General features: G+C 70.1%; 49 protein-coding genes, 1 pseudogene and 1 riboswitch (1 of these 51 only partly in view). Of the genes and pseudogenes, 13 read left to right on the forward strand and 37 right to left on the reverse strand.

Annotated elements, in window-relative coordinates; all coding sequences use genetic code 11:
* The 5 genes from kdpA to OG972_RS11310 form a co-directional block, all read right to left on the reverse strand.
* Positions 1 to 629: the beginning of a potassium-transporting ATPase subunit KdpA gene (kdpA, locus tag OG972_RS11290; protein WP_266980652.1), read on the reverse strand. It extends 1,036 nt beyond the left edge of the window; 629 of the gene's 1,665 nt are visible here — the first part of the coding sequence; the start codon lies at positions 627 to 629; its stop codon lies off the left edge, out of view.
* 7 nt (positions 630 to 636) lie between these two features.
* Positions 637 to 726, reverse strand: coding sequence for a K(+)-transporting ATPase subunit F (gene kdpF / locus OG972_RS11295; protein ID WP_037701211.1), 90 nt, complete (start codon positions 724 to 726; stop codon positions 637 to 639).
* A 370-nt stretch (positions 727 to 1,096) separates the two neighbouring features.
* Positions 1,097 to 1,870, reverse strand: coding sequence for a DUF3710 domain-containing protein (locus tag OG972_RS11300; protein ID WP_266980654.1), 774 nt, complete (start codon positions 1,868 to 1,870; stop codon positions 1,097 to 1,099).
* Position 1,871: 1 nt separating this feature from the next.
* The gene (gene dut / locus OG972_RS11305) at positions 1,872 to 2,405 is read right to left on the reverse strand and encodes a dUTP diphosphatase (RefSeq protein WP_266980656.1); all 534 of its coding nucleotides are present in this window, start codon (positions 2,403 to 2,405) and stop codon (positions 1,872 to 1,874) included.
* Positions 2,405 to 2,989: a PaaI family thioesterase gene (locus tag OG972_RS11310; protein ID WP_266980658.1), complete on the reverse strand. Its 585-nt coding sequence runs from the start codon at positions 2,987 to 2,989 to the stop codon at positions 2,405 to 2,407. Before OG972_RS11310 ends, dut begins: the two co-directional genes overlap by 1 nt.
* 58 nt (positions 2,990 to 3,047) lie before the next feature.
* On the opposite strand from OG972_RS11310, the gene OG972_RS11315 reads away from it, so the two are divergent.
* Positions 3,048 to 3,506: a DUF3093 domain-containing protein gene (locus OG972_RS11315; protein ID WP_266980660.1), complete on the forward strand. Its 459-nt coding sequence runs from the start codon at positions 3,048 to 3,050 to the stop codon at positions 3,504 to 3,506.
* Between the two features lie 36 nt (positions 3,507 to 3,542).
* Here the strand turns inward: OG972_RS11315 and OG972_RS11320 are convergent, their stop codons facing one another.
* The 4 genes from OG972_RS11320 to OG972_RS11335 all read right to left on the reverse strand — a co-directional run bounded on the left by OG972_RS11320 (position 3,543) and on the right by OG972_RS11335 (position 7,131).
* A complete protein-coding gene (locus OG972_RS11320; protein ID WP_266980662.1) occupies positions 3,543 to 4,520 on the reverse strand; it encodes a hypothetical protein in 978 nt (325 codons plus the stop codon).
* A 12-nt stretch (positions 4,521 to 4,532) separates the two neighbouring features.
* Positions 4,533 to 4,829 carry a DUF4193 domain-containing protein gene (locus OG972_RS11325; RefSeq protein ID WP_003965732.1) on the reverse strand — a complete coding sequence of 99 codons (297 nt, stop codon included), beginning with the start codon at positions 4,827 to 4,829 and terminating at the stop codon, positions 4,533 to 4,535.
* A gap of 406 nt (positions 4,830 to 5,235) precedes the next feature.
* Positions 5,236 to 6,471 carry a HAMP domain-containing sensor histidine kinase gene (locus OG972_RS11330; RefSeq protein WP_266980664.1) on the reverse strand — a complete coding sequence of 412 codons (1,236 nt, stop codon included), beginning with the start codon at positions 6,469 to 6,471 and terminating at the stop codon, positions 5,236 to 5,238.
* Between the two features lie 6 nt (positions 6,472 to 6,477).
* Entirely contained in the window at positions 6,478 to 7,131 is a 654-nt protein-coding gene (locus OG972_RS11335) for a response regulator transcription factor (RefSeq protein ID WP_266980666.1), read from the reverse strand.
* 357 nt (positions 7,132 to 7,488) lie between these two features.
* Here OG972_RS11335 and OG972_RS11340 point away from each other — a divergent pair, with 357 nt between their 5' ends.
* Positions 7,489 to 7,662 (forward strand): hypothetical protein, encoded by a 174-nt coding sequence (locus tag OG972_RS11340; RefSeq protein ID WP_266980668.1) that lies wholly within the window; start codon positions 7,489 to 7,491, stop codon positions 7,660 to 7,662.
* Positions 7,663 to 7,764: 102 nt separating this feature from the next.
* On the opposite strand, the gene OG972_RS11345 is transcribed toward OG972_RS11340, so the two are convergent.
* Positions 7,765 to 8,601, reverse strand: coding sequence for an inositol monophosphatase family protein (locus OG972_RS11345; protein ID WP_266990416.1), 837 nt, complete (start codon positions 8,599 to 8,601; stop codon positions 7,765 to 7,767).
* A 24-nt stretch (positions 8,602 to 8,625) separates the two neighbouring features.
* Positions 8,626 to 9,753 (reverse strand): ferrochelatase, encoded by a 1,128-nt coding sequence (locus tag OG972_RS11350; protein WP_266980670.1) that lies wholly within the window; start codon positions 9,751 to 9,753, stop codon positions 8,626 to 8,628.
* 179 nt (positions 9,754 to 9,932) lie between these two features.
* On the opposite strand from OG972_RS11350, the gene OG972_RS11355 reads away from it, so the two are divergent.
* Both OG972_RS11355 and OG972_RS11360 read left to right on the forward strand, forming a co-directional pair.
* Positions 9,933 to 11,180: an MFS transporter gene (locus OG972_RS11355; protein WP_266980672.1), complete on the forward strand. Its 1,248-nt coding sequence runs from the start codon at positions 9,933 to 9,935 to the stop codon at positions 11,178 to 11,180.
* Entirely contained in the window at positions 11,137 to 12,459 is a 1,323-nt protein-coding gene (locus OG972_RS11360; RefSeq protein ID WP_266980674.1) for a D-arabinono-1,4-lactone oxidase, read from the forward strand. Before OG972_RS11355 ends, OG972_RS11360 begins: the two co-directional genes overlap by 44 nt.
* 16 nt (positions 12,460 to 12,475) lie before the next feature.
* Here OG972_RS11360 and OG972_RS11365 read toward each other — a convergent pair whose 3' ends face one another.
* Positions 12,476 to 13,588, reverse strand: coding sequence for a hypothetical protein (locus OG972_RS11365; protein ID WP_266980676.1), 1,113 nt, complete (start codon positions 13,586 to 13,588; stop codon positions 12,476 to 12,478).
* A gap of 495 nt (positions 13,589 to 14,083) precedes the next feature.
* Here OG972_RS11365 and sepH point away from each other — a divergent pair, with 495 nt between their 5' ends.
* Positions 14,084 to 15,139, forward strand: a complete 1,056-nt coding sequence (gene sepH, locus OG972_RS11370; protein WP_266980678.1) for a septation protein SepH — start codon at positions 14,084 to 14,086, stop codon at positions 15,137 to 15,139.
* Positions 15,140 to 15,239: 100 nt separating this feature from the next.
* Here the strand turns inward: sepH and OG972_RS11375 are convergent, their stop codons facing one another.
* On the reverse strand, positions 15,240 to 16,067 hold the full coding sequence (locus tag OG972_RS11375) for a sulfurtransferase (RefSeq protein ID WP_266980680.1): 828 nt from the start codon (positions 16,065 to 16,067) through the stop codon (positions 15,240 to 15,242).
* Between the two features lie 233 nt (positions 16,068 to 16,300).
* Between OG972_RS11375 and OG972_RS11380 the strand changes: the two genes are divergently transcribed.
* Positions 16,301 to 17,077, forward strand: coding sequence for a VOC family protein (locus OG972_RS11380; protein ID WP_266980682.1), 777 nt, complete (start codon positions 16,301 to 16,303; stop codon positions 17,075 to 17,077).
* 344 nt (positions 17,078 to 17,421) lie between these two features.
* Here the strand turns inward: OG972_RS11380 and OG972_RS11385 are convergent.
* The 5 genes and pseudogenes from OG972_RS11385 to OG972_RS11405 form a co-directional block, all read right to left on the reverse strand.
* A pseudogene (locus OG972_RS11385) lies at positions 17,422 to 17,546 on the reverse strand (Ku protein); the annotation flags it as partial.
* Between the two features lie 138 nt (positions 17,547 to 17,684).
* Positions 17,685 to 18,335: a thymidine kinase gene (locus OG972_RS11390; RefSeq protein ID WP_266980684.1), complete on the reverse strand. Its 651-nt coding sequence runs from the start codon at positions 18,333 to 18,335 to the stop codon at positions 17,685 to 17,687.
* A gap of 53 nt (positions 18,336 to 18,388) precedes the next feature.
* Positions 18,389 to 19,576, reverse strand: coding sequence for an alkaline phosphatase family protein (locus OG972_RS11395; protein WP_266980686.1), 1,188 nt, complete (start codon positions 19,574 to 19,576; stop codon positions 18,389 to 18,391).
* On the reverse strand, positions 19,576 to 20,172 hold the full coding sequence (locus OG972_RS11400; protein ID WP_266980688.1) for a DUF5998 family protein: 597 nt from the start codon (positions 20,170 to 20,172) through the stop codon (positions 19,576 to 19,578). The genes OG972_RS11395 and OG972_RS11400 overlap by 1 nt, the downstream gene beginning before the upstream one ends.
* Positions 20,173 to 20,245: 73 nt before the next feature.
* Positions 20,246 to 23,200, reverse strand: coding sequence for a GNAT family N-acetyltransferase (locus OG972_RS11405; protein WP_266980690.1), 2,955 nt, complete (start codon positions 23,198 to 23,200; stop codon positions 20,246 to 20,248).
* Positions 23,201 to 23,372: 172 nt separating this feature from the next.
* On the opposite strand from OG972_RS11405, the gene OG972_RS11410 reads away from it, so the two are divergent.
* Positions 23,373 to 23,654, forward strand: a complete 282-nt coding sequence (locus OG972_RS11410; protein ID WP_266980691.1) for an HPr family phosphocarrier protein — start codon at positions 23,373 to 23,375, stop codon at positions 23,652 to 23,654.
* 190 nt (positions 23,655 to 23,844) lie between these two features.
* On the opposite strand, the gene OG972_RS11415 is transcribed toward OG972_RS11410, so the two are convergent.
* From OG972_RS11415 to OG972_RS11430, 4 genes are all read right to left on the reverse strand, one after another.
* Entirely contained in the window at positions 23,845 to 24,564 is a 720-nt protein-coding gene (locus OG972_RS11415) for a GntR family transcriptional regulator (protein WP_266980692.1), read from the reverse strand.
* Positions 24,565 to 24,778: 214 nt separating this feature from the next.
* A complete protein-coding gene (locus OG972_RS11420) occupies positions 24,779 to 25,585 on the reverse strand; it encodes a M23 family metallopeptidase (RefSeq protein ID WP_266980693.1) in 807 nt (268 codons plus the stop codon).
* 12 nt (positions 25,586 to 25,597) lie between these two features.
* Positions 25,598 to 25,765, reverse strand: a riboswitch (cyclic di-AMP (ydaO/yuaA leader).
* 208 nt (positions 25,766 to 25,973) lie between these two features.
* Positions 25,974 to 27,356 carry a pitrilysin family protein gene (locus tag OG972_RS11425; protein ID WP_266990418.1) on the reverse strand — a complete coding sequence of 461 codons (1,383 nt, stop codon included), beginning with the start codon at positions 27,354 to 27,356 and terminating at the stop codon, positions 25,974 to 25,976.
* Positions 27,357 to 27,382: 26 nt separating this feature from the next.
* Positions 27,383 to 28,759, reverse strand: a complete 1,377-nt coding sequence (locus OG972_RS11430; RefSeq protein ID WP_266980695.1) for a pitrilysin family protein — start codon at positions 28,757 to 28,759, stop codon at positions 27,383 to 27,385.
* A 379-nt stretch (positions 28,760 to 29,138) separates the two neighbouring features.
* Here OG972_RS11430 and OG972_RS11435 point away from each other — a divergent pair, with 379 nt between their 5' ends.
* Entirely contained in the window at positions 29,139 to 31,589 is a 2,451-nt protein-coding gene (locus OG972_RS11435) for a DNA topoisomerase (ATP-hydrolyzing) subunit A (protein WP_266980697.1), read from the forward strand.
* 24 nt (positions 31,590 to 31,613) lie between these two features.
* Here the strand turns inward: OG972_RS11435 and OG972_RS11440 are convergent, their stop codons facing one another.
* Together OG972_RS11440 and OG972_RS11445 are read right to left on the reverse strand one after the other, a co-directional pair.
* Positions 31,614 to 32,717 carry a GTP-binding protein gene (locus OG972_RS11440; RefSeq protein ID WP_266980699.1) on the reverse strand — a complete coding sequence of 368 codons (1,104 nt, stop codon included), beginning with the start codon at positions 32,715 to 32,717 and terminating at the stop codon, positions 31,614 to 31,616.
* A 23-nt stretch (positions 32,718 to 32,740) separates the two neighbouring features.
* A complete protein-coding gene (locus OG972_RS11445) occupies positions 32,741 to 33,901 on the reverse strand; it encodes a citrate synthase/methylcitrate synthase (protein WP_266980701.1) in 1,161 nt (386 codons plus the stop codon).
* A gap of 112 nt (positions 33,902 to 34,013) precedes the next feature.
* Between OG972_RS11445 and OG972_RS11450 the strand changes: the two genes are divergently transcribed.
* Entirely contained in the window at positions 34,014 to 35,318 is a 1,305-nt protein-coding gene (locus OG972_RS11450) for a citrate synthase (protein WP_266980703.1), read from the forward strand.
* Between the two features lie 46 nt (positions 35,319 to 35,364).
* On the opposite strand, the gene OG972_RS11455 is transcribed toward OG972_RS11450, so the two are convergent.
* Positions 35,365 to 36,384, reverse strand: a complete 1,020-nt coding sequence (locus OG972_RS11455) for a LacI family DNA-binding transcriptional regulator (protein ID WP_266980705.1) — start codon at positions 36,382 to 36,384, stop codon at positions 35,365 to 35,367.
* Between the two features lie 96 nt (positions 36,385 to 36,480).
* Here OG972_RS11455 and OG972_RS11460 point away from each other — a divergent pair, with 96 nt between their 5' ends.
* Positions 36,481 to 38,151, forward strand: coding sequence for a sensor histidine kinase (locus OG972_RS11460; protein WP_266980707.1), 1,671 nt, complete (start codon positions 36,481 to 36,483; stop codon positions 38,149 to 38,151).
* The gene (locus OG972_RS11465; protein ID WP_266980709.1) at positions 38,148 to 38,825 is read left to right on the forward strand and encodes a response regulator; all 678 of its coding nucleotides are present in this window, start codon (positions 38,148 to 38,150) and stop codon (positions 38,823 to 38,825) included. Before OG972_RS11460 ends, OG972_RS11465 begins: the two co-directional genes overlap by 4 nt.
* A 96-nt stretch (positions 38,826 to 38,921) precedes the next feature.
* Here OG972_RS11465 and OG972_RS11470 read toward each other — a convergent pair whose 3' ends face one another.
* The 6 genes from OG972_RS11470 to OG972_RS11495 all read right to left on the reverse strand — a co-directional run bounded on the left by OG972_RS11470 (position 38,922) and on the right by OG972_RS11495 (position 45,694).
* Complete coding sequence (locus OG972_RS11470) at positions 38,922 to 40,514, reverse strand: cation acetate symporter (protein WP_266980711.1); 1,593 nt, start codon at positions 40,512 to 40,514, stop codon at positions 38,922 to 38,924.
* Positions 40,511 to 40,954 (reverse strand): DUF485 domain-containing protein, encoded by a 444-nt coding sequence (locus OG972_RS11475; protein WP_266980713.1) that lies wholly within the window; start codon positions 40,952 to 40,954, stop codon positions 40,511 to 40,513. Before OG972_RS11475 ends, OG972_RS11470 begins: the two co-directional genes overlap by 4 nt.
* Before the next feature lie 131 nt (positions 40,955 to 41,085).
* The gene (locus OG972_RS11480) at positions 41,086 to 41,766 is read right to left on the reverse strand and encodes a response regulator transcription factor (RefSeq protein ID WP_266980715.1); all 681 of its coding nucleotides are present in this window, start codon (positions 41,764 to 41,766) and stop codon (positions 41,086 to 41,088) included.
* Positions 41,763 to 42,926 carry a sensor histidine kinase gene (locus tag OG972_RS11485; protein WP_266980717.1) on the reverse strand — a complete coding sequence of 388 codons (1,164 nt, stop codon included), beginning with the start codon at positions 42,924 to 42,926 and terminating at the stop codon, positions 41,763 to 41,765. Before OG972_RS11485 ends, OG972_RS11480 begins: the two co-directional genes overlap by 4 nt.
* Positions 42,923 to 43,441 (reverse strand): DUF1453 domain-containing protein, encoded by a 519-nt coding sequence (locus tag OG972_RS11490; protein WP_266980719.1) that lies wholly within the window; start codon positions 43,439 to 43,441, stop codon positions 42,923 to 42,925. Before OG972_RS11490 ends, OG972_RS11485 begins: the two co-directional genes overlap by 4 nt.
* 132 nt (positions 43,442 to 43,573) lie before the next feature.
* Entirely contained in the window at positions 43,574 to 45,694 is a 2,121-nt protein-coding gene (locus tag OG972_RS11495) for a type IIA DNA topoisomerase subunit B (protein WP_266980721.1), read from the reverse strand.
* 443 nt (positions 45,695 to 46,137) lie between these two features.
* On the opposite strand from OG972_RS11495, the gene OG972_RS11500 reads away from it, so the two are divergent.
* Positions 46,138 to 46,371 (forward strand): hypothetical protein, encoded by a 234-nt coding sequence (locus OG972_RS11500; protein ID WP_037701300.1) that lies wholly within the window; start codon positions 46,138 to 46,140, stop codon positions 46,369 to 46,371.
* Between the two features lie 106 nt (positions 46,372 to 46,477).
* On the opposite strand, the gene OG972_RS11505 is transcribed toward OG972_RS11500, so the two are convergent.
* The 6 genes from OG972_RS11505 to OG972_RS11530 form a co-directional block, all read right to left on the reverse strand.
* Positions 46,478 to 47,308 (reverse strand): trypsin-like serine protease, encoded by an 831-nt coding sequence (locus OG972_RS11505; RefSeq protein ID WP_266980724.1) that lies wholly within the window; start codon positions 47,306 to 47,308, stop codon positions 46,478 to 46,480.
* 128 nt (positions 47,309 to 47,436) lie between these two features.
* Positions 47,437 to 48,987 (reverse strand): RNA polymerase sigma factor, encoded by a 1,551-nt coding sequence (locus OG972_RS11510; RefSeq protein ID WP_266980726.1) that lies wholly within the window; start codon positions 48,985 to 48,987, stop codon positions 47,437 to 47,439.
* 325 nt (positions 48,988 to 49,312) lie between these two features.
* Positions 49,313 to 50,200: a FadR/GntR family transcriptional regulator gene (locus OG972_RS11515; protein ID WP_266980728.1), complete on the reverse strand. Its 888-nt coding sequence runs from the start codon at positions 50,198 to 50,200 to the stop codon at positions 49,313 to 49,315.
* Positions 50,201 to 50,360: 160 nt separating this feature from the next.
* Positions 50,361 to 52,187, reverse strand: coding sequence for an ATP-binding cassette domain-containing protein (locus OG972_RS11520; protein ID WP_266980730.1), 1,827 nt, complete (start codon positions 52,185 to 52,187; stop codon positions 50,361 to 50,363).
* A gap of 112 nt (positions 52,188 to 52,299) precedes the next feature.
* Complete coding sequence (locus tag OG972_RS11525) at positions 52,300 to 53,064, reverse strand: NUDIX domain-containing protein (RefSeq protein WP_266980732.1); 765 nt, start codon at positions 53,062 to 53,064, stop codon at positions 52,300 to 52,302.
* A gap of 296 nt (positions 53,065 to 53,360) precedes the next feature.
* A complete protein-coding gene (locus OG972_RS11530) occupies positions 53,361 to 54,659 on the reverse strand; it encodes a DUF4192 domain-containing protein (RefSeq protein WP_266980734.1) in 1,299 nt (432 codons plus the stop codon).
* A gap of 110 nt (positions 54,660 to 54,769) precedes the next feature.
* Here OG972_RS11530 and OG972_RS11535 point away from each other — a divergent pair, with 110 nt between their 5' ends.
* Entirely contained in the window at positions 54,770 to 56,941 is a 2,172-nt protein-coding gene (locus OG972_RS11535) for a RecQ family ATP-dependent DNA helicase (protein WP_266980736.1), read from the forward strand.
* Positions 56,942 to 57,123: the final 182 nt, after the last annotated feature.

The raw sequence follows: 57,123 nt of genomic DNA on the forward strand, positions 1-57,123 counted from the left end.
GAGCCGCCCATGAACTGGCCGACCCCGTGGATGCCGGAGAAGTTCTGGATGGCCCCGCACGCCACGAGCACGAGCGCGGCGATCACGGCGATCGGCAGCAGGATCCGTATCGTGCCGCGCACCAGGTCGGACCAGAAGTTGCCGAGCTCACCGGTGCGGGAGCGGGCGAAGCCCCGTACGAGCGCCACCGCGACGGCGATGCCGACGGAGGCCGAGACGAAGTTCTGCACCGCGAGGCCGCCGGTCTGGACGACATGGCCCATGGCCTGCTCGCCGTAGTACGACTGCCAGTTGGTGTTCGCCACGAAGGAGGCCGCCGTGTTGAACGCCTGATCGGGGTCGATCGAGGAGAAGCCGAGCGAGCCGGGCAGGCTGCCCTGGAACCGCTGCAGCAGGTACAGGAAGAGGACGCTCACCGCGGAGAACGCGAGGACGCCGCGGAGATAGGCGGGCCAGCGCATCTCCGTGTCGGGGTTGGCGCCGATGGCCCTGTAAATCCACTTCTCGACCCGGAGGTGTTTCTTCGAGGAGTAGACGCCGGCCATGTAGTCGCCGAGCGGACGGTACGCCAGACCCAGCGCCACGACGAGCGCGAGCAGCTGGAGCACACCAGCGAGGACGGGGCTCATATCGGGCTCAGAACCTCTCCGGGTACAGAAGGGCGAGGACGAGATAGCCCAGCAGGGCGACGGCCACGATCAGACCGACGATGTTCTCGGCAGTCACAGCTTCGCCACCCCCTTGGCGACAAGAGCCACCAGCGCGAAGACCGCGATCGTGGTGACGACGAAGGCCAGATCGGCCACCGTGTGCTCCTAGATGAGGTTCGGATTCTCGGACCTCTTGAGCAAACCCCCGTCCGAAGCCCCCGTGGCCTGCGTTGATGGCTTCCTTACGGGGAAGGTCGCGCCCTTGACGGCGCTCATACGTGCCGCATACGCGCCCCATACACGCGCCGGTGAGCGTGCTCCGTCGCGCACTCCGTCGCGCGCTCCGCAGGCGCGCTCCTCGGGCATGCAAAAGCCGGTGGGCCGCACCTCCCTCGAAGGGAAGTACGGCCCACCGGCCGAAGCTGTCACGCGCCCCGGGGGGCGGTTCAGCGCACCTCGGTGATCTCGGGCCCGCGCTGGAGCTGGCCCATGCCACCGGAGAACTTCGAGCTCTCCTGGTCCTCCTGCTGCACGCCCTCGGGCACCATCTGTGCGTCGTTGGGGAGCTTGAGGACGATCGGGTCGCGCGGGGCCATCGGGCCCTCGCCACGGACGACCACAGTGTCCCGGAAGATCGTCTCCAGCAGCCCGGCGGCCTGCGGCTGCACGGCGCCCTGGCCGGAGATCACTCCGCGCAGGAACCAGCGCGGCCCGTCGACGCCGACGAAGCGCACCAGCTGGACGCCGTTCGTCCCGTCCGGAAGCTGTACGGGGACCTGTGCCCGCAGCTCCCAGCCCAGCGGGCCCTCGACCTCGTCGATGATCCCGCCCTGCTGGGTGATGCCGGCAGCGATCTCCTCGCGGACCTCGCCCCAGATGCCCTCTTTCTTGGGGGCGGCGAAGGCCTGCAGCTGGATCGCGCTGTCACGCAGCACGACGGTGGCGGCGACGATCGCGTCGCCGGCGACCTCGACGCGCAGCTCCATGCCGTCGACCCCGGGCACGAAGATGCCGCCCAGGTCGACCCGGCCCTCGCCGGGCTGGGAGACCTCGTCGATGTCCCACGGCCCGTCCGGCCGCGGCGCCGGCGGGAGGTTCACCCGGCCCGCTCCGCTCTCGGCGGCGTCGGTGTCGTCGAGCTCGTCGACGACCTGCTCGGCCTCGCGCGCTTCGTCCGCCACGTCCTCGGCGGAACCACTCTTCTTGCGACGTCCGAACACGTCACTGTCCTTCCCGGTCGGGTACGACCGAAGCGTAGCTGTTCCCGCCCTGGGTGATCCCGCCCCTGACGCCGTCAACATCACCCGTGGCATGCCCTCCGGTGGAACCGAAGCCGCCCTCGCCCCGCGCCGAGCCGGGCAGTTCCGACACCTCGTGGAAGCGCACCTTCTCAACCTGCTGGACGACCAGTTGGGCAATCCGGTCGAACCTCTCGAACCGCACGCTCTCGCGCGGGTCGAGATTGATGACGATGACCTTGATCTCTCCACGGTACCCGGCATCAACCGTCCCCGGGGCATTGACAAGGGCGACTCCGCAGCGGGCCGCGAGGCCGGACCGCGGATGCACGAACGCGGCGTACCCGTCGGGCAACGCGATCGACACGCCGGTGGGCAGCATCGCGCGCTCGCCGGGGGCGAGCTCGGCGGCCTCGGTGGTCACCAGATCGACCCCGGCGTCGCCCGGGTGCCCGTACGCCGGAATCGGCACCTCCGGATCGACCCGGCGAAGCAGTACGTCGACGGGACGGCGCATCAGGGGTTCACCTCGAAGGCACGGGCGCGCCTGACCTGGTCCGGGTCGGCCATTGCCGCCTGGATCTCGGCGGGGCGGCCGTTCTCGATGAAGTGGTCCACCTTGACCTCGATGAACAGGGCCTCCGCGCGGACCGCGACGGGCCCGTCCGGGCCGCCGATCCGGCCGGTCGCCCGGGAGAAGATCTTCCGGCCGTGCACGGCGGTGACCTCGGCGTCCAGGTGCAGCACGGTGTCGACCGGCACGGGCCGCACGAAGTCGGTCTCCAGCCGCCCGGTCACCGCGATCACCCGCAGCAGCCAGTTCAGCGAGCCCAGCGTCTCGTCCAGCGCCGTCGCCAGGACGCCGCCGTGCGCAAGGCCCGGGGCCCCCTGGTGGGCGGCCTTCACCGTGAACTCGGCGGTGACGCTGACACCCTCGCCGGCCCGCGCCTGAAGGTGCAGCCCGTGCGGCTGTCCTTCACCGCAGCCGAAACAGTGTGCGTAGTGCGCGCCGAGGAGCTCGCCGGGGGCCGGGGCGTCGGGATGCCGAACCGGTTTCACCGCGTCGGCCGGTGGCTGAAGAGCCGCAGATGTTCCACTCACAGGCGCAGACCTTACCCGCGCGGGCAGCCGCGGGTCGCGCCGTGCCAAGCTTGGGTTCATGCAGCCTTCCACCCCGCCTTTCGACGAACGCCTGACCGCACCCCGTTCATGGTGGTTCCTCGCCTTCCTGTTGGGGGTCGCCTGCGCCCTGATGCTGCTGCCGCTGGGCACCCTGCCGCTGCTGGCCGGCCTGATCGGCGGCACCGCGCTGGCCTCGCTCGCGGTCAGCTCGTACGGCTCCGCCCGGATCCGGGTGGTGGCGGGCGCCCTGGTCGCTGGTGACGCCCGGATCCCGGTGACGGCACTCGGCGAGGCGGAGGCGCTGGAGGGCGAGGAGGCGCGCGCGTGGCGCACGTACAAGGCGGACACCCGCGCCTTCATGCTGCAGCGCAGCTACATCCAGACGGCGGTGCGGGTGGAGGTCACGGACCCGGAGGACCCGACTCCGTACGTCTATCTGTCGACTCGCGAGCCGCAGGCCCTGGTGGCGGCACTCACGGCGGTGCGGGCCGCATAGCCGTTCCGCGCCTCTGCGGGGCCGCCAGGACAGCCGTCAGTCCTCGATCTCCTTCGGGAGGTCCTTGTGCAGCTTCCGCGGCCGCTCCAGAGGCGGCAGCTCCGGGAGCCGGTCCCAGGGGACCTGAGTCTTGCGCAGGTCCTTCCTGACCCGTTCGGCAAGCTTCTTCGTGTCGCGCCGGTTCATCATCGCGCCGACGGCGGCGCCGACCATGAACGGGATCAGGTTCGGCAGATTGCGCATCATCCGCTTCACGATCTGCTGGCGCAGCTCCCGCTTCATCCGGCCGCCGAGCGCCGTATCGATCGTCGTCGGATGGGTGACGTCGATGCCGCGCTCCTCCGTCCACGACGTGAGGTACGCGGTGGTGCGCTGGGTGAGGCCGCCCGGCGGGCGCAGGCCGTAGACCTCGTGCAGTTCGGCCACGAGCTTCATCTCGATCGCGGCCACGCCGGTGATCTCCGCGGCCAGCTCGGTGAACATGGCGGGCGGTACGGGCATCATGGCCGCCGCACCGATACCGGCGCCGACGGTGGCCGTGCCCTTGCACGCGCCTGCGACGAGCTTGTCGGCGAGTTCCTCGGGGCCGAGGCCCGGGAACTGCCTGCGCAGGGTGGCGAGGTCGCGTACAGGGACGCGGGGAGCGGCCTCGACGATCCGGTCGGCGATATGACCGATCGCTGTCCTGGCGCTCTCCCCGCCCTTGTGTACGCCCCGCTTGACTGATTGCAGACGGCCTGCCCCGGTCACGGGCTCCGTCCTGCCGGTCTGCTCGGCCCCATCGGCCGCACCGGCTGCTGATACTGCCCGTCCTGTCTCCGCAGCGATTGCGGCTTCCACTGCTTCGAGCGAGGCCGAACGGCCTCGCTCGTCGTCAGATACACCCGCGGAGGGTGGCAGGGCGGACCGCTCGGCAAAGGCTGCTACGCCTTCTGCCGGGCCTGTACCGCCCTGATTCGCCTCCGACGGTTTGCGTCGCAAGCGCCGCTTCCGGAACGGTGTGTCGCCTGCCACGTCCGACCGGACCTAGTCGCAGTCGCGGCAGATCGGCTGGCCGTTCTTCTCGCGGGCCAGCTGGCTGCGGTGGTGCACGAGGAAGCAGCTCATGCAGGTGAACTCGTCGGCCTGCTTGGGCAGGACCCTGACGGCGAGTTCCTCATTGGACAGGTCCGCTCCGGGGAGCTCCAGTCCTTCTGCCGCGTCGAACTCGTCGACGTCGACGGCGGACGCCGTCTTGTCGCTCCGACGGGCCTTGAGTTCCTCAAGGCTGTCCTGGTCGACGTCGTCATCGGTCTTGCGTGGGGTGTCGTAATCCGTTGCCATGTGTCGCTCTCCCCCTCTGGGTGTCTGCGGTGTCTCAGCGCACGTAACGCGTGAGAGGCCGGACTTGTGCCCGACCCGAGGCGGAGATTTTGCCTCACATCAAGGTCTGTTACTCAATCGACACCCGAGCGGACCTCTCCGGAGTGGTCGGCTTGGGTGGCGATGGGGACCGTACACGGTCCGAATGCCGCGCTTCACGGGCGCCACCCCGTGTACTTCCCGTGATATCACCCCCCGAAAACCCCGACTTTTGCCGGATTTTGGGTAGGAGGCCTGGTCACGGAGCGTGGAACGCCCGAAATTCGCTCCTGTGATCGATCACACACGGATCCTGCGGGCACGGGTCCCGAAAATTCCGCTCAAAGCGAACGAAGTAATCCCTGTGCGTGTCGCTCGACTCAGCCTCTCAGACCGGCAGGGTGACGCGCATCACGAGACCACCACCCTCACGGGGTTCCGCGATGATACGGCCGCCGTGAGCACGCGCCACGGACCGCGCGATCGACAGGCCGAGCCCGACCCCCTTGTCGCTGCCCGTTCGCTCCGTACGGAGCCGTCTGAAGGGCTCGAAGAGGTTGTCGATCTCGTACGCCGGCACCACGGGACCGGTGTTCGAGACCACCAGCAACGCCTGGCCGGGCTGCAGCTCGGTGGTGACCTCCACCCAGCCCTCCTCCCGGACGTTGTAGCGCACGGCGTTCTGTACGAGGTTCAGCGCGATCCGCTCCAGCAGGACACCGTTGCCCTGGACGACGGCGGGCACGATCTCCTCACGGATCTCCACGCCCTTCTGCTCGGCCTCTGCCCGGGTCTGGTCGAGCGCGCGCGTGGCGACCTCCGCGAGGTCGACCGGCTTGCGCTCGATGATCTGGTTGTCGCTGCGGGCGAGCAGCAGCAGCCCCTCGACGAGCTGCTCGCTGCGCTCGTTGGTCGCCAGCAGGGTCTTGCCGAGCTGCTGGAGCTCCGGCGGAGCCTCCGGGTCGGAGAGATGGACCTCCAGCAGCGTGCGGTTGATCGCGAGCGGGGTACGCAACTCGTGCGAGGCGTTCCCGACGAACCGCTGCTGCGCGGTGAAGGCCCGCTCCAGCCGGTCGAGCATGTCGTCGAAGGTGTCGGCGAGCTCCTTGAGCTCGTCGTCGGGACCGTCCAGCTCGATCCGCCGGGACAGGTCCGTCCCGGCCACCCGGCGGGCGGTGCGGGTGATGCGGCCCAGCGGCGAGAGCACCCGGCCCGCCATGGCATAGCCGAAGGCGAAGGCGATGACGCTCAGACCGACAAGGGCCAGCAGCGAACGGTTCAGGAGCGTGTCGAGCGCCTGCTGGCGCTGATGGTTGACACACGTGTTCATGGCCGCGTTGACGGCAGCCGGTGACGACCCCTCTCCCGAGAGGTTGCACAGATCGCTGGAGACCTGGCCGCTGACGACCTTGAACGGAAGCTCACTGCCCACGTGCAGGGCCTGTGCGGCCAGCATGTAGATGATCGAGAGCAGCAGGATGCCGGCGATCAGGAACATCCCGCCGTACAGAAGCGTGAGCCGTATCCGGATGGTCGGGCGCAGCCAGGGGTACGGGGGCTCCAGCTGTTTGGGGTCCCAAGTGGGTTTCGGGGGCGCTGTCGGGGGCGCCGGAACGGCGGACACCGGGCCTCAGATCCGATAACCGGAGCCGGGCACGGTGACGATGACCGGTGGCTCCCCGAGTTTGCGGCGCAGGGTCATGACCGTCACCCGGACCACATTGGTGAACGGGTCGGTGTTCTCGTCCCAGGCCTTCTCCAGCAGCTGCTCCGCCGAGACGACCGCGCCCTCGCTGCGCATCAGAACCTCCAGCACCGCGAACTCCTTCGGCGCGAGCTGGATCTCCTGCGCGTCGCGGAAGACCTCGCGGCGGTTGGGGTCCAGCTTGATGCCGGCGCGCTCCAGGACGGGCGGCAGCGCGACCGTCGTGCGGCGCCCCAGGGCCCGTACCCGCGCGGTCAGCTCGCTGAAGGCGAACGGCTTGGGCAGGTAGTCGTCGGCGCCGAGCTCCAGGCCCTCCACCCGGTCGCTGACGTCCCCGGAGGCGGTGAGCATGAGCACCCGGGTCGGCATGCCCAGCTCGACGATCCGGCGGCAGACGTCGTCGCCGTGCACCAGGGGGAGGTCCCGGTCCAGCACCACGACGTCGTAGTCGTTGACCTCGATGCGCTCCAGGGCCGCCGCACCGTCGTACACGACGTCGACCGCCATGGCCTCCCGGCGCAGTCCGGTGGCCACCGCATCGGCGAGCAGCTGCTCGTCCTCCACGACGAGTACACGCACGGCGCTTTCCTTCCTTAGAAACTTCAGAACGTCAGAATGAGCCCACGGACCGTGATCGGACCGGCTCAGAAGCACTGTCTGTGCGGCACCATCCTGCCCGCAACGCGTATAAACCGGCGGTAAGGCGGCGCGGTGCGACCTGCGGCTTCCGGGAATTCACCGGATTTCCGGGCCAGTTGAGGTTTCTCTGAGCCAGGGCCTGGGGAGGACGAATTCACACCCGCGATCACGCCATGCATGTGGCGCGCCACGGCCGCTCCGTCCCCGGAGAGTGCGTGATCACCCGCCCTACCGCCCCTGGCGGAGGGAAACCCGGGCACACCCCCGTGCCACCGACCCACGATGAGGGGGCGCACCATGGACGCTTTCACCGCAGGTCTGCTGCAGAGAATCAAGACCACCGAGTCCGACCTCACCAGGGCCCGCGAGACGGGCGACGACTTCCTCGCGGATGTCGAGCAGGGAGAGCTGGACGACCTGCACCGCCTCGCCGCCGAGCACGGTGTCGAAGTCGGCGTCACGGCCGTCTGAGCAGTCGGCAGAGGGCCCCCGGCGTCTCCATGACGCCGGGGGCCCTGTGCTGTCCGTGAACGCCCGCCACGGCGCACACCAGGCGGTTTGCGGGCGGGTGCGTCAGTCGTGCCAGGCGCCCAGGTCCTCCAGGAGGGCCTGCAGAGGCTCGAAGACACCCGGTGACGCGGCGACCGTCAGGTCGCCGTCGGCGGGCAGTCCGGGCCGCCCGCCGGTACGGGCGCCGGCCTCCCGGGCGATCAGGTCACCTGCGGCGAGGTCCCAGGGGTGGAGCCCGCGCTCGTAGTAGCCGTCCAGCCGGCCCGCGGCGACATCGCAGAGATCGACGGCGGCGGAGCCGCTGCGCCGGATGTCGCGGAGCTTCGGAATCAGCTGCTGGGCGACGTCCGCCTGGTGCGTACGGACGGCGGTGACGTAGTTGAAGCCGGTCGAGACCAGCGCCTGGTCGAGCGGCGGTGCGGGCCGGGTGCGCAGCGCGGCGCCGTCGCCGTACGCACCGCCCTTTGCGTACGCACCGCCGCCGAGGACCGCGTGGTACGTCTCACAGCGCATCGGGGCCTCCACCACCCCCACGACACGCTCGCCGTCCCGTTCCGCTGCGATGGAGACGGCCCAGGTCGGCAGCCCGTAGAGGTAGTTCACCGTGCCGTCGAGCGGATCGATGACCCAGCGGATGCCGCTGCTGCCCGCGGAGCTGGCACCCTCCTCGCCGAGGAAGCCGTCCTGGGGGCGGCGCTCGGCGAGGAAGCCGGTGATCAGCTTCTCGGCGGCGATGTCCATCTCGGTGACGACGTCGATGGGGCTGGACTTGGTCGCGGCCACCCCGAGATCGGCGGGGCGGCCGTCGCGGAGCAGCGCACCGGCGCGCCGGGCGGCCTCCAGGGCGAGGCCGAGCAGTTCGGACAGGACGGGGTCGGCGACAGAGGGCACGGGGGTCACAGGGGTCACAGAGGTACAACGCTCCTAGGCGTAGGGACTGTCGGCGCCCGCCACGGCGGGCTTGAGGGCACGGGCCGGGCAGCAGCCGACGGGGCAGAGATCGTGGCTCGGGCCGAGCGCCCCGAGCGCGCACCGCTCCACCGTGCGTCCCCGCTCGGTAGCGGCGCGCTCCAGGACCAGCTCGCGCACGGCCGCGGCGAACCGAGGATCCGCACCGACCGTCGCGGACCGCCGCACCGGCAGACCGAGCTCGGCGGCCTTCGCGGTGGCCTCGGTGTCGAGGTCGTACAGGACCTCCATGTGGTCCGAGACGAAGCCGATGGGGGCCATCACCACAGCGGGAACGGCCGCCCCGTGGAGCGCCTCCAGGTGGTCGCAGATGTCGGGCTCCAGCCAGGGGATGTGCGGGGCGCCGCTGCGCGACTGGTAGACGAGCTGCCAGGGATACGTGACGCCCGTCTCCTCGCGCACCGCGTCGACGATCATCCGGGCGACGTCGAGATGCTCGGCGACATAGGCGCCGCCGTCGCCGTGCGCCTCCTCGGGGCCGGAGGTGTCGGCGGCGGAGACGGGGATGGAGTGTGTGGTGAAGGCGAGGTGCGCCCCGACCCTGGCGCCTTCGGGAAGCTCGGCCAGGGACGCGAGGACGCCGTCCACCATGGGCCGGACGAAGCCCGGGTGGTTGAAGTAGTGCCGGAGCTTGTCCACGCGTGGCACCGGCAGCCCCTCGGCCTCGAGCACGGCCAGCGACTCGGCGAGATTCTCGCGGTACTGGCGGCAGCCGGAGTACGAGGCGTAGGCGCTGGTGGCGAGGACGGCGATGCGGCGGTGTCCGTCGGCAACCATCTCGCGCAGGGTGTCGGTGAGGTACGGCGCCCAGTTGCGGTTGCCCCAGTACACCGGCAGATCGAGTCCGTGGTCCGCGAAGTCCTTGCGCAGGGCGTCCAGCAGGGCCCTGTTCTGGGCGTTGATCGGGCTGACGCCGCCGAACAGGAAGTAGTGCTTCCCGACCTCCTTCAGTCGCTCCTCGGGGATGCCGCGGCCGCGGGTCACGTTCGCCAGGAACGGGACCACGTCGTCCGGGCCCTCGGGTCCACCGAAGGAGAGCAGCAACAGGGCGTCGTAGGGAGCGGGAGCGCGCAGATCGGACATGGGAACGATCCTGCCACCCGCCTGCGACAGCGCTCCAACCGACATCCACCGGCGTGCCCATGACCCGGCATCCGCCCCGGTGCCGGTCGTCGTGCGCCGCCCGTAAGCTGTGTCGGCCACCTTCACGCATGACACACATCCCTGACACCCCGTGCGACCTCGCTGTACCGGAGCCCTCCTTGCCCAGTCCCTACCGCGCGATCTTCACCGCCCCCGGCACCAAGGGGTTCTCGGCGGCCGGATTCCTCGGCCGGATGCCCCTGTCCATGATGGGCATCGGTGTGGTGACCATGGTGTCCCAGATCACCGGCCGTTACGGTCTCGCGGGCGCGCTCTCCGCGACGCTGGCGATGTCGGCGGCGGTGCTGGGACCGCAGGTCTCCCGGCTGGTCGACCGGCACGGGCAGCGCCGCATCCTGCGCCCCGTCACCCTCGTCGCGCTGGCGGCGGTGGCCGGGCTGCTGATCTGCGCGCAGCAGCGGCTGCCGGACTGGACGCTCTTCGTGTTCGCCGCCGGTGCCGGCTGCGTGCCCAGTGTGGGGTCGATGATCCGGGCCCGCTGGGCGGAGATCTACCGGGGCTCGCCGCAGCAGTTGCACACGGCGTACTCATGGGAGTCGATCGTCGACGAGGTGTGCTTCATCTTCGGGCCGATCATCTCGATCGGTCTGTCCACTGCCTGGTTCCCGGAGGCGGGTCCCCTGCTGGCCGCCGGGTTCCTGCTGGTCGGTGTCGTCTGGCTGACCGCCCAGCGCGCCACCGAGCCGGTCCCGCATCCGCGCGAGCAGCACACCGGCGGCTCGGCGCTGCGCTCCCCCGGTCTCCAGGTGCTCGTGGGCACCTTCGTGGCGACCGGCGCGATCTTCGGTGCGGTCGATGTGGTGACGGTGGCCTTCGCCGAGGACCAGGGGCACAAGGCCGCGGCGAGCCTGGTGCTGGCCGTGTACGCGCTGGGGTCCTGCCTCGCCGGAGCCGTCTTCGGACTGCTCCGTCCCAAGGGGAGGGCGTCCACCAGGTGGCTGATGGGGGTGTGCGCCATGGCCGTGAGTATGATCCCCCTCCAACTGGCCGGGAGCCTGCCGTTCCTGGCCGTGGCGCTCTTTGTCGCGGGCCTCGCCATCGCACCGACGATGGTCACCACCATGGCCCTCGTCGAGCAGCACGTACCGCGCACCAAGCTGACCGAGGGCATGACCTGGACCAGTACCGGGCTCGCGGTCGGCGTGGCGCTCGGCTCCTCGGCCGCCGGCTGGGTCGTCGACGCGTCCGGGGCGAAGGCGGGGTACGCGGTGCCCACCGTGGCGGGAGCGCTCGCGGCCGCGGTGGCGTTCCTGGGGTATCGCCGGCTTGCCAAGCCGGTTCCTACGGGAAGGCGCGGGGAAGATGAGCGACACCTACGCACGGACGACGACGAGCGCGTGGCGTAACTGGGCGGGAAATGTAACCGCGCGTCCGGCACGGGCCGTCTCCCCCGCCTCCGTGGACGAGCTCGCCGAGGCGCTGCGCCGGGCGTCCGAGGACGGCCTGAAGGTGAAGCCGGCCGGCACCGGCCACTCCTTCACCGCGACCGCCGCCACCGACGGCCTGTTGATCCGCCCCGATCTGCTCACCGGCATCCGCGAGATCGACCGCACGGCGATGACGGTGACCGTCGAGGCCGGCACCCCACTGAAGCGGCTCAACGTCGCGCTCGCCCGGGAGGGCCTGTCGCTCACCAACATGGGCGACATCATGGAGCAGACCGTCGCCGGGGCCACCTCGACCGGCACCCACGGCACCGGCCGCGACTCGGCATCCATATCCGCCCAGATCCGCGCCCTCGAACTGGTCACTGCGGACGGCACGGTGCTGACCTGCTCCGAGAAGGAGAACGCCGACATCTTCGCCGTCGCCCGGATCGGGCTCGGCGCACTCGGTGTCATCACGGCGATCACGTTCGCCGTGGAGCCGGTCTTCCTGCTGACGGCCCGCGAGGAGCCGATGACCTTCGACAAGGTCACGGCCGACTTCGACGAACTGGTCGCCGAGAACGAGCACTTCGAGTTCTACTGGTTCCCGCACACCGGCAACTGCAACACCAAGCGCAACAACCGCAGCGCGGGCCCCGCCGCTCCGCCCGGAAAGGTGAGCGGCTGGATCGAGGACGAGCTTCTCTCCAACGGGATCTTCCAGGTGGCCTGTTCGCTCGGCCGGGCGGTTCCCGCCACCATCCCGTCGATCGCCAAGCTCTCCAGCCGTGCCCTGTCGGCCCGTACGTACACCGACATCCCGTACAAGGTCTTCACCAGCCCGCGCCGGGTCCGCTTCGTGGAGATGGAGTACGCCCTGCCGCGCGAGGCCGCGACGGAGGCGCTGCGCGAGGTCAGGGCGATGGTCGACCGCTCACCGTTGCGGATCAGCTTCCCGGTGGAGGTCCGCACGGCCCCCGCGGACGACATCGCGCTCTCCACGGCCTCGGGCCGGAAGAGCGCGTACATCGCCGTCCATCTGTACAAGGGCACGCCCTACCAGGCGTACTTCACCGCGGTCGAACGGATCATGACCGCGCACGGCGGCCGCCCGCACTGGGGCAAGGTCAACACTCGCGATGCGGAGTACCTGGCCGGGGTGTACCCGCGGTTCGGCGAGTTCACCGCCGTGCGCGACCGGCTGGATCCGGACCGGCTCTTCGCCAACGACTATCTGCGCCGGATCCTGGGCGACTGACCGCCGCGGCGGCCGGTCACCGGCCGGTGCCCGTGCCGGTCGTGGCCGGTGCCTCCTGCCCCGGGGCGATGCCCGCACCGGTGGGGTCCGGGGCGACGCTGCTGGAGTCGCCGGACGCCGCCGGAGTGGGCGTGGGAGCCGGGGTCGTGGGACCGCCGCCCGAGTCCGACGGTGTGGGCGTGGGCGTCGGCCCGGCTGTGGACCGGTCGCCCTGGCCGGTGCCGGGACTCGGGCTCTGCCCGCCCTGCGAGTCCGCGCTCGGCGTCCCGCCGCTCTCCTGACCCGGCGTCCGCCCCTGACCCGGGTCGGCGCTGACGGACGGTGCCGGGTCGGCGGGCCCCGATCCCCGCTCCCCGCCGCGTACGACGGATCCCACGGTCGTTCCCTGACCACCGCTCAGATCGCCGCCGGAGACGAGCTCGTACGTGGTGATCCCGGCCATCGACACGGCGAAGACCGCAGCGGCCCCGACGGCCGACCGCTTCCAGCCGCGGATGCGGGTGCCGTGGGTGGTCGACGCGGAGAACTCCTCGTCCGGGGCCGCGCCGTGCGGCGCCGGCCGCACGGCCCCGTCCCCGGCGCGTGGCTCGAACAGCCGGGCCCTGCCCGCGTCGAGAGACGTGAGCAGCTGAGTCGTGTCCGTGCCGAGGGGCTTCAGCAGCTGGGTCTCGTGATCGGCGAGCGGCTTCAGCAGCTGCGTACGGTCCGGGTCGGCCGCCACCGTGCGCAGCACCGCCGTTGCGTCCGCGGATCCGTCGCGCGACCGGTGAGCAGCCCATGCCTCGCGCTCCGCCACGTCGCGTGCCGCGCGTACCTCCTGCGGATCCGGCACGCCGTACGCGTCCCGCATCTCACGCGTCCCGCGGGTCTCCCGGCCCGTGAACTTCGCCTGGACCGTGACCTCACGGATCTGCTCGCCCGTGCGACGGAAGAAGTGCTGGAAGACCGAGCCGCCGCAGGTGGCGACGATGCTCATCACTCCGGCGCCGAGAATCGTTCCGTACACACCCAGTTGCGAGGCCGCCACTGCCGCCGCGACCGCTGCCACCGCACTGCCGGCAACCTGCGGCAGGCTCAGATCGATACGCCTTTCTCTGGGTTCCGTGTCACTTTCCGGCTTCTGCACCATTTCCAGCCCTTGATTGACATCTCTCCCACCATGCAACAGGAAGGGACAATTGGGCGAAGTGAATAGTTCCACTTCAGGTGATTCTGTGAAGCAGGACACGCATCATGGGCATTTCGTGGCCAGTCGGGTAGGTGGGCTCCCGCATCCGCCGAGAACTTCGGCGGCGCGCCGGTCCACCCACGTGGCCCGAATGGAGTACTGTGGCGAGCCCTGAGGCCGGACTCCCACGTGGGGTCCGGGACCTTCGGGACGGGGCCGAAGGAGGCACTCGATCCGGCGGCGCCACGGCATCGCACGGAGGCCAGCTACACCGGGTGACATTTGGTCACTCAGCGTGGCGCAAAGGTCACCGTGTCATATCGGCGATCCAGGGCTCACGCCCGACACGCCGGGCAACACGGCAATGTTGTGGCAGGCTGCACCCGGGCAGGCCACACTCGACTAGCGGAAGCAGCGACGCACGTGACGTCGGCAGGCACCACCCGGGAGGTCCCCATGCCCGAACTGCGTGTCGTGGCCGTCTCCAACGACGGCACACGACTGGTGCTCAAGGCTGCGGACAGCACGGAGTACACGCTTCCGATCGACGAGCGGCTGCGCGCCGCTGTGCGCAACGACCGCGCGCGGCTCGGCCAGATCGAGATCGAGGTGGAGAGCCATCTCCGCCCCCGCGACATCCAGGCCCGGATACGAGCCGGTGCCTCCGCGGAGGAGGTCGCTCAGTTCGCCGGGATTCCGGTCGACCGTGTCCGTCGCTTCGAGGGCCCCGTCCTCGCGGAGCGCGCCTTCATGGCCGAGCGGGCCCGGAAGACTCCCGTGCGCCGTCCCGGCGAGAACACCGGCCCCCAGCTCGGCGAGGCGGTGCAGGAGCGTCTCCTGCTGCGCGGCGCCGACAAGGAAACCGTCCAGTGGGACTCCTGGCGTCGTGACGACGGCACCTGGGAGGTCCTGCTGGTGTACCGGGTCGCGGGCGAGCCGCACTCGGCGAGCTGGACGTACGACGCGCCGCGACGGCTGGTCCAGGCCGTGGACGACGAGGCGCGTTCCCTGATCGGCGAGACCGACGATGTCGCCGCGCCCGAGCCGAGCTTCCCGTTCGTGCCCCGGATCGCCCGACTGCCGCGCGACCGGCCGCTGGACCGTGCGCTCGACCGCCAGATGGAACGGCCCGCTCCGCCGCCTCCGCCCGAGCCGGAGGAGCACATCGTCGGAGTCTCGGCCGGTGAGCGTGACTCGCTGACCAGCCTGCTGGAGGCCGTGCCGAGCTTCCGTGGCGACATGGTGGTGCCGGAGCGGCCCGAGCCGCCGACGACCGCGCCCGCCGCGCAGGAGCCGGAGGCCGACGAGCCGCCGGCTGCGGCAGCCTCCGCGGGCGCCGGTTCCGCTTATGCGGATGTGCTGATGCCGCGCGCGGTGGCCGGTCACCGCGACCGGTTGACCGGGACGACGGACCGCCAGGCGGAGGCGGACGGTGTCCGTCCGGGCCGCCGGGCCGCGGTGCCGAGCTGGGACGAGATCGTCTTCGGCACCCGCCGCAAGAAGCAGGACTGACCCGGATGACCGTGGCATGACGAGGGCCCGTACGCCGCTGCGTACGGGCCCTCGTGCGGTCTGCCTCCGGAACCGATCGCCGCAGTTCCGGATGGCGCCGCTACTGCGGGTCGGGGCCCGTGGCCACCGGGCGGGACTCGTCGGCGGACCACTCGGACCAGGAGCCCGCGTACAGCGCGGCGGGGATTCCCGCGACGGCCAGGGCCAGCACCTCGTGCGCGCCGGAGACCCCGGAGCCGCAGTAGACGCCGACTTCCGGCGCCCCGTCCGTGCCGAGCTCCTTGAAACGGGCGGCCAGCGCCTCCGCGGGCAGGAACCGCCCGTCACCACTCGTGTTCTCGGACGTCGGGGCCGAGACCGCTCCGGGGATGTGGCCGCCGACCCGGTCGATCGGCTCCACGTCGCCGCGGTAGCGCTCCGCGGCCCGCGCGTCGAGCAGCAGTCCGGAGCGAGCCAGGGCCGCCGCGCCTTCCGCGTCCAGCAGAGGCAGCGCACCCGGTTCGGGCCTGAAGTCGCCCTCGGCCGGGGTGAGCGACTCGGTGGAGAGCTCGCCGTCCCAGGCGGCGAGACCGCCGTCCAGCACGCGGACGTCCGGGTGGCCCGTCCAGCGCAGCAGCCACCAGGCGCGCGCCGCGGCCCAGCCCTGACCGCCGTCGTACACCACGACCGGAGTGTCGCGGGAGACCCCGGCGCGGCGCATCGCGGCGCCGAATTCCTCGGGGTCGGGCAGCGGATGACGGCCGCCGCTGCCTGGTGGACCGGCGAGTTCCGCGTCCAGATCGACGAAGACCGCACCGGGGATGTGCCCGGCCTCGTAGTCGGGACGGCCGTGCGGTCCACCGAGCTGCCAACGCACGTCCAGGAGCACCGGCGGACGTGGCCCCGCCGACTCGCTCGCACATTCGAATGCGGAGATGATGGGCTTCATGGGTGCCATCCTCGCGCAACAGCCTGCTCACCCGTAACAACATTGAAACGGATGTACCGCATCAAAACGGACTCGCTCTGTCGAGATCCGGGAACATGCGGCGCGGCCGGGGCGCATCGCGCGCCGGGTGGTGCAAGCATCTGCACGGGGCGTACACATCCCGCACCGCCGGTCGGCGCGTCGGCCCCGTTCCCCCCGTACGGCCACCACGATGGTCCGAGGAGAGAGTGACGATGACCGAGGCTGCCGTTCGGCGCACACCCGGAACACCTTGCTGGGTGAGTCTGATCGTGCACGGCCTGTCCACGACCCAGAAGTTCTACGCCGAGCTGTTCGGCTGGGAGTTCGGGCCCGGCCCGCAGCAGCTGGGCCCGTACGTGCGGGCACTGATCGACGGGAAGGAGGTCGCGGGCATCGGGCAGCTGCCGCCGGAACGGCACCTGCCGGTCGCCTGGACGACCTACCTGGCCACCGACGACGCCGACGTCACGGCGGAGACGATCCGGTCCTGCGGCGGCACCGTCGCCGTGGGACCGCTGGACGCCGGCGAGGCCGGACGGCTCGCCATCGCCTCCGACCCGAGCGGTGCGGTCTTCGGGATCTGGCAGGCCGCCGCGCACCTCGGTACGGCGCTGGCGCGGGTCCCCGGCACCCCGGTCTGGAACGAGCTGGTGACCCGCGAGACCTCGACGGTCGCCAAGTTCTACCAGGCGGTCTTCGGCTACGACGTCGAGGCGGTGGTCTCGGCCGACTTCGACTACCAGACCCTGCACCTGAACGGCCGCCCGGTGGCCTCGCTGCACGGCGTCGGCCGCGCCCTGCCGCGCGACCGGGGCCCGCACTGGATGACGTACTTCGAGGTCGTCGACACCGACGAGGCAGCCGCGCGGGTGGTGGACCTCGGGGGGCACGTACTGCAGCCCCCGCGGGACGGGTCGAGCGGGCGCGTGGCGACGGTCGCGGACCCGGAGGGCGCCGCCTTCACGATCGTACGGTCGGAGGATCGGTGATCCCTCACGCCGTGGGCGGCCGCGTCCGCCGCGCCGCCTGAGCGACCGGATGTGGCCGATCTGCACCAGCGTGCTCTTTCTTGACCATCCACCATCTGAGCGAGGATCCCAGGGTCACACGACCTCGTGCTGCAGGTCGACCCGGCGCACCCCGCGCTGAGCGACAAAGTGCCGGCCTGGGCAGAACAGCCGACTGAGCGTCACGATCGCCGAGTCCGAGCCACACCTGGCTGCCGCACTCACGCGACGCGGCTTCACCACGGCCCGGCCACTGAAGGTCCGTTCCTCGCCTGCCTCGCCCGCGCGTCGAATGACCTGCCGGACATCCCCACCTTCCCCTCCTGCTCGATCGCCTTTGCAGTCGGTAGCGGCATCTCATCGAGCTCCTCGTCGGTGACGGGCACAGTCTCGTCCCGGTGAGTTCGTAGCCCTTGCCGATCTCCTCCTGCGGCACGACCTCGCCGTCGATTCGCGGCCATGAGGACGCCGAGGTTGTGGAACGGCACGGAAAGCGCCTGCAGACACCCGGGTATCCGTTCAGCCAGGCGTTCCGCAACTCCGGTGGGCAAGGCGAACCGGTTGTAGCAGCGGGTGAGGAGCAAGACAGTTATACGGGAATGACCGGCAGGACATCGGGCGACAGCGCACCGGCACGGGCTGCAGCGCTGGTCATGCGGCGGCGGTGGTGGCGCCGGCAGAGGACCTCGTAGCCGATCTCCTCGGCCGGTCGGTCGACGTCGCCGACGACGACCTGCTCACCCTCGACGACCATCTCGCCTCCCACCGTGCGGGCGTTGTGGGTGGCGCGGGCGCCGCACCAGCACATGGCCTCGACCTGGAGCGTCTCTATCCTGTCCGCCAGCTCGATCAGCCGCTGTGAGCCCGGGAAGAGTTTGGTGCGGAAATCCGTGGTGATGCCGAAGGCGAACACGTCCAGGCCCAGTTCGTCCACGACCCTCGCCAGCTGGTCGATCTGCTCGGGAGCGAGGAACTGCGCCTCGTCCACGATGACGTAGTCGACCTTGTCGCCCTTCGACATCTGACCCACCAGGTGGCCGTACAGATCCATGCCCCGGGCAGCCTCGACCGCCTCCGTCACCAGGCCGAGTCGCGAGGAGAGCTTCCCCTCGCCCGCGCGGTCGTCCCGAGTGAAGATCACGCCTTGCAGGCCTCTGGCCGACCGGTTGTGGCCGATCTGCAGCGCCAGCGTGCTCTTTCCGCAGTCCATCGTTCCGGAGAAGAACACAAGCTCGGGCATGAGGGGGTGAACACCTTTCGGTTCAGCGAGGGCAGGAAAGGGAGAAAAACGGGTTACGAGCGTACTTCGAGGAGCGGGACGAGTTGCTCGACGGGGGTCATCGAGCCGTGCATGCCCACCATCGCCGATTCGTGCGGCTCCTGGACGGACGCGGTGACCACCACGTCGTCGCGCGCGGCCGCCACCACGTCGCCGATCCTGCCGTACACCCGCTCGTCTACCTTCGGACCGAACCAGCCGGCCGCGATCGCCTCGTCCCTGCTCGCCACCCAGAACTGCTCGCCGAGCACTTCCTGCCAGACAGTCAGCACATCGGCCTCGGCGCCGGGGACGGCGTACACATGGCGGGCCCGGCCCTCGCCGCCGAGCAGGGCGACGCCCGCGCGCAGCTCCCAGTCCTCGTCGAAGTCGATCCGGGACTGTTCGTCGAACGGGATGTCGATCATGCCGTGGTCGGCGGTGATGTACAGCGCCGAGCGGGGCGGGAGCTGCTCGGCGAGGCGCTGCACGAGACCGTCGACGTACATCAGCTGGCCGCGCCAGGCGTCGGAGTCGACGCCGAACCGATGCCCCTTGCCGTCGACCTCGCTGTAGTACGTGTAGACGAGCGACCGGTCACCGGCGGCGAGCCGGTCCGCGGCCAGGTCCATCCGCTCCTCGCCGGAGAGCCTGCCGTGGAACGTGCCGCCGCTCAGCGCGACCTCGGTGAGCGGGGTGTGCTGGAAAGTCGGGGCGGAGACCTGCGCGGTCGCCACACCGGCCTCGTCGGCGAGCCGGAAGACGGTGGGGTACGGCTGCCAGACCGCCGGCGAGGTCCAGGGCTTCCAGCGGAGCTGGTTCATCAGCTCGCCGGTCTCCGGATTGCGGGCGGTGTAGCCGGGAAGACCGTGTGCGCCGGGCGGCATCCCCGTACCGACCGAGGCGAGCGAGGTCGCGGTGGTGGCCGGGAAGCCCGCCGTGAGGGGACGGCCCGTGCCCCCGCGAGAGGTGGGGAGCAGGGAGTGCAGATACGGCGCCTCGTCCGGATGGGCCTTGATCTGCTCCCAGCCGAGTCCGTCGATCAGGAAGACGCAGTTCCGGTCCGCGGGGGTGAGCTCCGGGATCGCCGCCGTGAAGCCGGGCACACCCTGTCCGGCGACGAGCGTCGGCAGCAGATCGGCAAGCGATCCGCTGCCGTACGCGGGAACGGGGGCGGTGTCGAGAGGGAGCAGAACGGGGTCCTGCCAGGCCGGCTGGGCCATCAGCGGCCGTTGGCCGCGGTCGCGGCCGTCGCCTCGGAGAGGGACTGGGCGAAGGCAAGGGTCTGCCGCACCGTGTCCGGGCCGTCACCGGCCTCGCTGACGCGCAGGCTCAGGTCGTCGGCGGTGGAGCTGCCGGTGTAGCCGTGGTCCGCCTCGCAGTCGGGGTCGCCGCAGGCGGCGGGCTCCAGGTCGATGCGGGAAACCGCGCCCCAGCCGATGGTCAGGACGACCTCGCGGGGCAGTGTGCCCGGGACATACTTCTCCGGGTCGGCCACGACGCGGCTGACCACCACCGACGAGATCCGGTCCAGCTTGACGGACTCGGTGGAGGTGGTGGCGTACGGCGACGGGGAACTGGTGTCCGCGTTCTGCTCGTCGGTGTGGCTGACGATGAAACGGTTGTCCGTCAGGACCAGGACCGTGACGTGCCTGCGCACCTCGTTGGAATCGAAGGTCGTCTCCTGGTGCACCAGGTACGAAGCGACCGGCTCACCGCCGACGGCGGCCTCCACCGCCTCGGCCACAAGGGCCGGGTAGTAGCCGCTGCGCTCGATCGCCGCGCGCAGCCCCTGGGTCGTCGTACCGGTCTTCGCCATACGGACCATCCTACGGGGGGTGGATGACTGCCGGGGACGCTGTGGACAGTGCCCGCGGCGAATGGCCGTGGATTCAGTAGTTGGGCAGGCGACGGGGGCCGAGGTCGGTACGGGCCGGTGGCGGCGACAGCCGGAGGGCAGCGCCGAGAACGGTCAGTCCCTGTGTGGCGACCACGACCGGTTCCAGTGCGACGGAGACCACCTCGGGGTGGTCGTCGACCAGCCGGGACACCCTCAACAGCAGTTCCTCGAGCGCCGCGGTGTCGACGGGCGCCGCGCCCCGCCAGCCGAAGAGGACCGGGGCCGCCCGGATGGACCGGATCAGTTCGGCGGCGTCGCGGTCGGTGGCCGGCACGAGGCGGTGGGCGGTGTCCCCGAGGAGTTCGGAGGGCGCTCCCGCGAGACCGAAGGAGAGGACGGCGCCCGCCGCCGGGTCGATCGTGGCCCGTACGACGGTGTCCACGCCGCGTGGTGCCATGGACTGGACGACCGGCTGCAACTCGGCGGGCTTGCCGAGCAGGTCGGTCAGCTCGCCGTACGCCCGGCGCAGCGCGGTCTCGTTGGCGACGTCGAGCCGGACGCCACCGAGGTCGGCGCGGTGGCGCAGATGAGGTGCGGTGGTCTTGAGCGCCACCGGATAGCCGAGCCGAGCAGCCGCGGCGACGGCGGCGTCCGGGTCGGGGGCGGGGAGCGTCGGCCGTACGGAGATGCCGTAGCAACCGAGGAGTTCGCGCGCCTCGTCGTGGCTGAGCTGACGGCCCCGGGGATCGGGGTCGGGCCCGAGGAGGGCATCGATACGGTCGGCGGCGCCGGCCTCGTCGATGGTGTCGTCGAGGAACTCGGGCACCTTGCCGGGCACAGCGGCCTGCCGCCGCCACTGCGCATACTTCACCGCCTCGGCGAGGGCACGGACAGCACGCTCGGCGGCGGGGTAGGCGGGGATGCGGCCGGTGGAGGGAGCAGACGGCGTGGGGACACCGGAGCCAGGGGCATGGGGCTGAGCCGGGGGATTCGGCGGAGCTGAGGTGGCTGGGGTGCGGGTGATGCCCGGCGTGGCTGAAGCGCCTGTGGTGCCCGTGGCTCTCGAGGTGCCCTTGCCGTCCGCCGCGGCCGAAGCACCCGGGGCAGCCGTCGCGGCCACCCGCGGCGCCGCGACCGTGCTGCTGGCGGCCGCGAGCGCCTCCGCCAGGCCGCCGATCTCCACGTGGACCACGGCCACCGGCTTGGCCGCCCCCGTGGCCGCCGCCGTGCGCAACGCGGCGGCCAGGACCTCGCCGTCACCCTTTTCCGCCTGGCCGTTCTCCCCGACCCACGGAATCGCCGTCACGATCACCGCGTCGCAGCTCCGGTCGGCGAGTGCCTCCGCCAGCGCATCCCGGAAGTCCTGCGGAGTGGCCGCGGTGGTGAGGTCGCGGGGCGGGCGCGGGCGCAGCCCCTCGGCCAGGCAGGCGTCGTACGTGAGGAGGCCCAGGGACTCGGAGTTGCCCAGGATCGCGACCCGGGGACCCGCCGGGAGCGGCTGGTCGGCGAGGAGCAGACCCGCGTCGACCATCTCCGTCACCGTGTCGACGCGGATCACGCCCGCCTGCCGCATGAGCGCGGAGACCGTCGCGTCCGGGATCCGGCTGATCGGCACCGCATGACCGGGCGGGGTGCTGCCGCTGTGCCGGGCCCCCTTCACCACGACGACCGGCTTCACCGCTGCGGTGCGCCGCGCGAGGCGGGTGAACTTCCGCGGGTTGCCGAGGGATTCGAGGTAGAGCAGGGCGACGTCGGTGTTCGGGTCCTCGTACCAGTACTGAAGGAAGTCGTTGCCCGAGATGTCGGCGCGGTTGCCCGCGGAGATGAACGTCGACAGGCCCGCGCCGCGCCGGTAGAGCCCGGAGAGCAGGGCGATGCCGATCGCGCCCGACTGCGTGAACAGACCGATGCGCCCCGGGGCGGGCGGCTCGGGGGCGAGGGAGGCGTTCAGCCGTATGCCGTCCGCGTTGTTGATGATCCCGAAAGCGTTCGGGCCGATGATGCGCATGCCGTACGAGCGGGCCTGGCGGACCAGTTCACGCTGCCTTTCCCTGCCTTCGGCACCCCATTCGGCATATCCGGCAGAGAGGACGACGAGGCCCTGGACGCCGTGTTCGCCGCAGTCGGCGACGGCCTCCGGGACCCGGTCCGCGGGCACGGCGACGACCGCGAGGTCCACCGGTTCGCCGATCTCGCCGATGGAGCGGTGTGCGGGGACGCCGTCGATCGTTCCCTGGTCGGCGTCGAACGAGCTGTTCACGGCGTACGCACGGCCGGTGAAGCCCGCACCGAGGAGGTTGCGCAGAACCGTGCGGCCGACCCCGCCGGGGGTACGACCGGTGCCGATGACGGCGACGGACCCGGGTGTGATCAGCCGCTGCACCGACCGCGCCTCCGCCCGCTGCTCGCGGGCGCGCTGGACGGCGAGGGACTCGGCGGTCGGCTCGAGGTCGAGGGTGAGATGGACGGCGCCGTCCTCGAAGCTGCGCTGCTGGGTGTACCCGGCGTCGCGGAACACCTTGATCATCTTGTTGTTGGCGGGCAGCACCTCGGCCGCGAAGCGCCGGATGCCGCGCTCACGCGCCACTGCGGCGATGTGTTCGAGTAGCGCCGATGCCACGCCGCGGCCCTGGTGCGCGTCCTGGACGAGAAAGGCGACCTCGGCCTCGTCGGCGGGGGCGGAGGCCGGCCGGCCGGTCGCGTCGATCCGGTCGTAGCGGACGGTCGCGATGAACTCGCCGCCGACCGTGACGGCGAGCCCCACCCGGTCGACGTAGTCGTGATGGGTGAAGCGGTGGACGTCCTTGGCGGACAGACGGGGGTAGGGAGCGAAGAACCGGTAGTACTTCGACTCGTCCGAGACCTGCTCGTAGAAGCTGACCAGGCGCTCGGCATCGTCCGTGGTGATGGGCCTGATGCGGGCCGTCCCGCCGTCGCGGAGCACCACATCCGCTTCCCAGTGGTCGGGGTACGCGTGGTGCGGACTCTGCTCCGGCGTGGGCTGCATGGGCAAAGCCTACGGCGCGGTCAGCGGTCGCGTAGGGCCTGGAGCCGGGGCACTCTGAGAGCTCCGATCGGCCGTGCGGCACGGGCTGGGGGCGGGTTGCGGGTCGGCGGGAGCACAGCGCACTGCGTGAGAGACTGGTCTAGACAACCATTGATTCGTGAAGGGCAGAACCATGGCTGAGCGCCGCGTCAATGTCGGTTGGGCCGAAGGCCTGCACGCCCGCCCCGCTTCCATCTTCGTCCGTGCCGCCACGGCTTCCGGCGTCCCCGTGACGATCGCCAAGTCCGACGGCACCCCGGTGAACGCCGCCTCCATGCTCGCGGTGCTCGGTCTCGGCGCGCACGGCGGCGAGGAGATCGTGCTCGCCTCCGAGGCGGACAACGCGGAAGCCGCGCTCGACCGTCTGGCGAAGCTGGTCACCGAGGGGCTCGAGGAGCTCCCGGAGACCGTCTGATTCCAGGGTTCCGATCAGGGGAAGCCTTTCCGGCCGATTCCTGTCGGGTCTATTTCTGTGGCGGATCCGCGGCACCCCAACCGGGGCCGCGGCTCCTTCGTTTTCGGATACCGACAATACATTCGGAGCGAATTCGGGCAGCCCAAAGAAAGCCCCGCGCATTTACTTCTCTTTGTATACGGCGCATGTGTTAATGCCGGCCGCTCGCGGTGTTTACGGCATGTTGCGAAGTCCTCACCCGGCCGCCGGAGCGGGGTGCGCGGGCATCACGGCCCAGGGCACCACCCGCGCGGCGCAGCCGGTGCGCGGCGGTGGCCCGCTCGGCGTGCTGGGCGGCCAGCGACCTGGCCCGTTCCGCGTCCCCGCGCGCCACGGCGTCCACGATGGCTCCGTGCTCGGCCCAGGAATCGGCGGGGCGGGCCGACTGCTCGACCGCGTACATCCAGGCGATCTTGTGCCGTAGCTGGGTGAGCAGCGCGATGAGCCCGGGACTGCCGGACGCCTGGGCGAGCGTCTCGTGGAACCAGCCGCCCAGGGAGCGCAGATCCTCCCCCTCGCCCCGTCGTGCTCTCTCCTGACCCAGCCTGACCAGGCCGCGGAGCACCTTGAGGTGCGCCTCGGTGCGGCGTTGCGCGGCACGGGCCGCACCCAGCGGCTCCAGCAGCATCCGTACCTCCAGAAGGTCGGCGGCCTCCTGTTCGGTGGGCTCGGCGACGCAGGCACCCGCATGTCGGCGCGTGACCACGAAGCCCTCGGACTCCAGGGTGCGCAGCGCTTCCCGCACCGGGACACGGGAGACCCCGTAACGACGCGCGAGCAGCTCCTCGGTGAGTCTGCTGCCGCGTTCGAAGACACCGGAGACGATGTCGTCACGGATTGCCGTGCATACCGATTGCGCCGGAATGCGCATGTCCGAACCTCCGCCTTAATCCCCGCGAAACGCGGCCGATCGACGCCTGTTCTGTGACTCTATTGCAATGCGACTGCATTTCCGACGCCGGGCCGAAAACCGTGAATATCTTTTGGCCCGGGACCGGTTCCGCGGGGCGGTTCGGCAGGGGCGGACACGACGAAGGCCCCGGCGGGAAACCGGGGCCTTCGGGGTGTTGCGGACGGGACGTCGGTCAGACGTTCACGCCATGGGCGCGCAGGTACGCCACGGGGTCCATGTCGGAGCCGTACGAAGGCGTGGTGCGGGCCTCGAAGTGGAGGTGCGGTCCGGTGGAGTTGCCGGTCGAGCCGGAGAGGCCGATCTGCTGGCCCGCGCCGACGCTCTGGCCGACGGAGACGCCGATCGAGGAGAGGTGACCGTACTGGGTGTACGTGCCGTCCGTCATCCGCAGCACGATGTTGTTGCCGTATGCGCCGCCCCAGCCCGCCTCGACGACCGTGCCGGCACCGACGGCGACGACGGAGCTGCCGGAGGCGGCGTGGAAGTCGATGCCCGAGTGCCTGCCGGAGGACCAGAGGGAACCGCTCGACTTGTAGCCGGTGGTGACGTACGAACCGGCGACCGGGAGTTGGAAGGAGCCCAGGCGGGTGCGCTCGGCGGAACGGGCGGCGCGGGCCTTCGCGTCACGGGCCGCCTTGGCGCGGGCCTCGGCCTTGGCCTTCGCCGCCGCTTCGGCCTTCGCTTCGGCCTTCGCCTTGGCCTTGGCTGCCGCGGCAGCCTTCGCGGCGACGTCGGCCTGGCGCTTCTGCACGTCGGCCTGGGTGGCCACCTGGTCGGCGAGGGCACCCTCGATGGCGATGATCTGGGTCAGACCGGTCTCACTGACGGAGGGGGCCTCGGCATCCGTGGCGAGGGCCGGAGAGGCCAGTCCGCCGATGACGCCGGTGGTCGCCAGCGTCGCGACTCCGGCGATGCGCGCGCTCCTGCGCTTCAGGCGGCTCGGGGCACGGTGCTTCCCGGTGGGGCGGGTGAACGCCATGAAGTAGCTGGTCCTTTCCTTCCTTCTCGCCTACCGGGTTAGCTGACGGGTTCGGAGCAGGAAGGTCTCCTACGGATCCCCGGCCCCACAGGAGGTCGCGGCATCCGATTCACCCCAGGGACTGTGTGGGTCCCCGGCTCCCCAGGCTCGCGCCTGACGGGGACTCGGCGATCACTGCCCGGCGCCACGGATGCGGCATACGAGTGACGGACAGTGGAGCCGACGCTAGGCGGGGGCACTTTCATTCACCAAACGGACAGGGCGCTTTGTAGCGCATCCCACAGGGCAAGCAAGAAGCTTTCACCTCAAATCGGACAAAAGAGAAAACCCCGACGAGAGGCGACTCGCCGGGGTCTCCCTTTGTCCCTCTTTGCAGGACTTTGACACATCAGCCGGTGACGACCGACACCTCTCCGATGCCCAACGCCCTGACCGGCTCCTCGATCTGCGCGGCGTCGCCGACGAGAATCGTGACCAGCCGGTCCACGGGGAAGGCGTTGACCACGGCTGCGGTCGCCTCGACCGTGCCGGTCTCGGCCAGGCGGGCGTACAACTGTGCCTGGTAGTCGTCCGGGAGGTGCTGCTCGACCTGGTCGGCGAGCGTGCCCGCGACGGAGGCAGCCGTCTCGAACTTCAGCGGGGCGACACCCACGAGGTTCTGCACGGCGGTCTCGCGCTCGGCGTCGGTCAGTCCCTCGGCCGCCAGCGTCCGCAGGACCTTCCACAGGTCGTCGAGCGCCGGTCCGGTGGACTCCGTGTCCACCGAGCCGCTGATCGCCAGCATCGCAGCACCGGTCGCACCGGAGGCGGAGTCCGGGGCCGTCGAGCGCAGGACCTGCCCGAAGGCCCGGACGCCGTACGTGTACCCCTTCTCCTCGCGCAGCACCCGGTCCAGCCGGGAGGTGAGCGTGCCGCCCAGGCAGTAGGTGCCGAGGACCTGGGCCGGCCACACGCTGTCGTGCCGGTCGGCGCCGATGCGGCCGATCAGCAACTGCGTCTGCACGGCGCCCGGCCGGTCCACGATCACCACGCGGCCGGTGTCGTCCGCGGTGATCGGCGGGACCGGACGGGGCTCCACAGTGTTCCCGGTCCAGTCGCCGATGGTGTCGGCGAGCAGGGCGTCCAGGTCGATACCGGTGAGGTCACCGACGACGACGGCGGTCGCGGTGGACGGCCGGACATGGGCCTCGTAGAAGGCGCGCACGGCCGCGGAGTCGATCCGCTCCACCGTCTCCTCGGTGCCCTGGCGCGGGCGCGACATCCGCGACGTGGCCGGGAAAAGCTCCTTGGAGAGCTGCTTGGCGGCACGCCGGGCCGGGTTGGCCTGCTCGTGCGGAATCTCGTCGAGCCGGTTGTTCACCAGTCGCTCGACCTCGCTGTCGGCGAACGCGGGCGCCCGCAGCGCCTCGGCGATCAGCCCGAGCGCCTTGGCCAGCCGAGAAGCCGGGACCTCCAGGGAGACCCGCATGCCGGGATGGTCGGCATGCGCGTCGAGGGTGGCACCGCAACGCTCCAGCTCGGCGGCGAACTCCTCGGCGGAGTGCTTGTCCGTGCCCTCGGAAAGGGCCCGCGCCATGATCGTGGCCACGCCGTCGAGGCCCTCGGGCTCGGCGTCCAGCGGGGCGTCGAGGAAGATCTCGACCGCGACGACCTGCTGGCCGGGACGGTGGCAGCGCAGCACCGTCAGCCCGTTGGGCAGGGCGCCGCGCTCGGGCGCGGGAAAGGCCCAGGGCCTGGCCGTGCCGGGGGTCGGCTGCGGGTGGTACTCCATCGAAACTCCAGTCGCGGCAGCGTCGGTCACTTGTCCGCCCCTTCGTGCGCGTCGGTGTCGGCGTCCGTCTCGTCGGCTTCCGCGTCGGCGGATTCGGCCGGCTCGACCGGCTCGTAGACGAGCACCGCCCGGTTGTCGGGACGCAGCTGGGCCCTGGCCGCCGCCTGGACCTCCTCCGCGGTGACGTCGAGGACCCGCTGGACGGCGGTCAGGGCGAGCTGCGGGTCACCGAACAGCACGGCGAACCGGCAGAGTTCGTCGGCGCGACCCGCGACCGTACCGAGCCGGTCCAGCCACTCGCGCTCCAACTGTGCCTGAGCGCGCTCCATTTCCTCGGACGTGGGGCCCTCGGCGGCGAACCGGGCCAGCTCCTCGTCGACCGCGGCCTCGATCTGCGCCACCTCGACACCGCCGGACGTCTTCACGTCCAGCCAGCCGAGCGAGGGCGCGCCGGCCAGCCGCAGCAGCCCGAAACCTGCCGCAACGGCCGTGCGGTCGCGGCGGACCAGGCGGTTGTGCAGCCGGGAGGACTCGCCGCCGCCGAGCACGGTCAGCGCGAGATCCGCTGCGTCGCACTCCCTGGTGCCGTCGTGCGGCAGCCGGTAGGCGGCCATCAGCGCCCGGGCCGGGACCTCCTCGTGGACCTCTTCGCGCAGCTGCTCGCCGATGATCTCGGGGAGCGTGCCGTCGCGCGGCGGCTGCTTGCCGTCGTGGGACGGGATGGAGCCGAAGTACTTCTCGATCCAGGCGAGCGTCTGCTCGGGGTCGATGTCGCCGACGACCGACAGCACCGCGTTGTTGGGTGCGTAGTACGTACGGAAGAAGGTCCGCGCGTCGTCGAGCGTCGCCGCGTCCAGGTCGGCCATCGAGCCGATCGGGGTGTGGTGGTACGGGTGGCCCTCGGGATAGGCGAGGGCGGTCAGCCTCTCGAACGCCGTGCCGTACGGAACGTTGTCGTACCGCTGGCGGCGCTCGTTCTTGACGACGTCCCGCTGGTTCTCCATGGACTCGTCGTCGAGCGCGGCGAGCAGCGAGCCCATCCGGTCGGCTTCGAGCCACAGGGCCAGTTCCAGCTGATGCGTGGGCATCGTCTCGAAGTAGTTGGTGCGTTCGAAGCTGGTCGTCCCGTTGAGGGAGCCGCCGGCGCCCTGCACCAGCTCGAAGTGTCCGTTCCCCTTGACCTGTCCGGAGCCCTGGAACATCAGGTGCTCGAAGAGGTGAGCCAGACCCGTGCGCCCCTTGGCCTCGTGGCGCGACCCGACGTCGTACCAGAGGCACACCGCGGCGACCGGGGTCAGATGGTCCTCGGAGAGCACCACGCGCAGGCCGTTGGCCAGGCGGTGCTCGGTCGCTGTCAAGCCGCCGGAGCCGGCCTGGGCTGTGGCCGTGTGACCCATGGGCATGTACGTCCCTTCGATCGCGATACTGGATTTCCTGCGAGACCTGCCACTGTAAGCAAGCGCACCGACACCTGGCGAAGTTCCCGTGCCGTGGAAGTTCGCGTGAAAGAGCGCCAGGTCCTGTCCGGTCGATCTTCGTGGATCAGCCTGCGGCGTATGGTGCGGTGCATCGCAAGGCGGAGAATCGTCCTCGTACTGGACGTACGTGGACGACTGAAGACAACGCGGCGAGGTGCCGTGCCGGACGTTATGGGCCCACGAAGACCGGCTGGACAGGGCCTAGGGACGGGGCGAGGTCGGCGTTGTCAGAGCGGCGGTCCACAATGGTCCGCGTCAGAACCAGAGGTTGCCCGAACAGATCTGTGAAGGAGTCGCAGCAGCGATGGCCCGCCGCAGTACGAAGACCCCGCCGCCGGACGACTTCGAGGAGAAGATCCTCGACATCGACGTCGTCGACGAAATGCAGGGCTCCTTCCTCGAGTACGCGTACTCGGTGATCTACTCACGGGCCCTGCCGGACGCCCGCGACGGCATGAAGCCGGTGCACCGCCGCATCGTGTACCAGATGAACGAGATGGGGCTGCGCCCCGACCGCGGCTATGTGAAGTGCGCCCGCGTCGTCGGCGAGGTCATGGGCAAGCTGCATCCGCACGGCGACGCGTCGATCTACGACGCGCTGGTCCGGATGGCGCAGCCATTCTCGATGCGGCTCCCCCTTGTCGACGGGCACGGCAACTTCGGCTCGCTCGGCAACGACGACCCACCCGCCGCCATGCGGTACACCGAGTGCCGGATGGCCGACGCCACGTCGCTGATGACGGAGTCGATCGACGAGGACACCGTCGATTTCCAGTCGAATTACGACGGCCAGGAGCAGGAGCCGGTCGCCCTCCCGGCCGCGTATCCGAACCTCCTGGTCAACGGCTCGTCCGGGATCGCGGTCGGCATGGCGACCAATATGCCGCCGCACAATCTGGGCGAGGTCATCGCCGCCGCCCGCCATCTGATCAGGCATCCGGGCGCGGACCTGGAGACCCTGATGCGGTACGTCCCCGGACCCGACCTGCCGACCGGTGGCCGGATCGTGGGCCTCGGCGGGATCAAGGACGCGTACGCGGCCGGGCGTGGCACGTTCAAGATCCGTGCCACGGTCGCCGTGGAGAACGTGACGGCCCGCCGCAAGGGCCTGGTCGTCACCGAACTTCCCTTCTCCGTCGGCCCGGAGAAGGTGATCGCCAAGATCAAGGACCTGGTCTCGGTGAAGAAGCTCCAGGGCATCGCCGACGTCAAGGACCTCACCGACCGCGAGCACGGTCTGCGCCTGGTCATCGAGGTCAAGAACGGCTTCGTGCCCGAGGCCGTGCTGGAACAGCTCTACAAGCTGACGCCGATGGAGGAGTCCTTCGGCATCAACAATGTGGCGCTGGTCGACGGACAGCCGCTCACGCTGGGTCTCAAGGAGCTCCTCGAGGTCTACCTCGACCACCGCTTCGACGTGGTGCGGCGCCGCAGCGAGTTCCGCCGGACCAAGCGCCGGGACCGGCTGCACCTGGTCGAGGGACTGCTCGTCGCACTGATCGACATCGACGAGGTCATCCGGCTCATCCGGTCCAGCGACAATTCCGCGCAGGCGAAGGAGCGGCTCATCGAGCACTTCTCGCTGAGCGAGATCCAGACGCAGTACATCCTGGACACCCCGCTGCGCCGGCTGACCCGGTTCGACCGGATCGAGCTGGAGAGCGAGCGGGACCGGCTCAACGCCGAGATCGACGAGCTGACGACGATCCTCGAATCGGACGCCGAGCTCCGCAAGCTGGTCTCCACCGAACTGGCCGCGGTCGCGAAGAAGTTCGGTACCGACCGGCGTACGGTGCTGCTGGAGTCGGCCGGTTCGCAGGTCGCCTCGGTGCCTCTGGAGGTCGCGGACGACCCATGCCGGGTGCTGCTGTCCTCGACCGGTCTGCTGGCCCGTACGGCCACCGGCGACCCGATCGTCGTCGCCGAGGACGCCAAGCGCGCCAAGCACGACGCGATCGTGTCGGCCGTGCCGGCAACGGCGCGTGGCGATGTCGGCGTGGTGACGTCGACAGGGCGGCTGCTGCGACTCGCGGTGATCGACCTGCCCCAGCTGCCGGACACCCATGCCGCGCCGAATCTTTCGGGCGGGGCACAGGTCTCGGAGTTCCTTACGCTGGAGACCGATGAGGAGGTCATCTGCCTCACCACGCTCGACGAGTCCTCCCCCGGCCTGGCGATCGGCACCCTGCAGGGCGTCGTCAAGCGGGTGGTGCCGGACTATCCGGCCAACAAGGACGAGCTGGAGGTCATCACCCTCAAGGACGGTGACCGGATCGTCGGCGCCGCCGAACTGCGTACGGGCGAGGAGGACCTCGTCTTCATCACGTCCGACGCGCAGTTGCTGCGCTACCCGGCAGCCCAGGTACGGCCGCAGGGCCGGCCGGCGGGCGGTATGGCAGGCGTGAAGCTGGCGGAGGGCGCCGAGGTGCTCTCGTTCGGCGCGGTGGACCCGGCGGCGGACGCGATGGTGTTCACGGTGGCGGGCTCGCACGGCACGCTGGACGACTCGGTGCTGACGGCGAAGCTCACGCCGTTCGACCAGTACCCGCGCAAGGGCCGGGCCACCGGCGGCGTGCGCTGTCAGCGCTTCCTCAAGGGGGAGGACGTCCTGGTGTTCGCCTGGGCGGGTCCGATCCCGGCGCGGGCGGCGCAGAAGAACGGCGCCCCGTCCGAACTGCCGGAGCCGGATCCGCGGCGCGACGGTTCGGGGACGCCGCTGGCCAAGCCGGTCGCGGTGATCGCCGGACCGGTGTAGCCGACGGGATTCCGTCGGTCGGTTTCAGTCGGCCGGCTGTTGTACGTAGCGCAGGACGCCCCACATGCTCTGCTCATGTGCGGCGTCCTGCGTCATGTCCGGCGCCGGCCCGGCTTCCACCGGCGGTTCGGCGCTCTCGCGGCAGTCGGCCAGTTCCTTGTGCAGAGCGTCCGGGTCGATGCCGGAGCCGATCAGCACCAGCTGGGTGAGGCGCGGTTCGCCGCGCTTCCAGGGCTGCGGGGTGAACCGCAGGAACCGGCCGACCGCATGCACCTCGTACTTGTTGCCGCGGTCTCCCGCGCCGAAGTCGACGTACCCCTTGATCCGGTAGAGGCCCTCCGGCCGGGAGTCAAGAAACTCCATCGTTCGGCGGGGGTCCATGGGCACATCGGCGCTGAACGAGACACTCTCGTACGTGGCGTGCAGATGCCCCGCGTGCGTCTCGACACCCTCCTCGTCCAGCAGGAGGTCCTCGAAGGAGAGCTGACGCATCCGCTCCTCGCCGTCCGGCCGCAGGGCCGGGTCGAAGAGCAGCTCCGGGTCGATGCGTCCGTACGCGGCGGGGACAACGGCCGCCCTGCTGCCGGTCGCCGCAACGGCGTCCCGAATGCGGTCCTGCTCCTCGTCCGTGACCCGGTCCGTCTTGTTCAGCACCACGAGATCGGCGACGCCGAGGTGCCGGTCGATCTCCGGATGGCGCTCCCGGACTGCGTCGAACTCGGCGGCGTCGACGAGCTCGACCAGCCCCCCGTACACGATCTGCGGGTTGTCGCTGGCCAGCAGCATGCGCACGAGCTCCTGGGGTTCCGCGAGTCCGCTCGCCTCGATGACGATCACGTCGAGGCCGACGGCGGGGCGGGTCAGCGTCTCCAGGAAGGTGTCGAGTTCGCTCGCGTCGACGGCGCAGCACAGACATCCGTTGCCCAGTGAAACAGTCGAGCCGACCTGCCCCGAGACGGTCATGGCGTCGATCTCGATCGAACCGAAGTCGTTGACGATCACGCCGATCCGGTTCCCCGCACGGTGCCGGAGCAGGTGGTTGAGCAGGGTCGTCTTGCCGGAACCCAGGAACCCCGCCAGGACGATGACAGGGATCTGCTGCTTGCGGTGCGGGGACGACGGGCTCAACGGTGGCCTTCCTCGGAGGGACCTCAGGGCGCCGGTACCGGCTGCGGCGGGGGCGGACCGATGTAGCGGGCCGCCGGGCGGATGATCTTCGAGTCCTCCGCCTGCTCCAGGATATTGGCGCTCCAGCCGACCACACGCGCCGCACAGAAGGTCGGCGTGAACATCTCACGCGGCAGCCCGCACAGCTCCATGACGACCCCGGCGTAGAACTCCACGTTGGTGTGGAGCTCTCGGCCCGGCTTGAGCTCGGCGAGGATCTCCTCGACCTGCCGTTCCACCTCGACGGCGAAGTCGACCAACGGGCCGCCGAAACCCTGGGCGATCCCGCGCAGCATGCGTGAGCGCGGGTCCTCGGTGCGGTAGACGGGATGGCCGAAGCCCATGATCCGCTCGCCCGCCAGCACACGCTCGCGGATCCAGCCGTCGATGCGGTCGGGAGTACCGATCGCGTCCAGGGTGTCGAGCGCCCGGCTGGGCGCTCCACCGTGCAGCGGTCCGGAGAGTGCGCCGACGGCCGCCACCAGGCAGGCGGCGACGTCAGCACCGGTGGAGGCGACGACCCGGCCGGTGAAGGTCGAGGCGTTGAAGCCGTGGTCGACGGTGGAGATCAGGTACTGCTCGACGGCCCTGACGCGGGCGCGGTCCGGCACGGACCCGGTGAGCATGTAGAGGTAGTTGGCGGCGTACGGCAGATCGTCGCGCGGTTCGACCGGTTCGAGGCCCTGCCCGAGCCGGTGCAGTGCGGTCAGCACCGTGGGTACGGCGGCGCAGGCGGCCAGCGCGTCACTGCGGCGCCCCTCGCCGTCGATGTCGTACACCGGGCGGAATCCGGCGGAGGCGCCGAGCAACGACAGGGCGGTGCGCAGCCCGGCAAGCGGTCCTGAGACGGCCCCCGCACGGGCTATGGCGGGCAGGGCGTCCCATACGTCCACAGGCAGCCGCCGCAGGGCGGCAGTGCGCGCGGCGAAGTCGGCACGGACGGCCGGACCGGGCAGCTCGCCGTGGAACATCAGGTACCAGACGTCCTCGAAGCTGCGGGTCCGTGCGAGTTCGATCGCCGAGTACTGCCGGTAGTGGTAGAACCCCTCGCGCCCCCGGACGTCACCGAGAGCGGTGTCCGTGACGACGACACCCGCGAGGCCGCGGGGTACATCGAGCGGGGTGCCGTTGGTCATGGTCGGCATCTCTTCCTCCGCGAATTTCTCTGCTGAAGCCAGATCGATATTGATTTGACTGTCTATGATTGACTTCAATGGTGTCAATGTTGATTGAATCAATATGGATACGGTGAGCAGCATGAAGGATCAAGCAGCCCCCGGAGACGGTTCGGCCGGGGCGACCGCGGATCGGCTCACCACGCGCGAGACGGCCGAGCGCCTGGGGGTGAAGCCCGAGACGGTGTACGCGTATGTCAGCCGGGGCCAGTTGAGCAGCAGGCGCGCGCCCGGCGGCCGCGGCAGTACGTTCGACGCCGCGGAGGTCGATGCTCTGCTCCGGCGCACCGGACGCAGGGAACTCTCCCCCGTCACCGGAGACCTGGTGTTCCGCACCGGCATCACGCTGATCGAGGGCGACCGGTACTACTTCCGCGGTGTCGACGCGACCGAACTGGCCACGCACTACGCCTACGAGGAGATCGCCGAATGGCTGTGGACCGGTGAGCTCCGGCCAGGCACGCGCTTCACCGCGCCTGCCGAGGCCCTGGCCGCGGCGCGCCGCACGGTGGGTGCGCTGCCCGCACACAGCGGGTCCACGGACCGGCTGCGGGTCGCGGTCGTGGCCGCGGCCACCGCGGATCCGCTGCGCTTCGACCTCTCCCCCGAGGCGGTACTCGGCAGCGCGCGAAGCCTGATTCCCACCCTGGTCGGCGCGCTGCCGACAGCGGCCGGCGCACCGACGACGACCGGCCGTGAGGCTGCTTCGCAGACACCCGGGCTGGCACACCGGCTATGGCCGAAACTCACCGCCCACCCGGTCGACGCGGCGTCGCTCACCGTGCTGGACGCGGCTCTCGGCCTGCTGATCGACCATGATCTGGCTGCCTCGACGCTGGCCGCCCGCGTCGCCGCATCCGCGCATGCCCATCCGTACGCGGTGGTCTCCGCGGGCCTCGGCGTCCTTGAGGGCCCCCTGCACGGCGCCGCGAGCGGGCTGGCACACAGGATGCTCGTCGAGGTCCTGGAGCGGGGCAGCGCGGCCCCGGTGGTCGCCGACCATCTCCGCACCGGCCGCAGGGTGCCGGGACTCGGGCACCGGCTCTACACCGCCGAAGATCCGCGGGCGCGCACGCTGTTCGCCCTGCTCGCACAGGTCCCGCAGGCGGCGCCCGCGCTGGCCGCGGCGCGCGACGTGGTCACCACGACCGCGCGCCACACCCCGCTGCACGCCAACGTCGACCTGGCGCTCGCCGTGCTCTCGGTCTCGTCCGGCATGTCCGCCGAGGCGGGTGAGACGGTGTTCGCGGTGTCCCGAACAGCGGGCTGGATCGCGCATGCGCTGGAGGAGTACGGGGAACGCCCGCTGCGGATGCGCCCCAGCGGCCAGTACAGCGGCCCTCGCCCCCCTCAGCCGCTGCCCGGTCCGGGATCCGCCACGGCATAGGGGATCGGCCGCAATAGATAGCTCATGAGCCGCAAAATGTCGACGATCAACCGGAAGTGGTTCGTGGAGGCTGTGCGGTGGACCCCCGCACCACCAGTTCCGGCTCGAAGAGCAGCTCGTCGGAGGGCACGGCACGACCCCCGATCTGCACGGCGAGCAGCTCGACAGCCGCGCGCCCCATCGCTTCGATCGGCTGCCGGACCGTGGTCAGCGGCGGCTCGGTGCAGTTCATGAAGGCCGAGTCGTCGTACCCGACCACCGAGACATCGGCGGGCACGGAGAGGCCGCGGCGGCGGGCCGCGCGCACGGCGCCGAGCGCGAGCGGGTCGCTGGCACAGATGATGCCGGTGACCCCCTGGTCCAGCAGGCGCATGGCCGCGGCCTGCCCGCCCTCCAGCGAGAACATGGCCCTCGCCACCCACTCGTCCGGCACGGTGGTGCCGGACGAGTGGGCGAGCGCGCGGGCGGCCGCGAGCTTGCGCTGCGAGGGCACGTGGTCGGAGGGACCGAGCACCAGGCCGATGCGCTCGTGGCCGAGCGAGACCAGGTGACGCCACGCCTGCTCGACGGCGACCGAGTCGTCGCATGACACCCCGGGGAAACCGAGGTGCTCGATGGCTGCGTTGATCAGGACGACCGGGATCCTGCGGTCGGCCAGCACCTTGTAGTGATCGTGCGGGGCGTCCGCCTGGTGGTAGAGCCCGCCCGCGAAGACCACACCCGACACCTGCTGCTGCAGAAGCAGCTCCACGTAGTCGGCCTCGGAGACGCCCCCCTTGGTCTGGGTGCACAGGACGGGGGTCAGCCCCTGCTGGGCGAGCGCACCGCCGACGACCTCGGCGAAGGCCGGGAAGATCGGGTTCTGCAGCTCCGGCAGGACCAGTCCGACCAGTCGGGCCCGCTCGCCGCGCAGCTGGGTCGGACGCTCGTAACCGAGGACGTCGAGCGCGGAGAGGACGGCCTTCCGGGTGGCGTCGGAGACTCCGGGCTTGCCGTTGAGCACCCGGCTGACCGTGGCCTCGCTGACTCCCACCTTCTGTGCCACCTGAGCAAGTCGTCGCGTCATGTGCGCAAGATTAGCGAAAAAAACGCAAGCGGATTGCGTGGAGTTGGAAGGAAGAGAGATTTCAGGAAGCGCAGGGCGGCGTTTTACCTTCATACGATGAGCGCCCCACAGCCCACCCCCCGGAGACCGCGACGGCTCGGCTGGCCGCAGCGGGTCTTCTCCCAGGTGCTGCTGATGCAGCTCGCCATCGCCACCGGCGTCACCGTACTCGCCACCGGCCTCTTCCTGGCACCCCTCAGCACGCAACTCGACGACGAGGCGATGCGCCGTGCGCTCGCCATCGCGCAGAGCACGGCGGCCCAGCCGCAGATCTCCGAGTCCCTGCTCACCACGGCCCCTGTCCCCGGGGGGCCCGTGCAATCCGCCGCGGAACGGATCAGGCGGTCCACCGGCGCCGAGTACGTCGTCGTCATGGACCGGCACGGGGTGCGCTGGTCGCACACCGACACCCGCCGGATCGGCAAGGTCGTCTCGACCGACCCCAGTGAGGCGCTCGCGGGCGGAGAGATCATGGAGATCGACAGCGGTACGCTCGGCCGCTCGGCACGCGGCAAGGTGCCACTCCGCGACAACGCGGACCACATCGTCGGAGCGGTCTCGGTCGGCATCGCGTACGACAGTGTCCGCGCCCGGCTCCTGGCAGCGATCCCGGGGCTGCTCGCCTACGCGGGCGGGGCGCTCGCCGTCGGGGCGCTGGCTGCCTACCTGATCTCCCGCCGCATCCAGCGACAGACCCACGACCTGGCGTTCTCCGACATCTCCGCGCTGCTGACCGAGCGCGAGGCGATGCTGCACAGCATCCGCGAAGGGGTTGTCGCGCTGGACCGTACGGGACGCATCCGGCTGCTGAACGACGAGGCGCAGCGGCTGCTGGGGCTCGACCCCGACGCCGCGGGCCGCCCGCTCGACGACGTGCTCGGCCGGGGGCGGACCGCGGACGTGCTGGCCGGCCGCGTGGTGGGCGACGATCTGCTGACCGTGCGCGGCAACCGTGTGCTGCTCGCCAACCGGATGCCGACCGCCGACGGAGGCGCCGTCGCCACCCTCCGCGACCGTACCGAACTCGAACACCTCGGCCGCGAGCTCGACTCCACCCGTGGTCTGATCGATGCCCTGCGCGCACAGGACCACGAGCACGCCAACCGGCTGCACACCCTCCTGGGACTGCTGGAGCTGGACATGCACGAGGACGCGATGGAGTTCGTCACCGAGGTCGTCGGCGTCCACCGGGCCACCGCCGAGCAGGTCACCGAGAAGGTCCACGATCCGCTGCTGGCCGCCCTGCTGGTCGGCAAGGCGACGGTCGCCGCGGAGCGCGGCGTATCGCTGCGCATGGCGCCCGGCACGCTGCTCCCTGACCGGCTGGTGGACCCGCGCGGGCTGGTCACCGTCGTCGGCAACCTCGTCGACAACGCCCTGGACGCGGCCGCCGGATCGGACGACGCCCTGATCGAGGTAGGGCTGCGGGCGGATGGCCGTACGGTGGTGCTGCGGGTCCGCGACAGCGGCCCCGGCGTCCCTCCCGAGCATCGCGAATCGGTCTTCACGGAGGGCTGGTCGACCAAGGAACTCCCGGCGCACGGCAAGCGTGGTCTGGGTCTCGCGCTGGTACGGCGGCTGGCCGAACGACAGGGCGGCAGCGCCACCGTGGACGGGCCGCCGGAAGGCGGCGCCGAGTTCACTGTCGTACTGCCCGAGGCGCTCACCGAACCGGGTCTCGCGGACACACAGCTTCCGGAGCCGGATCTCACGGGAGGAGTTCAGTGATCCAGGTCCTGGTCGTGGACGACGACATCCGGGTTGCGCGGATCAACGCGGCGTATGTCTCGAAGGTGCCCGGCTTCCGGGTGGCGGCGCAGGCGCACAGCGCCGCCGAGGCCCTGGCCGCGGTCGAGTCGCAGCACGTGGATCTCGTCCTGCTCGACCACTACATGCCCGACCGCAATGGCCTGGCCGTGGTGCGCGAGCTGCGCAGGCTCGGTCACCGCACCGATGTGATCATGGTGACTGCGGCGCGTGACGTCGCCACCGTCCAGGAGGCCATGCGGCACGGCGCGCTCCAGTACCTGGTGAAGCCGTTCACCTACGCGGGGCTGCGTACCAAGCTGGAGGCGTACGCGGCGCTGCACCACACTCTGGAGGGCGGCGGCGAGGCCGAGCAGGGAGACGTGGACCGGCTCTTCGGCGCTCTGTGGGCGGCGGGCGAACCCGACCTGCCCAAGGGGCACTCCCCCACCACGGCGGAACTGGTCCGCCAGGCGCTCAAGAGGGCCGAGGGGCCGCTCTCCGCGCAGGAGATCGCGGAGAGCGCCGGAATGAGCCGGCAGACCGCGCAGCGCTACCTGAAGCTGCTGGAGCGGACGGGTCGGGTGCGGCTGACACTGCGGTACGGCGAGACAGGCCGCCCGGAACACCGCTACACCTGGGCCTCGGGCTCCTAGGAAATCCCTGCGTGACGGACCGCCGACCCGCATCCGCCACAGTCCAGTCCCGCATTCCCGGCCCGGCTCGTCCGCCGTCCGCTGCGCCCTGACCGGCTACACCGCCCCCGCCCCGGTCAGCGCGCGGACCTCGGTCTCCGCATGCTTGGCGGCGTCGGGCGGCTCGGGTGACGTGACTGTACCGATCCAACCGGCCAGGAAGCCGAGCGGGACGGAGACCAGTCCGGGGTTCTCCAGCGGGAAGAACTGGAAGTCGACGCCGGGGAAGAGCGAGGTAGGACTGCCGGAGACGACCGGTGAGAGCAGAACGAGCAGCAACGCGGGGATCAGCCCTCCGTAGACCGACCAGACCGCCCCTCGCGTGGTGAAGTTCCGCCAGAACAGCGAGTACAGCAGCACCGGCAGATTGGCCGAAGCGGCGACGGCGAAGGCGAGCGCCACCAGGAACGCCACATTCAGATCCTGCGCGACCAGCCCGAGCGCGATGGCGGCCACCCCGATCCCGGCCGCGGCGACCCGAGCCACGGTGACCTCGCTGTGCTGCTTCCGGCCCGGACGCCTGAGCGAGGCGTAGAGGTCGTGGGCCACGGAGGCGGACGAGGCGAGCGTGATCCCGGCGACGACGGCGAGGATGGTCGCGAAGGCCACGGCGGCGACCACCGCGAACAGGATCGTTCCCCCGGCGGAACCTTCACCGCCGCCGAGCACCACGGCCAGCAGCGGGACGGCGGTGTTCCCGGCGGGATTCGACGCCCGTACGTCCGCCGAACCGACCAGCGCCGCCGCCCCGAACCCGAGCACGATCGTCATCAGGTAGAAGCTGCCGATGAGGCCGATCGACCAGACGACCGATCGGCGGGCGGCGCGGGCGGTGGGCACGGTGTAGAAGCGCGACAGGATGTGGGGCAGTCCGGCCGTTCCGAGCACCAGGGCCAGCCCGAGGCTGATGAAGTCGAATCGCGCGGTCCAGCTGCCGCCGTACTTGAGTCCGGGCGAGAGGAACTTCAGTCCGTGCCCGCTCCGTTCGGCGGCGGAGGTGAGGAGCCCGTTGACGTTGCCATGGAAATGGACCAGAACCAGCACGGTGAGCACGGTCGCGCCCATCATCAGCAGGACGGCCTTGACGATCTGGATCCAGGTCGTCGCACGCATCCCCCCGAAGGACACATAGATCACCATGAGCGCCCCGACCCCGATGACGGTCCAGGAGCGGGCGGCGTTGCTCGTACCGCCGAGGAGCAGGGCGACCAGGCTGCCCGCACCCACCATCTGCGCCACCAGGTAGAGCACGGAGACGGTGACGGAGGAGATGCCCGCCGCGATCCGCACCGGACGTTCCGTCATGCGTGCGGCCACCACATCGGCGAGGGTGAACCGGCCGCAGTTACGGACGAGTTCGGCGACCAGCAGCAGGACGACGAGCCAGGCGACGAGGAAGCCGACCGAGTACAGCATGCCGTCGTAGCCGAACAGCGCGATCAGACCGGAGATACCGAGAAAGGATGCGGCCGACATGTAGTCACCGGCGATAGCGAAACCGTTCTCCATGGGGGAGAACAACCGACCGCCGGCGTAGAACTCCTCCGCCGAGCCGTGCCGGTTGCGGCTCACCCAGGTGGTGATGGCGAGCGTCACGGCGATGAATGCGCTGAACAGAAGCAACGCCAGGGTCTGGTGATTCCCGCTCAACGCCCGATCCCCCGCGTCATCTCCTGGGTCTCCCACCGCAGATCGAGCGCGGCCCGGTCCCTGCGCAGCCGCGCATGACGTGTGTACGCCCCGGTGAGCAGAAACGTGGTGAGGAACTGCCCGAGCCCCGCGACCATCGCCACGTTGACGGCCCCGGCGACCGGACGGGCCATCAGTCCGGGTGCGGTGACCGCCGTGACAACGTAGGCGAGGTACCAGACGACGAAGGCCAGGGTGGCGGGGACGACGAACCGCCGGTATCGACGCCGCACGTCCTGGAAGACCGCGCTGCGCTGCACCTCCAGATAGATGTCTGCCGCGCTGTGGCTGCTCTGCGGGGCCACGGGCCCGGGGGGCCCGACGGGCATGAAGCCCCCCGCACCGTCCAGCTCGCCCCATCCGGAGGCCAGAGCGTCGTACCACGGGTCGTCGACTCGCATCGCTGCAGCGTCGCGCCCTGCTTCCTTCTCCACCGAACAACTCCCCTTGTCCACGGACCACTTCGGCCGCGTACCCAAGAATGGGCAGATCAGGAAGTTCCCGGGCACTTCATTCGCCGCTCTTCACCTCTTCAGGTGAAGGATGTCCCGGGCGGGTGTGCGAGACCCCGAACGTACGCGTAGCGCACGGCCTGCGCTCTGTCGCGTACCCCGGCCTTGGCGAAGAGATTGTTGATGTGACTCTTCACCGTGGCCTGCGAGATGTGCAGCCTGCGGCCGATCTCCTGGTTGGACATCCCCTCGGCGATCAGGACGAGTACTTCCGCCTCGCGGGGCGTAAGACCGTCGGGCAGTTGCGACTGGGCAGGCCGCGGCCCGGCGGGGGCCGGTGCTGTGGTGACCCGCTCCAGCAGCCGACGCTGCACCACGGGCGAGAGCCCGGCCTCGCCCGACAGCACTGCCTGGATGGCCCGCACGATCTCGTCGCCCCCGGCGTCCTTCGTGAGGTAGCCGCGGGCGCCCGCCTGCAGCGCGGGGAAGAGCGAGTCGTCGTCCGCGAACGTCGTGAGGACCACCACCTGCGTGCCCGGATACTCCGTTCGGATGCGCCGTGTGGCCTCCACCCCGTCGCAGCGGGGCATCCGAAGATCCATCAGAACCACATCGGGCGCCCGCTCGGCGACGAGCGCGACGGCCTCTTCCCCGTCCCTCGCCGATCCCACCACCTCGACTCCGGGCAACAGCCCCAGCAGCATCACGATTCCCTCGCGCACCACCGACTGATCGTCGGCGACCACGACCCGCGCGTTCACGCGGGCACCCGCAGACTCACCACGAACCCCTCCTCGCCCGGACCCGCCTCCAACGTCCCGCCGAGCAGCTCGGCGCGCTCCCTCATCCCCAGCAGACCGTATCCGGAGCCGCTGACAGCGAGCTCCTCCACGGGCCGGTGACCGCCCCGGTCCCTGACCTCCAGAGCGACTTCGCCCGGCAGGTACTCCAGCCGTACGAGAACGGTGGCCCCCGGCGCGTGCTTGCGCACATTGGTCAGCGCCTCCTGCGCCACCCGTCGGACCGTCTGCGAGGCCTCTGCCGTCAGCGGCCGCTGCTCCCCGGCCACGGTCACCTCGCCCGGCTCCGCAGTCACAAGCTGTCTCAGGAAGTCCTCCACCGGCGCGACCTCGCCCCGGAGCGCGGCGAGCGCCTGACGGGTCTCGGCGAGCCCCTCGCGCGCCATCGAACGCGCCGCCACCACTCGCTCCAGGACCTGGTCCCGGAACTCCCCGGAAGGCTGTCGCTCAATGAGGAGCCGCGCCGCCTCCAGGTGCACCAGCTGCGCGGAGAGACTGTGCGCGAGCACATCGTGTATCTCCCGAGCGATCCTGGAGCGCTCGTTCAGCGCCGCCGATTCCGCTTCCGCCGCCCTCGCCGCCCGCTCCTGCGCCAGGAGCCGCAGGGCGCTGCCACGCGCCTCGGCATCCAGCCGGAGCACGTATCCCGCGAGGCAGAGGCCCCCCGTGGTCAGCGCCGTCGTCATCCACCCGTCGGCGTTGACGGCGGCGTATGCGGCGAGCGCGACGGCCGTGGCGGGAACAGCCGCCGAGAGCGGCAACCGCTCCAGTGCGGTCACCGCGCAACCGCACCACAGGACTACGGCCGGCACACCGGCACCGGCTTGCTGCGCCCCGAAGGCCGCTGCCATCAACAGCGCCATCAACCCGAGGGAGGGCCACAGTCGGTGTTCCAGACTGGTCCGGAAGAACGCCCACGCGGTCCAGGCGCAACCCAGTACACCCAGGAGTCCGACCGCGACTTCCCAGGGGCCGAACTTTCCGGCGGTGAAGGTGCCCCAGAGCACGAGGACCAGCAGGAGCGCGCGTACGGACCAGGCGATGACCGCCCGTGGGCGCGTGCGCCCCTGTCGGGAGAGTGCCTCCCGGGACGGCCAACTCGTCCAGGTAGCGCGTGTCACACACGGTCCTTCCACGCCGGCTGCGACGGCGGGCCGCCGGCAGCATCACCGTACGCCGGGCTCATCCCCCGGGCCCGCCAGGTCAGCACGGCGCTGCGCGCGAGCAGCGTCAGCGCGAGAGCGGCCATGAGGGCGGCACTGCCCTGCCGTATGCCCATCAGCGCGGCCGTCCCGTACAGCGCGGCTCTCATCGCCAGACCTCCCGTCCAGACCAGGACGGTGGCCTTGGTACCTCTGCTCCACAGAGATCCGTCCGACTCGCGCCACAGCCGGGTCGTCCAGCCCCAGCCGACGCCGATGACCAGCCCGACCAGCAGTTCGGCGCCGAGGACCACTGCGGACAGCGATTCGTGGCGCGAGTCGGTCAGGCCGGGTTCGCGCAGGGACAGGAAGATCAGAATGCCGGGCAGGACCCACCAGCGCCGGTCGTCCGCGATCCGTCGTGCCGAGCACTGGCGGACCACGACGAGTGCGATGACGGCAATGATCACCAGGACATTGATGAGTCCTGACATGGCGGCCTCCGAAGTGCGGAAAGGTTCAACACCTTCGACGCTACGGAAAATGCCAGGTCAGAGAATCGGCTCAGGGGTTGATCGTGGGTGGAGCCGCCGTCTCCACCCACGGGTGGAGACGGCGGCTGCCGGTCACGCGTCGATGCGCGAGCGGTCCAGCGTGGCGGCGGAGCTGGTGATGAATTCCTTGCGGGGCGCGACCTCGTTGCCCATCAGCAGATCGAAGACCTGCTCGGAGGATTCGAGGTCGCCGATGTTGATCCGCCGCAGTGTCCGGTGGCGCGGATCCATCGTGGTCTCGGCCAGCTGGTCGGCGTCCATCTCACCCAGCCCCTTGTACCGCTGGATCGAGTCCTTGTACCGGACGTTCTTGCGCTGCAGCTCCAGCAGCGTCTGGCGCAGCTCGCCGTCGGAGTAGGTGTAGATGTACTTGTCCTGGCCCTTCTTCGGCTGGACCAGCTCGATCCGGTGGAGCGGGGGCACAGCGGCGAAGACGCGTCCCGCCTCGACCATGGGCCGCATGTACCGCTGGAAGAGCGTGAGCAGCAGGATGCGGATGTGCGCGCCGTCGACATCGGCGTCCACCAGGAGGACGATCTTGCCGTAGCGGGCGGCGTCGATGTCGAAGGTCCGCCCGGACCCGGCCCCTATGACCTGGATGATCGCGCCGCACTCGGCGTTCTTCAGCATGTCCGAGACAGATGCCTTCTGGACATTGAGGATCTTGCCCCGGATCGGCAGCAACGCCTGGAACTCACTGTTCCGGGCGAGCTTGGCCGTGCCGAGCGCGGAGTCCCCCTCCACGATGAAGAGCTCGCTGCGGTCCACGTCGTCGCTGCGGCAGTCCGCGAGCTTGGCGGGCAGCGAGGAGGACTCCAGCGCCGTCTTACGACGCTGCGCGTCCTTGTGCTGCCGGGCCGCGATGCGCGTGCGCGCGGCGGCGACCGCCTTGTCCAGGACTGCCCTGGCCTGCGCCTTGGCATCACGCTTGGTGGACGTCAGGAATGCCTTGAGTTCCTTGGCGACGACATTGGCGACGATCCGGTTGGCCGCCGAGGTGCCGAGGACCTCCTTGGTCTGGCCCTCGAACTGCGGCTCCGCCAGCCGTACGGTGACGACTGCGGTGAGGCCCTCCAGGGCGTCGTCCTTGACGATGTCGTCCTCGGCGACCCGCAGGAGCTTCGCGGAGCGGAGCACCTCGTTGACCGTCTTGGTCACGGAGCGTTCGAACCCGGTCACATGTGTGCCGCCCTTGGGGGTGGCAATGATGTTGACGAAGGACTTGAGATTGGTGTCGTATCCCGTGCCCCAGCGCATGGCAATGTCGACGGCCAGCTCGCGCGTGACCTCGGTCGCCGTCATGTGCCCGCGCTCGTCCAGGACCGGCACGGTCTCCTTGAAAGTGCCGTGCCCGGTCAGCCGCAGCACGTCGCAGACCGCCTTGTCCTGGGCCAGGTACTCGCAGAATTCACTGATTCCGCCCTCGAAGCGGAACGTCTCCTCGGTCTTGCCCTCACCATCGAGACCGCGTTCGTCGCGAACGACGATGGTGAGTCCGGGGACGAGGAATGCCGTCTGCCGGGCCCGCTGGTAGAGCGTCTCCAGGCCGAGCTTGGCGTCCTTGAGGAAGATCTGCCGGTCGGCCCAGTAGCGCACCCTGGTGCCGGTGCGCGCCTTCGGGACCCGCTTCCCCTTGCGAAGGCCGTTGGCCGGGTCGAACGGGCTGTCCGGGCCCTGCTCCGTGAAGATGCCCGGCACCCCGCGCCGGAAGCTGATCGAGTGGGTCGCGCTGTTGCGGTCGACCTCGACGTCGAGCCGGGCCGAGAGCGCGTTGACCACGGAGGCTCCCACACCGTGCAGACCACCGGACGCGGCGTACGAGCCGCCGCCGAACTTGCCGCCGGCGTGAAGCTTGGTCATGACGACCTCGACGCCGGACAGTCCGGTCTTGGGCTCCACATCGACGGGGATGCCCCGGCCGTTGTCTCGGACCTCGACGGAGTTGTCCTCGTGGAGGATGACCTCGATGTGGTCGCAGTAACCGCCGAGGGCCTCGTCGACGGAGTTGTCGATGATCTCCCAGAGGCAGTGCATGAGGCCGCGGCTGTCGGTCGACCCGATGTACATCCCGGGGCGCTTGCGGACTGCCTCAAGGCCCTCGAGCACGAGAAGGTGCCGCGCGGTGTAGTTGGAGCCGTCTCGGTCTGCTCCGGTCAGCAGCGCAGTGGACGGCACGGACGTATCGGCGGTCACGCGGTTCGCTCCTCGCTGAATTTCATTTGGGGTCCAGGTGGGTAACGGGCTCGGCTTCGGTTGCCGCTGAGAGCGTACCGAGGCCTGATAGAGCGGTTGTACCGCCACCCTCAGGGAATGCTCACACTAGACCAGCCTCGCATACGCGTTCGATCCCTCGTTGGAGTGACGCGCACATCACGTTCCCTTCGAGGCATGAACCATTTAGGCTCCGGGCACGTCCTCATGAACAAACCGGCAAGCCGGCCGGACGGACCGACCGACCGACCAATACAAGCAACGCGAAACCGTAGCGCTACGCAATACGGCACATTCGCCGCCAACCGGCAACAGACAGCCATCTTGAGAAGAAGTTTCGAAGAAAAGCCACGAGCGGGAACGTTTTCGGCCTGGTTGGATGTTGACCCTGGTACGACAGCTCGTCGAGCTAGAGAAGAGGCGACGTGACTACTGTTCTGACCCCCGCGAGCCCGCTGACCGCAGCAGACCGCTGTGACCGTTGCGGCGCCCAGGCATATCTGCGCGTCGTCCTGATCAGCGGCGGTGAACTGCTTTTCTGCGCCCACCATGGTCGCAAGTTCGAGCCGGAACTCAAGAAGATCGCCGCGGAAATACAGGATGAGACGGACCGGCTGACGGCCGTGCAGGCCAATGCCGTCGAAGAGGAACAACACTGACACCTCGCATCCACGACGAGCCAGGGTCCGGCTCCGTACCGGCCGACGGGCGGCTCCCCCACCGAAGGGGGAGCCGCCCGTTCTCGTACCTATGGAGCGACGCCGGTCAGCTACTGCCCGCCATCCAGCCCGCCGCCGCGGAGATCCTCGTGTAGACGCCGGGGCTGCCCGCCACCCCACAGCCATTCCCCCAGGACACCAGGCCGATGAGCCGCCCACCGGCCACCAGCGGCCCTCCGCTGTCCCCCTGGCATGCGTCGTGCCCGCCGTGCGGTTCGCCCGCGCAGAGCATCGTCGAGGCCTCGTACGCGGCGCCCCTGCCACCCGGGTAGGCCCGCTCGCACGTGCTGTCCGGCAGAACCCTCACCTGGGCGAAGCGGAGCGACGTCACGTAGTCACCGTTCCCGGAGATGTCCCCCCAGCCGTAGACGAGGGCTGCACTACCCGGCTCATCGGCCCGGTCACCGGCTGTGGCCATCGGGATCACACTCTCTCCGGGGAGCGCGTCGGCCAGGGTGAGCACCGCCAGATCGCCGGAGTTGGTGGTGGGGTCGTACCCCGGGTTGATCCATGTCCCCTTGACCGCGACCTCCCGGCCGCCGGAGCCGGTCAGCTCATCCCGCCCGGCAATGATCCGCAGGTCGTGCACCTGACTCACATCGGTGCCGAGCGCCTCCCGGTTCAGACAGTGCGCGGCGGTCAGCACCTTCGTCGGCCCTACCAGCACAGCACCGCAGAACTGGCCCGCACGGGTACCTCCGAAACGGTTACGGCTGGACAGCGCCACGACCCACGGACTGTCCTTGACATGTGCCGGCTGCCCACCGATGACGATGCTGTCGGCAGCCGCCGGAACCAGGGACCCGAGCGGTATCACGGCTGCCGCGGCAACCAGGGCGAGCAGCCTGGTCATGGCGCGGACGACGGTACGGGACATGCGTACTCCTGACTCTGCGGTGGACCATGCCCACTCAGAGTCATCCAGCGTGTCGGCAACCGCACCCGCACATGCGCCGAGGGCCCGGTTCCTCGGAACCGGGCCCTCGGCCTGCTTACTCCCGCGACTTAGTCGAGGTAGTCGCGCAGCACCTGCGAACGCGACGGGTGGCGCAGCTTCGACATGGTCTTCGACTCGATCTGGCGGATGCGCTCACGCGTCACGCCGTAGACCTTGCCGATCTCGTCGAGGGTCTTCGGCTGCCCGTCCGTGAGACCGAAGCGCATCGAGACCACGCCGGCCTCACGCTCGGAGAGGGTGTCGAGCACCGAGTGCAGCTGCTCCTGGAGGAGCGTGAAGCTGACCGCGTCGGCCGGGACGACCGCCTCGGAGTCCTCGATCAGGTCACCGAACTCGCTGTCCCCGTCCTCACCCAGCGGCGTGTGGAGGGAGATCGGCTCACGCCCGTACTTCTGGACCTCGATGACCTTCTCGGGGGTCATGTCGAGTTCCTTGGCCAGCTCCTCCGGGGTGGGCTCACGGCCCAGGTCCTGGAGCATCTGACGCTGCACACGCGCGAGCTTGTTGATGACCTCGACCATGTGCACCGGGATACGGATGGTGCGGGCCTGGTCGGCCATGGCGCGGGTGATCGCCTGACGGATCCACCAGGTGGCGTACGTGGAGAACTTGTAGCCCTTGGTGTAGTCGAACTTCTCGACCGCGCGGATCAGACCGAGGTTGCCCTCCTGGATCAGGTCCAGGAAGAGCATGCCGCGGCCGGTGTAACGCTTGGCCAGCGAGACCACGAGGCGGAGGTTGGCCTCCAGCAGGTGGTTCTTGGCCCGGCGCCCGTCCTCGGCGATGATCTCCAGCTCGCGCTTGAGCTTCGGCGCAAGCTTGTCGGAGTTCGCCAGCTTGTCCTCGGCGAACAGGCCAGCTTCGATGCGCTTGGCGAGCTCGACCTCCTGCTCGGCGTTGAGGAGCGGGACCTTGCCGATCTGCTTCAGGTAGTCCTTGACCGGGTCGGCCGTGGCACCTGCGACGGCGACCTGCTGCGCGGGTGCGTCGTCCTCGTCGTCGTCGGAGAGGACGAAGCCCTTGTTCTCGCCCTCGGCCTCCTCGTCGTCGCCCTTGCCGACCTGCACTTCCTCGACAGCCTCGTCGCCGTCGAGGAGCTCGTCGGCGTCCTTCTTACCGGCCTTCTTCGTTGCAGTCTTCTTGGCCGCCGTCTTCTTCACGGCGGTCTTCTTGGCAGCCGTCTTCTTGGCTGCCGCCTTCTTCGCAGGGCTGGCCGCGGCAGCGTCGTCGGCCACCACGTCCACGGTCTCGGCCGACGGGGCGGCGGTGGCCGCGACGGTCCTCGTCACGGTCGTCTTGGCCGCGACAGTCTTGGTGGCGGTGCGCTTGACCGGGCTCTTCGCTGCGACGCTCTTGCGGGCGCGCTTCGGCGACTCCGCGGCACTGACCATCAGCGTCACACCCTCTTCCTCGAGGATCTGGTTGAGGCTGCGCAGAACATTCTTCCACTGGGTTGGCGGAATCTGGTCAGCCTCGAAGGCCCGACGCACGTCATCGCCGGCGATCTGCCCATCAGCCTTTCCCCGCTCGATGAGCGCCATCACAGACTCGGACTCGGCGATCTCCGGCGGGAGCGTACGGGATGTGCTGGCCGACACGAACAACCTCTCGGAACGATGGAAAACGGCTTCCGGCCCGGCCCTGGAGAGGGCTGGAACCGACGACCGTCGGGCTGGGAATGTACCGACGGCGCGGGTTTGGCCTCAGAACTGCACAGCGCCGTCAATGGCTGCTGTATTCCTTCCGCGGCGGTCACCTCTTAAGTCATCGCACTGCCTCAAGGAGTGTTACGCCCAATCCGCGTGGCCCGAGTCACACCCCATGTGCGGCGAATGCGACCAAAGGTGACATCCCTCAACAATTGAGCCGCCGGACCGCGAGGGTCCGGCGACACATGGTTCGTACACCCTGGCCGTACCGTGGTTAGTGCTCGCGCGGCGCCGGCACCACCCGGTCCACCTCGGGGTGGACGACGAGCAGTTGACGCATGGCTGCCTCGGCACCCGCCGCGTCGCCGGTCGCGAGGGCGTCGACGATCCGGACGTGGTGACCGAGGGACGCCTCGCCGGGGCGGTCACAGCCGGTGACCGGACCACCCGAGACCTGGAGGGCGGCGGAGACGATGCCGGAGAGATGTTCGAGCATGCGGTTGCCGGCGGCCTGGATCAGCAGAGAATGGAACTCGGCATCGGCTCGCGAGTAAGTGATCACGTCGCCTTGCGCGAGCGCGTGCCCCATGATCTCGACCATGTCACCGAGCCGCTGCTGAATGTCCTCACGGCCGTGACCGGCGGCAAGGCGAGCGGCGAGCGGTTCGATCGTCCAGCGGAGCTCACCCAGCTCACGACGCTGGTCGTCGCGCTGCGGGCCGAAGGCTCGCCATTCGATGATGTCGGGATCCAGCAGATTCCAGTCACTGACCGGACGGACCCGGGTACCCACATTGGGCCGGGCGCTGACCAGCCCCTTGGCCTCGAGAACGCGCAGAGACTCACGCACGACCGTGCGGGACACCTCGAAACGCTGGCCGATCTCCTCCGGCACGAGCGGGCGATCGGCGCCCAGATCACCGGAGACGATCATCTGACCGAGCTGCTGAACGAGCTGTCCGTGGAGGCCACGGCCGCGGCTGGCCGAACCCCGTCGGCTCGCCCGCCCCAGCTCTGCATCGGTGCCGTCCCACGAACGGATGGCGGCGCGCTCGCCGGCCGGCGCCTCCGTGTAGGGGTAGCGGTCGAGTTCACCCGAGCCGGCGAGGCCGGAATCAGCGGAGCGGGCGGCGGTCATCATGGTGTGCGCAAGGGTACTCACGCATCCTTTGTCGGCGCGGCTCGCCCGCCCCTTGAGGTCTTTGGTGAAAAGCACACGAAAGGGTGATCGGCGCCCACCCCCCAATTGACGCCTTATCTGCATAAAACGGGCACCCTCAAGGGACTTCAAGGTCTCATGACCAGGTGGCCGCGTTCCGTGATCACCAACGGACCCTGCCGCGAAGGCTGGTGAACACATACGCACAGATGAGGACCGAGAGCGACAACGACAGCGCCGCCCCCACGGGGTGCGCGACCACGCGCACCCCCGCCATCACCCAGGAATCCATCCCGTCCGGCCACTGCACCCAAGCCAGTTCGCGGAGCCTGCCGGGGAGCCCCAGTACCGAATGGCTGGCCGGCCCCGACAGCACCCTCCGGACGAGCGGAACGACGAGCACGGGCACAGCGAGCACCGCGGCGACTCCGGCGGCTGTCACCCGGAAGATTCCGGCGGCCAGCAGACCCGCCCAGGCGCAACCCACGTTCAGGCCCGCCCAACTCGCTGCGAGAAAAGCCGCATTCGACGGAAAGCCGACCAAGTCGCCTCCGTACACAAGACGGAGTGCCTCGGCGGAGGCCGCCGCAACGATCAGAGCGAGGAGCAGCGCGACGCCCGCGGAGACCGCCAGCTTGGCCATGAGCAGACCGAGCCGGCGGGGGACGGTGCCCCGGCCCGCCGCAAGCGCGGGATAGCGGAACTCGTCGCCGAAGGAGAGCGCGCCGAGCAGCCCGGCGCCGACAGCAGCAGGCGGCAGGGGCAGCACCGCGGGCCAGGCCGCAAGCACGTTCGGCAGCGGGGCATGGCCGGTGCGGGCGAGCAGGACGGAGAGCCCGACCGAGACGACCAGAACGGCCGCCATGATCAACGTTGTCGTCCTGACACCGAAGAGACGGCGCAGTTCGTAGCGGACCGGCCGGTGCGGGCCACGGGCCGGTCGTCGGCGGATCGACGGCACGTGTTCCGGACCCGGGACGGGCGATGCCGTTCGCGGCGCAGCTTCCGGCTCGGAGGCAGTCGGCTGCGGTTGCGCCGGTGCCGCGTCCGGGCCTGACGCGGGTGACGCCCGCCCCGGCGAGACAGCCTCCGCTTCGGGAGCGGTGGCCGTTGCGGGGCCGGTGTCGGCGATCTCGTCGGCGAGCTGATGAACGGGTACACCGTGACGGAATGCGGTGTCGCCGATCTCCGCGCACGTGCTGCCGTACACCGAGAGGCGGCTGCCCGCTTCGGTGACCACCTCGACGGAACGCCGGGCCACGCGCGCCTCACGGCTCACGACTGCGGCGAGCCGTGCGGCGTGCGGAGTCCGGACTACGACGCGGGGGCGCAGCCGGGTACGCGAGAAGTCGACGGCGTCCTGGTCGGAGACCAGCCGCCCGGCGTCGACAGTGACCACATGGTCGGCCGCGCGCGCCGCCTCCTTGGGGTCGCAGGTGGTGTAGAGGACCGTTCCTCCTTGCGCGGCATGGGCACGCAGGAACCCGTGCAACCAAGCGTTCTCGCGTGGCGAGAGCCCCTCTCCGGGATCGTCGAGGATCAGCGCATGGGGGTCTCCGAGCAGCGCCGACGCGAGACCCAGCCTGCGGTCCATGCCGAGCGAGAGCGCTCCGAGGCGCTGGTCGCCGAGCCCGGCGAGGCCGACGGCGTCGAGCAGCTCGTCGGCCCGGGAGGCGGGTACGCCCGCTGCGGCGCTGAGCATACGGAGCTGACCACGGACGGTGCGGACGGGATGGCCGGGTACGTCCCCGAGGAGCACTCCCACCTCACGGGCGGGATGCGGGATGCGGTGCAGTGGTCTGCCACGAAAGTAGGTGACACCGCGCCCCGACTCGATTTCGAGCATCAGACGGAGGGCTGTGGTCTTACCGGAACCGGGAGCGCCGAGGAGTGCCGTGACGCGGCCGGGTCCAGCTTCGAAGGTGAGGTCGTCCACGGCGGGCGGACGGCCGCGGTGGGGGGCGCTGGTGAGTCCGATGGCCTGAAGCATCGCTTCTCTCGCGGGAGGTGAGACCGCTCGGCGGCAGGGCGAATACCGCAGCACGATAACCCGGCATATCGGACTTTTAGTGCATCGTCGGTCCCGCGGGCGTTCCGCGAGATCAGACTTCGGGCCTCAGCATCGGTGGATTGAGCACGGTGGCCGCGCCGGCCCGGAAGAGCTGGGCGGGTCGCCCGCCCTGGCGGGTGGTCGTTCCGCCGGCAGGCACCAGGAAACCGGGGGTGCCTGTCACCTTGCGATGGAAGTTCCGCGGATCCAGAACCACCCCCCAGACTGCTTCATACACCCGGCGCAGCTCTCCGACCGTGAACGCAGGCGGGCAGAAAGCGGTGGCCAGCGAGGAGTACTCGATCTTGGAACGTGCCCGCTCGACGCCGTCGGCGAGGATCTGAGCATGATCGAAGGCGAGCGGGGCGGGCTGCTCACCCTCGCGGCCGAAACCGCCCTCCGGCCCGAGCAGATCCTCGACGGGCGCCCACCGAGCACTGTTCGCGTCGCCGCCCGCGCGGGGAGCGGGCAGGTCGGGGGCGAGCGCGAGGTGAGCGACGCTGACGACCCTCATCCGGGGGTCGCGCTTGGGGTCGCCGTAGGTGGCGAGCTGTTCGAGATGGGCACCGTTGCCGACTGCCGGAGTCGCCGGGTCCTGCGCGCACAGTCCGGTCTCCTCGACGAGCTCACGCGCCGCAGCGGCTCCGAGGTCCTCATCGGCTCTCACGAAGCCACCGGGAAGTGCCCACCTGCCCTGGAACGGGGACTCGCCGCGGCGAACCACCAGCGCACAGAGCGCATGACGGCGCACGGTGAGCACAACCAGGTCGACGGTGACAGCGAAGGGCGGGAAGGTCGACGGGTCGTAGGGCGGCATGCCGTGATCATAGTCGTCTGCCTGACGATAAACACTCCCTTCGTCATGATCTTCATCCACCTCGGCCCCGGAAACTGGTCGGCTCGCCGCCCGCGCGATGGGAGTCGTCCTCCGGCACGCAACGGCAGCACCCCGCAGGCCGTTGCATGCCGGTGCGCAGAAGCTGCGCACCGGCGGCTCCCCCTCGTCGCTCTTTTCGCTGCTCTTTTCGCTCACGCTTTCCGTGCCTGCTCAACTCGATGCCCCGCGCCGCGCCCCCGTTCCCCTGACGGACACCGGGCGATCGGTATCCATGGTCATCGGCCGCCCCCGGTCCCACCGCGACCGTGGGCCCGCGACTCACGGGCACGGCGTCGCGCGACCGCCCTCGGCCGGGCCGGGCCGGGCTGCGTCTTGTTCCGCCTCACCGCCGGCGGGCGTGCTGTCCGGGGCCGGACGACTCGCTCGGCACGATGGTGACCGCGCTCCTTCTGCTCGCCGCTCTCCCCGCGCAAGCAGCGGCGCAGAGCCTCCGGATCGAGTCCTTCGTTGCACGCCTGATGGAGCAGTTGAGCGAAGGTGTAGTCGGGGTCCACCCGGAGGGCGAGCCCCAGTGCGACCCGGGCGCCCGGTTCGTCGCCCGTCGACCAGGAGACCCAGCCGGTCAGGGTGAGCGGCGCAGCAGCGTGTTCCTCGTACGGTCCGACGCACCGGCGTGCGAGCGCCCGCCACAGCCGCAGGGCGGATTCCGCTTCGGGCCCTTCCATCCATTCCGCGGCCTTGTCCCGGGTCTCCCGGTCCTGGAGACCGAGGATCACCGCAGCGGCCTCGTCATTACTGATCAGCGAGTCGTCCTGACTGTCGGCTGCGGAGGGCGCGGCCGACGGCGCGTCCCGGAGGCGTTTCATCAGGACGCGCGCGAGCCCGAGGGTCTCGCGAGCCACTTCCTTGCGTCCCTCCTCATCGAGGATCCTCGGCACCAGTGCAGCGCCGGCCAAGTCGAGGGCCTGCGGTTGCTCTGCCACGGCCGGGGTCTTCAGAGGCGCCAGTCTGGCTTCCATCTCCCTCAGAGATCCCCGGACCTGAATGCCCGCGTAGGTGGCGGCGGCCGCCATCACCGAAGTGCCCGGCAGGGACAAACCGTTGCCTTCGCTCGGGCAACAGCGTGCGTCCGGACAGCAGTAGGACCAGTAGCGTCCGCCGGAGATGCAGAGCGCTTCGAGGACGGGTACATCGAGTGCCCCGCAGGCCGTGCGCAGACGCTGGGCCAGCGGCCGCAGCCGCTCCATCGTCTGGCCGGGGGTCTCTCCGTCGGCAGGATCCTGGCAGAGGAAGACGACGATCGCATCGGGGTGCTCACGGCGTCGCTCGCTCCCCTTGACCAGGCACTCGGCGAGTTGCTCTGCGACGTGCGGCCATTCCTGCGGCGACTGCGGAATTCCGAGCCTGAGCCGCCCGCCGAAGCGGCCCCGGCCGCCGTGCAGAGCGACCATGACCACGCTGTCGTTCGGATAGAAGCCCATGAGATACGGAAGGGCATCGGCGAGTTCGGCGGGCCCGCGCAGAGTGATCTGCTGCTCGTCGGCCGGTCCGGTGGATTCGTGGTGCTTGTTCATGGCATGACCGTCCCGCGGGCAGCAGAATTCCGCGACCCCCTGTGGATAAGTTGTCCACAGGGTCGCGGGGTCGTTCGCCGTTTGTCGTAGCCATCGGGTTGCATGGGGGCATGACCAACGCAGACCGCGCAGAGCTCAGGGCTTCGGCCGATTCCGTACTGGCCCGACTCGTCGGGGACACCACCGGCACTGCCCGGCTGCGCGAGGACCAGTGGCGGGCCATCGAGGCGCTCGTCGCGGACAAGCGCAGAGCGCTTGTCGTCCAGCGGACCGGCTGGGGCAAGTCCGCCGTGTATTTCGTCGCGACCTCGCTCCTGCGGGCGGGGGGCAGCGGCCCGACAGTGATCGTCTCTCCACTGCTCGCGCTGATGCGCAACCAGGTCACGGCCGCGGCCAGGGCCGGCATCACCGCCCGCACGATCAACTCGTCCAATACCGAGGAGTGGGACACCGTCCAGGCCGAGGTGGCAGCGGGCGAGGTGGATGTGCTGCTGGTCAGCCCCGAGAGGCTCAACAATCCCGACTTCCGGGACCAGGTCCTGCCCCGCCTCGCCGCCGCCACCGGGCTGCTCGTGGTCGACGAGGCACACTGCATCTCCGACTGGGGCCACGACTTCCGGCCCGACTACCGACGGCTGCGGACCATGCTCGCCGATCTGCCCGCAGGGGTGCCCGTGCTCGCGACGACCGCCACCGCGAACGCGCGGGTGACGGCGGATGTCGCGGAGCAGCTCGGCACCGGGGCGGGTACGGACGCGCTGGTGCTGCGTGGGCCGCTGGACCGCGAGAGTCTCAGCCTCGGCGTACTGCAACTACCGAACGCCGCGCACCGGCTGGCCTGGCTGGGCGATCACCTCAAGGAGCTGCCCGGCTCGGGGATCATCTACACGCTCACAGTGGCGGCCGCCGAGGAGATCACAGCGTATCTGCGCCAGTGCGGACACACCGTCGCGTCCTACACGGGCCGCACCGAGAACGCCGACCGGCAGCAGGCGGAGGACGACCTCCTGGCCAACCGGGTCAAGGCTCTCGTCGCAACGTCCGCGCTCGGTATGGGATTCGACAAGCCCGACCTCGGCTTTGTCGTGCACCTCGGCTCTCCCTCCTCCCCCATCGCCTACTACCAACAGGTGGGCCGCGCGGGCCGAGGCGTCGAGCACGCCGAGGTACTGCTGCTCCCGGGCAAGGAGGACGAGGCGATCTGGCAGTACTTCACCTCGGTCGCCTTCCCTCCGGAGGAACAGGTCCGGCGCACGATCGATGCGCTCGCCCAGGCCGGCCGACCGCTCTCGCTGCCCGCTCTGGAACCGCTGGTCGACCTTCGGCGCACACGGCTGGAGACCATGCTGAAGGTGCTCGACGTCGATGGCGCGGTCAAGCGGGTGAAGGGTGGCTGGACCGCCACGGGAGAGCCCTGGGTCTACGACTCCGAGCGGTATGCCTGGGTGGCACGCCAGCGCTCGGCCGAGCAGCAGGCGATGCGCGACTATGCGACGACGACCGGCTGCCGGATGGAATTCCTGCGTCGCCAGCTGGACGACGAGGAAGCGACGGCATGCGGACGCTGTGACAACTGCGCGGGGGCACGCTTCGACGACCAGGTGTCGACGGCCGCCCTGGACACCGCACGGGGCGAGCTCGGCAGGCCCGGTGTCGAAGTGGAACCCCGCAAGATGTGGCCGACCGGTCTCGCGGCGGTGGGCGTCGATCTCAAGGGCCGTATCCCGGCGGGAGAACTCTCCTTCTCCGGACGGGCGCTCGGCCGTCTCTCCGACATCGGCTGGGGCAACCGGCTGCGCCCGATGCTGGCTTCGCCCACACCTGACGCACCGGTTCCGGACGATGTGGCGAACGCGGTGGTGACGGTGCTGGCCGACTGGGCCAAGGGACCCGGGGGCTGGGCGTCCGGCGCAGCCGATGCCGTACCGCGGCCGGTGGGGGTCGTCGCGGTCGCCTCGCACAGCAGGCCACAGCTGATCCAGTCGCTCGCCAGCCGGATCGCCGAGGTCGGCCGGATGCCGCTGCTCGGCAGCGTCGGCTATGCCCCCGGGGCCGACGGGGTACGGATGTCGCAGACCAACAGCGCGCAGCGGGTGCGTGCTCTGCATGAGGCGCTCGTCGTGGAACCGGAACTGGCAGAGGCGTTGGCGTCGGCAGGGGGGCCGGTGCTGCTCGTGGACGATCTCTCGGACACCGGCTGGACGCTCGCCGTGGCAGCGCGGCTGTTGCGCAGGGCCGGTGCGGAGGGGGTGTTTCCGCTGGTCCTCGCCGTTCAGGCGTGACAGGGGCGTCACCCGTCCGCGGTTTGGGCAGGGATATCCGTGTCATTCCCGCCGATTTCCGTCAGCCGCACCAATTGCTCGTTGCCGCCTGCCGATACGCCAGGAAGAATTGAACTCGCTCCCCGCACGGTCCTTTCGCGGCCCGGAAGGGCTGTGCCGCGGTGCGCCCCACCCAACCCTGC

Origin of the sequence: Streptomyces sp. NBC_01669, from assembly GCF_026339735.1 — a bacterium.
Lineage (GTDB): Bacteria > Actinomycetota > Actinomycetes > Streptomycetales > Streptomycetaceae > Streptomyces > Streptomyces yanii.

What these genes read in the sequence shown, in the direction of transcription:
- dut (WP_266980656.1), bottom strand. Translation starts at nt 2,405, where the DNA reads ATGCGCCGTCCCGTCGACGTACTGCTTCGCCGGGTCGATCCGGAGGTG.
- OG972_RS11315 (WP_266980660.1), top strand. Translation starts at nt 3,048, where the DNA reads ATGCAGCCTTCCACCCCGCCTTTCGACGAACGCCTGACCGCACCCCGT.
- OG972_RS11325 (WP_003965732.1), bottom strand. Translation starts at nt 4,829, where the DNA reads ATGGCAACGGATTACGACACCCCACGCAAGACCGATGACGACGTCGAC.
- OG972_RS11340 (WP_266980668.1), top strand. Translation starts at nt 7,489, where the DNA reads ATGGACGCTTTCACCGCAGGTCTGCTGCAGAGAATCAAGACCACCGAG.
- OG972_RS11350 (WP_266980670.1), bottom strand. Translation starts at nt 9,753, where the DNA reads ATGTCCGATCTGCGCGCTCCCGCTCCCTACGACGCCCTGTTGCTGCTC.
- OG972_RS11360 (WP_266980674.1), top strand. Translation starts at nt 11,137, where the DNA reads ATGAGCGACACCTACGCACGGACGACGACGAGCGCGTGGCGTAACTGG.
- OG972_RS11365 (WP_266980676.1), bottom strand. Translation starts at nt 13,588, where the DNA reads ATGGTGCAGAAGCCGGAAAGTGACACGGAACCCAGAGAAAGGCGTATC.
- sepH (WP_266980678.1), top strand. Translation starts at nt 14,084, where the DNA reads ATGCCCGAACTGCGTGTCGTGGCCGTCTCCAACGACGGCACACGACTG.
- OG972_RS11375 (WP_266980680.1), bottom strand. Translation starts at nt 16,067, where the DNA reads ATGAAGCCCATCATCTCCGCATTCGAATGTGCGAGCGAGTCGGCGGGG.
- OG972_RS11380 (WP_266980682.1), top strand. Translation starts at nt 16,301, where the DNA reads ATGACCGAGGCTGCCGTTCGGCGCACACCCGGAACACCTTGCTGGGTG.
- OG972_RS11390 (WP_266980684.1), bottom strand. Translation starts at nt 18,335, where the DNA reads ATGCCCGAGCTTGTGTTCTTCTCCGGAACGATGGACTGCGGAAAGAGC.
- OG972_RS11395 (WP_266980686.1), bottom strand. Translation starts at nt 19,576, where the DNA reads ATGGCCCAGCCGGCCTGGCAGGACCCCGTTCTGCTCCCTCTCGACACC.
- OG972_RS11400 (WP_266980688.1), bottom strand. Translation starts at nt 20,172, where the DNA reads ATGGCGAAGACCGGTACGACGACCCAGGGGCTGCGCGCGGCGATCGAG.
- OG972_RS11405 (WP_266980690.1), bottom strand. Translation starts at nt 23,200, where the DNA reads ATGCAGCCCACGCCGGAGCAGAGTCCGCACCACGCGTACCCCGACCAC.
- OG972_RS11410 (WP_266980691.1), top strand. Translation starts at nt 23,373, where the DNA reads ATGGCTGAGCGCCGCGTCAATGTCGGTTGGGCCGAAGGCCTGCACGCC.
- OG972_RS11415 (WP_266980692.1), bottom strand. Translation starts at nt 24,564, where the DNA reads ATGCGCATTCCGGCGCAATCGGTATGCACGGCAATCCGTGACGACATC.
- OG972_RS11420 (WP_266980693.1), bottom strand. Translation starts at nt 25,585, where the DNA reads ATGGCGTTCACCCGCCCCACCGGGAAGCACCGTGCCCCGAGCCGCCTG.
- OG972_RS11425 (WP_266990418.1), bottom strand. Translation starts at nt 27,356, where the DNA reads ATGGAGTACCACCCGCAGCCGACCCCCGGCACGGCCAGGCCCTGGGCC.
- OG972_RS11430 (WP_266980695.1), bottom strand. Translation starts at nt 28,759, where the DNA reads ATGCCCATGGGTCACACGGCCACAGCCCAGGCCGGCTCCGGCGGCTTG.
- OG972_RS11435 (WP_266980697.1), top strand. Translation starts at nt 29,139, where the DNA reads ATGGCCCGCCGCAGTACGAAGACCCCGCCGCCGGACGACTTCGAGGAG.
- OG972_RS11445 (WP_266980701.1), bottom strand. Translation starts at nt 33,901, where the DNA reads ATGCCGACCATGACCAACGGCACCCCGCTCGATGTACCCCGCGGCCTC.
- OG972_RS11450 (WP_266980703.1), top strand. Translation starts at nt 34,014, where the DNA reads ATGAAGGATCAAGCAGCCCCCGGAGACGGTTCGGCCGGGGCGACCGCG.
- OG972_RS11455 (WP_266980705.1), bottom strand. Translation starts at nt 36,384, where the DNA reads ATGACGCGACGACTTGCTCAGGTGGCACAGAAGGTGGGAGTCAGCGAG.
- OG972_RS11460 (WP_266980707.1), top strand. Translation starts at nt 36,481, where the DNA reads ATGAGCGCCCCACAGCCCACCCCCCGGAGACCGCGACGGCTCGGCTGG.
- OG972_RS11475 (WP_266980713.1), bottom strand. Translation starts at nt 40,954, where the DNA reads ATGCGAGTCGACGACCCGTGGTACGACGCTCTGGCCTCCGGATGGGGC.
- OG972_RS11490 (WP_266980719.1), bottom strand. Translation starts at nt 43,441, where the DNA reads ATGTCAGGACTCATCAATGTCCTGGTGATCATTGCCGTCATCGCACTC.
- OG972_RS11505 (WP_266980724.1), bottom strand. Translation starts at nt 47,308, where the DNA reads ATGTCCCGTACCGTCGTCCGCGCCATGACCAGGCTGCTCGCCCTGGTT.
- OG972_RS11520 (WP_266980730.1), bottom strand. Translation starts at nt 52,187, where the DNA reads ATGCTTCAGGCCATCGGACTCACCAGCGCCCCCCACCGCGGCCGTCCG.
- OG972_RS11525 (WP_266980732.1), bottom strand. Translation starts at nt 53,064, where the DNA reads ATGCCGCCCTACGACCCGTCGACCTTCCCGCCCTTCGCTGTCACCGTC.
- OG972_RS11530 (WP_266980734.1), bottom strand. Translation starts at nt 54,659, where the DNA reads ATGAACAAGCACCACGAATCCACCGGACCGGCCGACGAGCAGCAGATC.
- OG972_RS11535 (WP_266980736.1), top strand. Translation starts at nt 54,770, where the DNA reads ATGACCAACGCAGACCGCGCAGAGCTCAGGGCTTCGGCCGATTCCGTA.